The 43,146-nt window shown below is 72.7% G+C and carries 35 protein-coding genes; 21 read left to right on the top strand and 14 right to left on the bottom strand.

Features of this window, described 5'->3' with window-relative positions; all coding sequences use genetic code 11:
• Positions 1–227 precede the first annotated feature (227 nt).
• Positions 228–2,063, bottom strand: coding sequence for a glycoside hydrolase family 3 protein (locus tag ACWGN5_RS32400; protein ID WP_453521910.1), 1,836 nt, complete (start codon positions 2,061–2,063; stop codon positions 228–230).
• Positions 2,064–2,172: 109 nt separating this feature from the next.
• On the bottom strand, positions 2,173–3,084 hold the full coding sequence (locus ACWGN5_RS32395) for a LysR substrate-binding domain-containing protein (protein ID WP_453521908.1): 912 nt from the start codon (positions 3,082–3,084) through the stop codon (positions 2,173–2,175).
• Between the two features lie 131 nt (positions 3,085–3,215).
• Here ACWGN5_RS32395 and ACWGN5_RS32390 point away from each other — a divergent pair, with 131 nt between their 5' ends.
• Positions 3,216–4,205 (top strand): EamA family transporter, encoded by a 990-nt coding sequence (locus ACWGN5_RS32390; RefSeq protein ID WP_453521906.1) that lies wholly within the window; start codon positions 3,216–3,218, stop codon positions 4,203–4,205.
• Positions 4,202–4,795, top strand: a complete 594-nt coding sequence (locus ACWGN5_RS32385) for an AAA family ATPase (protein ID WP_453521903.1) — start codon at positions 4,202–4,204, stop codon at positions 4,793–4,795. Before ACWGN5_RS32390 ends, ACWGN5_RS32385 begins: the two co-directional genes overlap by 4 nt.
• On the opposite strand, the gene ACWGN5_RS32380 is transcribed toward ACWGN5_RS32385, so the two are convergent.
• Genes ACWGN5_RS32380 through ACWGN5_RS32370 form a run of 3 tightly spaced genes read right to left on the bottom strand, consistent with a single transcriptional unit; the run spans position 4,756 to position 7,426 of the window.
• Complete coding sequence (locus tag ACWGN5_RS32380) at positions 4,756–5,724, bottom strand: linear amide C-N hydrolase (RefSeq protein WP_453521902.1); 969 nt, start codon at positions 5,722–5,724, stop codon at positions 4,756–4,758. The genes ACWGN5_RS32385 and ACWGN5_RS32380 overlap by 40 nt on opposite strands.
• Positions 5,725–5,771: 47 nt before the next feature.
• Entirely contained in the window at positions 5,772–6,338 is a 567-nt protein-coding gene (locus tag ACWGN5_RS32375) for a Uma2 family endonuclease (protein WP_453521900.1), read from the bottom strand.
• A gap of 41 nt (positions 6,339–6,379) precedes the next feature.
• A complete protein-coding gene (locus ACWGN5_RS32370; protein WP_453521897.1) occupies positions 6,380–7,426 on the bottom strand; it encodes a LacI family DNA-binding transcriptional regulator in 1,047 nt (348 codons plus the stop codon).
• 143 nt (positions 7,427–7,569) lie between these two features.
• Between ACWGN5_RS32370 and ACWGN5_RS32365 the strand changes: the two genes are divergently transcribed.
• The 5 genes from ACWGN5_RS32365 to ACWGN5_RS32345 all read left to right on the top strand — a co-directional run bounded on the left by ACWGN5_RS32365 (position 7,570) and on the right by ACWGN5_RS32345 (position 14,450).
• Positions 7,570–8,721 carry a Gfo/Idh/MocA family protein gene (locus ACWGN5_RS32365; protein ID WP_453521894.1) on the top strand — a complete coding sequence of 384 codons (1,152 nt, stop codon included), beginning with the start codon at positions 7,570–7,572 and terminating at the stop codon, positions 8,719–8,721.
• Positions 8,718–9,869: a dihydrodipicolinate synthase family protein gene (locus ACWGN5_RS32360; RefSeq protein WP_453521891.1), complete on the top strand. Its 1,152-nt coding sequence runs from the start codon at positions 8,718–8,720 to the stop codon at positions 9,867–9,869. The genes ACWGN5_RS32365 and ACWGN5_RS32360 overlap by 4 nt, the downstream gene beginning before the upstream one ends.
• Positions 9,870–9,895: 26 nt before the next feature.
• Positions 9,896–10,675, top strand: a complete 780-nt coding sequence (locus ACWGN5_RS32355; protein ID WP_453521913.1) for a sugar phosphate isomerase/epimerase family protein — start codon at positions 9,896–9,898, stop codon at positions 10,673–10,675.
• A gap of 74 nt (positions 10,676–10,749) precedes the next feature.
• The gene (gene recD2, locus ACWGN5_RS32350; RefSeq protein ID WP_453521888.1) at positions 10,750–12,981 is read left to right on the top strand and encodes an SF1B family DNA helicase RecD2; all 2,232 of its coding nucleotides are present in this window, start codon (positions 10,750–10,752) and stop codon (positions 12,979–12,981) included.
• 179 nt (positions 12,982–13,160) lie between these two features.
• A complete protein-coding gene (locus ACWGN5_RS32345; protein ID WP_453521885.1) occupies positions 13,161–14,450 on the top strand; it encodes a citrate synthase in 1,290 nt (429 codons plus the stop codon).
• A 396-nt stretch (positions 14,451–14,846) separates the two neighbouring features.
• Here ACWGN5_RS32345 and ACWGN5_RS32340 read toward each other — a convergent pair whose 3' ends face one another.
• Entirely contained in the window at positions 14,847–17,057 is a 2,211-nt protein-coding gene (locus ACWGN5_RS32340) for a heavy metal translocating P-type ATPase (protein WP_453521882.1), read from the bottom strand.
• 71 nt (positions 17,058–17,128) lie between these two features.
• The gene (locus tag ACWGN5_RS32335; protein ID WP_369144332.1) at positions 17,129–17,353 is read right to left on the bottom strand and encodes a heavy-metal-associated domain-containing protein; all 225 of its coding nucleotides are present in this window, start codon (positions 17,351–17,353) and stop codon (positions 17,129–17,131) included.
• A 127-nt stretch (positions 17,354–17,480) separates the two neighbouring features.
• Here ACWGN5_RS32335 and ACWGN5_RS32330 point away from each other — a divergent pair, with 127 nt between their 5' ends.
• Entirely contained in the window at positions 17,481–18,695 is a 1,215-nt protein-coding gene (locus ACWGN5_RS32330; RefSeq protein WP_453521878.1) for a cation:proton antiporter, read from the top strand.
• A gap of 47 nt (positions 18,696–18,742) precedes the next feature.
• Here ACWGN5_RS32330 and ACWGN5_RS32325 read toward each other — a convergent pair whose 3' ends face one another.
• Positions 18,743–19,396, bottom strand: a complete 654-nt coding sequence (locus tag ACWGN5_RS32325; RefSeq protein ID WP_453521877.1) for a TetR/AcrR family transcriptional regulator — start codon at positions 19,394–19,396, stop codon at positions 18,743–18,745.
• A gap of 164 nt (positions 19,397–19,560) precedes the next feature.
• On the opposite strand from ACWGN5_RS32325, the gene ACWGN5_RS32320 reads away from it, so the two are divergent.
• Positions 19,561–21,888, top strand: coding sequence for an MMPL family transporter (locus ACWGN5_RS32320; RefSeq protein ID WP_453521875.1), 2,328 nt, complete (start codon positions 19,561–19,563; stop codon positions 21,886–21,888).
• Between the two features lie 94 nt (positions 21,889–21,982).
• Here ACWGN5_RS32320 and ACWGN5_RS32315 read toward each other — a convergent pair whose 3' ends face one another.
• Together ACWGN5_RS32315 and ACWGN5_RS32310 are read right to left on the bottom strand one after the other, a co-directional pair.
• Entirely contained in the window at positions 21,983–22,180 is a 198-nt protein-coding gene (locus ACWGN5_RS32315; protein ID WP_369144328.1) for a helix-turn-helix transcriptional regulator, read from the bottom strand.
• A 269-nt stretch (positions 22,181–22,449) separates the two neighbouring features.
• Positions 22,450–23,370 carry a sugar phosphate isomerase/epimerase family protein gene (locus tag ACWGN5_RS32310; RefSeq protein WP_453521872.1) on the bottom strand — a complete coding sequence of 307 codons (921 nt, stop codon included), beginning with the start codon at positions 23,368–23,370 and terminating at the stop codon, positions 22,450–22,452.
• 169 nt (positions 23,371–23,539) lie between these two features.
• Here ACWGN5_RS32310 and iolC point away from each other — a divergent pair, with 169 nt between their 5' ends.
• Genes iolC through mmsA form a run of 4 tightly spaced genes read left to right on the top strand, consistent with a single transcriptional unit; the run spans position 23,540 to position 28,683 of the window.
• Positions 23,540–24,487: a 5-dehydro-2-deoxygluconokinase gene (iolC, locus tag ACWGN5_RS32305; protein WP_453521912.1), complete on the top strand. Its 948-nt coding sequence runs from the start codon at positions 23,540–23,542 to the stop codon at positions 24,485–24,487.
• Between the two features lie 10 nt (positions 24,488–24,497).
• Complete coding sequence (gene iolB, locus ACWGN5_RS32300; RefSeq protein ID WP_453521869.1) at positions 24,498–25,319, top strand: 5-deoxy-glucuronate isomerase; 822 nt, start codon at positions 24,498–24,500, stop codon at positions 25,317–25,319.
• A complete protein-coding gene (iolD, locus tag ACWGN5_RS32295; protein WP_453521866.1) occupies positions 25,316–27,166 on the top strand; it encodes a 3D-(3,5/4)-trihydroxycyclohexane-1,2-dione acylhydrolase (decyclizing) in 1,851 nt (616 codons plus the stop codon). Before iolB ends, iolD begins: the two co-directional genes overlap by 4 nt.
• A gap of 14 nt (positions 27,167–27,180) precedes the next feature.
• Positions 27,181–28,683: a CoA-acylating methylmalonate-semialdehyde dehydrogenase gene (gene mmsA / locus ACWGN5_RS32290; protein WP_453521864.1), complete on the top strand. Its 1,503-nt coding sequence runs from the start codon at positions 27,181–27,183 to the stop codon at positions 28,681–28,683.
• Positions 28,684–28,753: 70 nt separating this feature from the next.
• Here mmsA and ACWGN5_RS32285 read toward each other — a convergent pair whose 3' ends face one another.
• Positions 28,754–29,176 carry an N-acetyltransferase family protein gene (locus tag ACWGN5_RS32285; RefSeq protein WP_453521862.1) on the bottom strand — a complete coding sequence of 141 codons (423 nt, stop codon included), beginning with the start codon at positions 29,174–29,176 and terminating at the stop codon, positions 28,754–28,756.
• Between the two features lie 125 nt (positions 29,177–29,301).
• Between ACWGN5_RS32285 and ACWGN5_RS32280 the strand changes: the two genes are divergently transcribed.
• Together ACWGN5_RS32280 and ACWGN5_RS32275 are read left to right on the top strand one after the other, a co-directional pair.
• Positions 29,302–32,019, top strand: coding sequence for a CocE/NonD family hydrolase (locus ACWGN5_RS32280; protein WP_453521859.1), 2,718 nt, complete (start codon positions 29,302–29,304; stop codon positions 32,017–32,019).
• Positions 32,016–32,888: an ABC transporter permease gene (locus ACWGN5_RS32275; RefSeq protein WP_453521856.1), complete on the top strand. Its 873-nt coding sequence runs from the start codon at positions 32,016–32,018 to the stop codon at positions 32,886–32,888. The genes ACWGN5_RS32280 and ACWGN5_RS32275 overlap by 4 nt, the downstream gene beginning before the upstream one ends.
• Positions 32,889–32,891: 3 nt before the next feature.
• Here ACWGN5_RS32275 and ACWGN5_RS32270 read toward each other — a convergent pair whose 3' ends face one another.
• Positions 32,892–33,611 carry a DNA-binding response regulator gene (locus ACWGN5_RS32270; protein ID WP_453521854.1) on the bottom strand — a complete coding sequence of 240 codons (720 nt, stop codon included), beginning with the start codon at positions 33,609–33,611 and terminating at the stop codon, positions 32,892–32,894.
• A 215-nt stretch (positions 33,612–33,826) separates the two neighbouring features.
• Here ACWGN5_RS32270 and ACWGN5_RS32265 point away from each other — a divergent pair, with 215 nt between their 5' ends.
• From ACWGN5_RS32265 to ACWGN5_RS32250, 4 genes are all read left to right on the top strand, one after another.
• Positions 33,827–35,419: a vWA domain-containing protein gene (locus ACWGN5_RS32265; protein WP_453521852.1), complete on the top strand. Its 1,593-nt coding sequence runs from the start codon at positions 33,827–33,829 to the stop codon at positions 35,417–35,419.
• A gap of 33 nt (positions 35,420–35,452) precedes the next feature.
• Positions 35,453–35,911: an anthrone oxygenase family protein gene (locus ACWGN5_RS32260; protein ID WP_453521851.1), complete on the top strand. Its 459-nt coding sequence runs from the start codon at positions 35,453–35,455 to the stop codon at positions 35,909–35,911.
• 311 nt (positions 35,912–36,222) lie between these two features.
• Positions 36,223–37,158, top strand: a complete 936-nt coding sequence (locus ACWGN5_RS32255) for an AfsR/SARP family transcriptional regulator (RefSeq protein ID WP_453521849.1) — start codon at positions 36,223–36,225, stop codon at positions 37,156–37,158.
• A 146-nt stretch (positions 37,159–37,304) separates the two neighbouring features.
• On the top strand, positions 37,305–39,320 hold the full coding sequence (locus tag ACWGN5_RS32250; protein ID WP_453521848.1) for a helix-turn-helix domain-containing protein: 2,016 nt from the start codon (positions 37,305–37,307) through the stop codon (positions 39,318–39,320).
• Between the two features lie 76 nt (positions 39,321–39,396).
• Here ACWGN5_RS32250 and ACWGN5_RS32245 read toward each other — a convergent pair whose 3' ends face one another.
• Complete coding sequence (locus ACWGN5_RS32245) at positions 39,397–40,659, bottom strand: IS701 family transposase (RefSeq protein ID WP_453521846.1); 1,263 nt, start codon at positions 40,657–40,659, stop codon at positions 39,397–39,399.
• A gap of 398 nt (positions 40,660–41,057) precedes the next feature.
• Between ACWGN5_RS32245 and crcB (ACWGN5_RS32240) the strand changes: the two genes are divergently transcribed.
• Both crcB (ACWGN5_RS32240) and crcB (ACWGN5_RS32235) read left to right on the top strand, forming a co-directional pair.
• Positions 41,058–41,474, top strand: a complete 417-nt coding sequence (crcB, locus tag ACWGN5_RS32240; RefSeq protein ID WP_453521844.1) for a fluoride efflux transporter CrcB — start codon at positions 41,058–41,060, stop codon at positions 41,472–41,474.
• Positions 41,471–41,824: a fluoride efflux transporter CrcB gene (gene crcB / locus ACWGN5_RS32235; RefSeq protein ID WP_453521841.1), complete on the top strand. Its 354-nt coding sequence runs from the start codon at positions 41,471–41,473 to the stop codon at positions 41,822–41,824. Before crcB (ACWGN5_RS32240) ends, crcB (ACWGN5_RS32235) begins: the two co-directional genes overlap by 4 nt.
• Before the next feature lie 9 nt (positions 41,825–41,833).
• Here crcB (ACWGN5_RS32235) and pucL read toward each other — a convergent pair whose 3' ends face one another.
• Positions 41,834–42,751: a factor-independent urate hydroxylase gene (gene pucL, locus ACWGN5_RS32230; protein WP_453521839.1), complete on the bottom strand. Its 918-nt coding sequence runs from the start codon at positions 42,749–42,751 to the stop codon at positions 41,834–41,836.
• Between the last annotated feature and the right edge of the window lie 395 nt (positions 42,752–43,146).

Below are 43,146 nucleotides of genomic sequence, written 5' to 3'. Positions count from 1 at the left end.
GGTGGGCACACGGGACGGCGCGCCCAGCGGCGCCTCCGCGTTCCGGGCCTGGACCCGCACCACCAGTGCACTGCGCACGGGGTGCGGGTTCAGGCGCGGAAGCCTCGGGCGCCGGCAAGGGCGCCGTTCCGTTGTGCCCACCCGTCCCGCCCCGGCGGAACGCATGCCCACAACGGACGGGGCGCCGTCCCGGCGGAACGCCTGCCCACAACGGGCGGCACGGCCCGTCAGCGGTCGTAAGACAGCCCGTGCCCCAGCGGGTACAGGACCTTCGTCGGGTCCGTCGCGTTCTGGATCGGGACCGGCAGGCGGCCCCGGGGCCGCGCGCGGCCCGCCAGGACCCGCGCCGCCGCCCGGAGTTCGACGTCCGTCCAGGAGTAGGACGCGAGCGCCGCCCGCTGCCCCTCAAGACGTGCGACGTCGTAGGGGTTCCGGATCGCGACCGTCACCACCGGCACCCCGGTCGCCACGAGCCGCGCGACCAGCGTCCGCTGCGGGCTGGTCGCCGAGACGTTGTACGTGCCCACGACGACGACGTCCTTGCCCGCCGCCGCCCCCACCGCCTCCTCGATCTTCGCGGCCGTCGGCGTGATCCCGGTCGACAGCGCCGTCGCGGTGAAGCCCAGTTCCGAGAGCGCCGTCGCGAGCGTCGTCGTCGGCGGCCCCGTCGTACCGGACGGAGAGGCGGGGTCGGCGCCGACGACGAGGACCGAGCGGTGGGAGGCCGGGCTCAGCGGCAGGAAGCCGTCCTCGTTGACGAGGAGCGTCGTGGTGGCCTCGGCGATCCGGTCGGCGTGGGCGAGGTGGGACTCGGTGCCGACGACGCGGTCGACGGCCGCCCGGGTCGCGTACGCCTGCCGGAAGAGCCCCAGCTTCGCCTTGAGCCGCAGGATCCGCAGGATCGATTCGTCGAGCCGGGCCTCCGTCAGTTCGCCGTCCTTGACGGCCTTCAGGACCGCGTTCCAGGCGACGTCGAGCTTGGGCGGGTTGAGCAGCTGGTCCACGCCGGCCTTGAGGGCGAGGACGGGGACGCGCTCGTCCCCGTACTTGGTGCGTACCCCCTCCATGGCGAGGGAGTCGGTGACCACCACGCCGTCGTAGCCGAGCTGCTCGCGGAGGATGCCGGTGAGGATGGGCCGGGAGAGCGTCGCCGGGTCCTCGCTGGGGTCGAGCGCGGGGACCACGATGTGCGCGGTCATGATCGAGTCGATGCCGGCGTCGATCGCGGACCGGAACGGCGGCGCGTCGAGCTCGGCCCACTGCTCCCGGGTGTGGGTGATCGTCGGCAGGCCGTAGTGGCTGTCGACGGAGGTGTCGCCGTGCCCCGGGAAGTGCTTGGAGGTGGCCGCGACCCCGGCCCGCTGGTACCCCTTCACCTGCGCGGCGACGAGCCCGGCGACGGCCTGCGGGTCGGAGCCGAAGGAACGGACCCCGATGACGGGGTTGGCCGGGTTGACGTTCACGTCGGCGACGGGGGCGTAGTTCTGCCGGATGCCGACGGCGGCGAGTTCCTCGCCCGCGATCTCCGCGGCCTTGCGGGCGTCCGCGTGCGAGCCGCCGGCGCCGAGGGCCATCGCCCCGGGCAGCAGGGTGGCGGGCTTGCCGACCCGGCAGACGATGCCGTGCTCCTGGTCGGTGGAGATGAGCACCGGGACCGGGGTGGGCTGCGCGAGCGCGGCCTGCTGGATGCCGTTGGAGAGGGCGGTGATCTGCTGGGGGTCGCGGGTGTTGTGGGCCCAGGAGAAGTAGATGATCCCGCCGACGTGGTAGCGCTCGACGAGCTCGGCGGCGGTGCGGACGCCGATCTCCTTGAGGTTGGCGTCGATGTCGGCCTGGTCGGGGGCGGTGGCGGAGTGGCCGTAGACCCGCATCACGAAGAGCTGGCCGACCTTCTCCTCCAGTGACATCCGGTCGATGATCCGCCGGAGTTTCAGGTCGGTGGCCCGGACGTCCGTCTCCGCGTGGGCGGCGGGGGCGGTGAAGCCGGTGACGGCCGCGGCGGCGGCTGCGGCGGTCACCGTGAGGAGGGTGCGTCGGGAGGGGGCGGGGGCGCGGTGGTGCACTGATGCTCCTTCCGGCCGTGCAAGGTTGAAGGAAACTTCCAAGGTGTCACGGATAGCCCGAAAGTAACTGCCAGGTCAAGGACCCGCGCAGGAATCGTTCCCGCCCGCCTCAGGCGGCCGAGGCGATCGTGGGCCAGAGCTCCTGGAGCGTACGGACCGTCTCCCGGATCGCCGGGCGCCGCGCCGCACCTGTCCGCCACATGGCGTGCAGCCGGCGCGTCGGCGTCGGGTCGAGCCGCACCGGAACGACCTCCGCCGGCAGGGCCCCGCGGCCCAGGCGCGGCACGAGGGCGATGCCGAGACCGGCCGCCACCAGGGCCACCTGGGTGTGGTTCTCCTCGGCCTGATGGACGATCAGCGGCTCGTACCCCGTGGCCCGCAGCGTCCGCGTCAGCCAGTCGTGGCAGACCGTCCCCGGCGGCTGCGAGATCCACCGCTCCCCGGCCAGCTCCTCCCGGCGCACCGCGTCCCGCGCCGCCAGCGGATGGTCCCGGTGGACGAGGATGTCGCACAGGTCGTCGCCGATGACCACCTGCTCGACCCCCGGCGGCGTCGGCAGCGGCGCGATGTCCCAGTCGTGCGCCACCGCCAGGTCGATCACGCCGCGCGCCACCAGGTCGACCGAGAGGTGCGGGTCCACCTCCGAGAGGCGGGCGTCGAGGTCCGGGTGGAGCCGGGCCAGCTCGGCGAGCGCCCGGGGCATCAGACCGCGGGCCGCGCTCGCGAAGCAGGCGATCGTGAGCCGCCCGGCGGGCCGGCCCCGCCGCTCCTCGAGCCGTACCTCCGCCTCCTCGACGAGCGCGAGCAACTGGCGTGCGGTGGCGGCGAGCTGATGGGCGTCGTCGGTGAGCCGGATGCCGCGGCCGCTGCGTTCGAGCAGGGTCGTACGGGTCTCCCGCTCCAGCTTCGCGATCTGCTGCGAGACCGCGGACGGGGTGTAGCCGAGGGCGGTGGCGGCGGCGCCGACGCTGCCGTGGACGGCGACGGCGTGCAGGGCGCGCAGACGGCCGAGGTCCAGCACGGGCACCTCCTGTGAGAGTTCCTGGATGTTCCTGGATGTTCCTGGGAGTTTCTGGATGTAGCAGTGCTTCATCCCACCATGAAGAGACCTGTGCTGGTGCTACACGGTCGGCGGCGGCCATGCTCGATCGCATGCGCCCCGCCCACATCGCCCTCGCCGCCCTGGTCGCCGCCGTCTGGGGAGTCAACTTCGTCGTCATCGAGATCGGCCTCGACCACTTCCCGCCGCTGCTCTTCTCCGCCCTCCGCTTCCTCGTCGCCGCCCTGCCGGCGGTGTTCCTCGTCGGTCGCCCGAAGGTCGCGTGGGATGGGGTCTCCCCTGCTCGAACGGAGTTGAGAGCTTGGGGAAGGATCGTGGGCGTCGGACTCGTCCTCGGCGTGGCCAAGTTCGGGCTGCTCTTCACCGGCATGGACCTCGGCGCCCCGGCCGGACTCTCCTCCCTCGTCCTCCAGGTCCAGGCCGTCTTCACCGCCCTCCTCGCCTTCGCCGCCCTCGGCGAACGCCCGGCGCGGCGGCAGGTGCTCGGGATGGCGGTGGCCCTCGCCGGCATCGGCGTGGCCGCCGTCGACGAGGGCGGCTCGGGCCCGCTCGTCGGCTTCGCCCTGGTGATCGCCGCCGCGGCCTGCTGGGGCGTCTCCAACGTCCTGACCCGCAAGGCCGCCCCGCCCGACGCCCTCAACTTCATGGTCTGGGTCAGTACGGTGCCGGTCCTGCCGCTCCTCGCCCTGTCCCTCCTCCTGGAGGGCCCCGAGCGCGACCTCGCGGCCCTGCGCGGGCTCGACTGGACGGGCGTCGGCGTCATCGCGTACGTCGCCTGGATCACGACCGTCTTCGGCTTCGGCGCCTGGGGCCTGCTCCTCCGCCGCTACCCGGCTTCCTCCGTCGCCCCCTTCTCCCTCCTCGTGCCCGTCTTCGGCATGTCCTCGGCGGCGCTCGTCCTGGGCGAGCCGGTGAGCCCGCTCCGCTGGTGCGCGGCGGCGCTGCTCGTCGGGGGAGTGGCCCTGACCTCGCTCGCGCCGCGCGGTGTCCCGGGACGGAGCGCGGTACGGAATCCCATGGCGCGCGCCGAGGCCGTGCCCGTATCGTTCCCCCGTCCCACCAGCGAGGAAAGGCGCGCATGACCTTCGAGAACGTCGTCGTCGACAGCACCGAACCCGCCCCCGGCACCGTCTTGTTGGCCGGAATCCCCGGCAGCGGGAAGTCCACGGTCGCGGCGGCCCTCGCGGCGCGGTTCGCCCGCGCCGCGCACATCGAGGTCGACCACCTCCAGGAGCTGATCGTCCAGGGCTGCCACTGGCCGACCCCGGACGGCGACCCGGAGGCGGACCGCCAGATCCTGCTGCGCGCCCGCAACGGCTGCCTGCTCGCGGACAGCTTCGCCGCGGCCGGCTTCCTGCCGGTCCTCGACGACGTGGTCGTACGCCGCTCGCACCTGGACTTCTACCGCGCCCACGCGAAGGCGGCCCCGCTCCACGTGGTGATCCTCGCCCCGGGCCCGGACAAGGCCTGGGAGCGCAACAATGCCCGCCACAAGAAGCTGACGACGAACTGGGCGTTCCTGGACGAGGCCATGCGCGCGGAGCTCTCCGGCGAGGGCGTCTGGATCGACAACGCCGAGCAGACGGTCGAGGAGACGGTCGACGCGGTCCTCGCGGCGACGGGCCTGGCCGCCTACGCGGACGCGAAGGCGAACGGCTCCGCCGGCTCGTAGCGGTCACCGACGTCCCCGAGCAGCCCCTCGACCGAGAGGTCGAGCCGCGCGGCCCGGCCGAAGTCGAGCGCGTCGAGCCGGGTCCAGACGATGTCGGGGGAGTACGAGGACTCGAAGGCGTACACCCGGTTGGTCAGGTCCGCGAGGGTGCGCCAGATCGTCGCGGAGATGTTCGGCCGGGCCGGATCGGGCGTCCCGAACGGCTGGGCGGCGTTCCGCATGACGCTCAGGAGCGCCGCGTAGGCACGGGCCGGCGTCTCGGCGGGCGGCAGCCGGTCCAGGTAGTAGGCCGCCCGGACGAAACGGTCGGCGGCCTCGGTCGTCCCCGGCAGAGGCAACTCGCCGCCGAAACCCTGGTACTTCCGCAGATGTGCCAACTGCTCGTCGAACGGCGGGGAGTTGGTCATCACCGTGTACGAACGGTCATGGTGGATGCGGGGCTTGCCGTCCAGGAACTCCACGACCGCCGAGTCGCCGCCCGCGTCCTCGATCGCGAGGTGCACGGTGCTGAACGTCCCCGCGTGCGCGTCGCCCTGCGGCCGCACCTGGAAGGGCTCGGCCTCCATCGACGCGACCGCCTCGGCGACCGTCGCGAACCGGTCCAGGACGTACTGGGTCCACATCGAGACGCTCACCGCGGGCAGCCGGGCGTCCCGCTCTCCGAAGTCGGCCTCGGCCAGCCACAGCAGGTGCGCCCCGAGCCCGCGCTCGTTGACGCCGTCGGTCGTGGCACTGTCGTACGCGGTCGCCACCACGCTCCCGTACGCCGCGGTCCACCGCAGCGGCGCGGGGTCGCCGCCCCGCACGCCGACCCGCTCGACGCCCCGGGGCAGCACCCACAGATTCGTGCCGAGGCCCTGCTTCCAGTCCATATTGCGACCGACGACCACCGGCTGCCCGACGGCCCGCCACATGACACGCGTACACATGCGGCCAGGCTAATCGGGAGAAACCTGCCCGAAGGGGAACGGCACGTTCAGCCTTCGGAGCGCGGGAAGCCGTCGGTCTTGACGACGATCTCGCGCCCTTCGAGGGGTAGAGTCAGGTCCTCGCCGAAGGAGACCAGCTCCTGCTGTGCGTAGCTGCCGGTGCGGGTCGGGTTGCTGTGGATGGTGCAGACGTTCTCGGAAGGGTCGATGATCACGTAGAGCGGGATCCCGCACTCCGCGTACATCCGGAGCTTCTTCTCGAAGTCGTTGTCCCGAGTGCTGAGCGAGATGATCTCCAGCACGGCCTCCAGGCTGTGCCACTCGAAGCGGCCCCGCTTGTTCCGCTCGGAGCCGGGGGCGACGATGGCCAGGTCGGGGGCGTAGCCGTAAAGGCTCGACGGGAAGTCGATCATGACGGCCGAGAGGATCTCGCCATGTCCGGCGAGCTGCTGCTCGATCTGGGGGGCGGCCCGCAGGATCACCTTCCACTGCTGCTCGCCCTGGGGGGTCATGATGATCTTTCCGTCCGTGATCTCGACGCGGTAGCCGTTGGGCAGGGCGACGCCGTCCAGGACGTCCCAGGCGGTGGAAAGGTCCATCAGTATGGTCGTCATGCGATCCTCCGTGTGGCGCTCGTCACCACGATAGCGGTCGGCTACCCCCGCGGCGCCGCCGTCGACCCCCGTACCACCAGCTCCCCCGGCACCGGTTCCACGCCGTCCGCCGGGGGCTCCTCCGCGCCCGTCGCCAGGCGGCCCGCCCGCACCCCCGCCTCGTGCAGCGGCAGTCGTACGGTCGTCAGGGCCGGGACCGCGTCCACCGCGAACGGCAGGTCGTCGAAGCCCGCGACCGACACGTCGCCGGGGATCGACAGGCCCCGTTCCCGCAGGGCCGCGCAAACGCCGAGCGCCACCGTGTCGTTGGCCGCGACGACCGCCGTGAGGTGGGGGTCCCGGGCGAGGAGTTCCGCCGTCGCCTCGTGGCCGGAAGCGCGGTCGTACGGGCCGTGGACCGTCGGGCCCTCCGCCACGCCCGCCGCCGCGAGCGCCTCCCGGTGGCCCTCCAGACGGTGCCGGGTGGTGGTGCGGTCGGCCGGCCCCGCCACGTAGCCGATCCGCCGGTGGCCGAGTCCGAGCAGGTGCTCGGTGAGCAGGCGCCCCCCGCTGCGGTTGCCGAAGACGAGCGCCGCCGTGCTCGCGTCGCCCGGGACCGGCGGCCGCCCGCAGAGCACCACCCGGGTCCCGGCCTCCGCCAGCTTCGTCAGCTTCCCGGCCGTCGCCGCGAGGTGCTCGGGGTCCTCCAGGGAGCCGCCCATGAGGATCACGGCCGCGGCCCGCTGCCGCTGGAGGAGGGTGAGATAGGTCAGCTCGCGCTCGGGGGAGCCGCCGGTGTTGCAGACGACGGCGAGCTTCTCGCCCCCGCCGCGCCCCGTCGCGCTCTCCCCGATCGCGCTCTGCGCCGCGCTCGCCATGATCCCGAAGAAGGGGTCGGCGATGTCGTTGACGAGGACGCCGACCAGGTCGGACGTGGCGGCGGCGAGGGAGCTCGCGGGGCCGTTGAGGACGTAGTCGAGCTCGTCCACGGCCCGCAGCACCCGTTCCCGGGTCGACGCGGCGACCGGGTAGTTGCCGTTCAGGACGCGGGAGACGGTGGCGGGGGAGACCCCGGCACGGGCGGCCACGTCCGCCAGGGTGACGGTCATCGCGTGCGTACCTCCAGCATCGTGTGCGTACCTCCGGGGCCCTTGTCGACGGCGATGTCGGCAGGCTAGCGTCATCCCCGATGGAAAGCGCTTTCTGTCCGGAGCGGGGCGAGGGCGCTGAGCACCGCGGAGAGGAACCTTTCGTGACACGCAGGACAGTCCGCATCGCCATGAACGGCGTCACCGGGCGCATGGGACACCGCCAGCACCTCGTCCGCTCGATCCTCGCCCTGCGCGAACAGGGCGGCCTCGACCTCGGCAACGGCGAGACCCTCTGGCCCGAGCCGGTCCTCGTCGGCCGCCGCGAGCACGCCCTGCGCGCCCTCGCCGAGCGCCACGGCCTCACCGAGTGGTCCACCGACCTCGACGCCGTCCTCGCCGACGAGACCGTCGACGTCTACTTCGACGCCCAGGTCACCTCGGCCCGCGTCGAGGCGATCACCAAGGCCATCGCCGCCGGCAAGCACGTCTACACCGAGAAGCCCACCGCGGCCGACCTCGCCGGCGCCCTGGAGCTCGCCCGCCTCGCCGAGGCGAAGGGCATCAAGCACGGCGTCGTCCAGGACAAGCTCTTCCTCCCCGGCCTGCTCAAGCTCAAGCGCCTCATCGACGGCGGCTTCTTCGGCGAGATCCTGTCCGTACGCGGCGAGTTCGGCTACTGGGTCTTCGAGGGCGACTGGCAGGACGCCCAGCGCCCCAGCTGGAACTACCGCGCCGAGGACGGCGGCGGCATCGTCGTCGACATGTTCCCGCACTGGGAGTACGTGCTCCACGAGCTCTTCGGCCGCGTCACCAGCGTCACGGCCCACGTCGCCACCCACGTCCCGCAGCGCTGGGACGAGCAGGGCAAGCCGTACGCCGCCACCGCCGACGACGCCGCGTACGGCATCTTCCAGCTGGAGGGCGGCGCCATCGCCCAGATCAACTCCTCCTGGACGGTCCGCGTCCACCGCGACGAGCTCGTCGAGTTCCAGGTCGACGGCACCCACGGCTCCGCCGTCGCCGGACTGCGCGGCTGCCGCGTCCAGCACCGCTCGGCCACCCCGAAGCCCGTCTGGAACCCCGACATCCCCGCCACCGAGTCCTTCCGCGAGCAGTGGCAGGAGGTCCCCGACAACGCCGAGTTCGACAACGGCTTCAAGGCCCAGTGGGAGCTGTTCCTCCGGCACGTCGCGCTCGACGAGCCGTATCACTGGGACCTCCTCGCCGGCGCCCGCGGCGTCCAGCTCGCCGAACTGGGCCTGCGTTCGGCCGCCGAAGGCCGCCGCCTGGACGTCCCGAAGGTGACCCTGTGACGATCCGCCTCCCTTCCCCGGACGGCTCCACGCGCGCGTACGAGCCCCGCACCGAACCGCTCACGCTCTCCGCGGCGGGCCCGCCGGCCTCCCGTACGGTCTTCTCCGCCGCGCACGTCGTCGCCGACCCGTACGCCGACACCACCCCCGACTCCCCGGCCGCCATCGACTGGGACGCCACCCTCGCCTTCCGCCGCCACCTCTGGTCCCACGGCCTCGGCGTCGCCGAGGCCATGGACACCGCGCAGCGCGGGATGGGACTCGACTGGGCGGGCGCGGCGGAGCTGATCCGCCGCAGCGCCGCGGAGGCGCACGGCGTCGGCGGCCGCATCGCCTGCGGCGTCGGCACCGACCAGATCACCGCCGGAACCCTGCCGGAGATCCGCGCGGCGTACGAGGAACAGCTCACGGTCGTGGAGGAGGCGGGCGCGCAGGCCGTCCTCATGGCCTCCCGGGCCCTCGCGGCCGCCGCGCACGGCCCCGAGGACTACCTCGACCTCTACGGCCACCTGCTCCGGCAGGCGAGCGAGCCGGTGATCCTGCACTGGCTGGGCCCCATGTTCGACCCGGCCCTCGACGGCTACTGGGGCTCGGCCGACCTCGACGCGGCCACCGAGACCTTCCTCGACGTGATCGCGGCCCACCCCGACAAGGTCGACGGCATCAAGGTCTCGCTCCTCGACGCCCGGCGCGAGGTCGAGCTGCGCCGCCGCCTCCCGGAGGGCGTGCGCTGCTACACGGGCGACGACTTCCACTACCCGGAGCTGATCGCGGGCGACGAACAGGGCTTCAGCCACGCCCTGCTCGGCATCTTCGACCCGCTGGGCCCGCTGGCGGCGGAGGCGGTGAGGACGCTCGACACCGGTGACGTCGACGGCTTCCGCAAGACCCTCGACCCGACCGTCGCCCTCTCCCGGCACCTCTTCCAGCCGCCCACCCGCTTCTACAAGACGGGCGTGGTGTTCCTCGCGTGGCTGGCCGGCCACCAGGAGCACTTCGCGATGGTCGGCGGCCTGCAGTCCGCGCGCTCGCTGCCGCACCTGGCCCGCGCGTACGAACTGGCCGACGGCCTCGGCCTGTTCCCGGACCCGGCACGCGCGGAGTCCCGGATGCGCTCGCTCCTCACCGTGTACGGAGTCCCTCAGTGAACCTCGACCGCTTCAGCGTCAACCAGATGACGGTGAAACAGCTGCCCCTGCCCGAACTGGTGGAGCACTGCCTCCGACTGGGCGTCCCGGGCATCGGCCTGTGGCGCGAACCGGTGCGGGAGTACGGGGTGGAGGCCGCCGCCGCTCTGGTCCGGGACGCGGGCCTGACCGTCACCACCCTCTGCCGGGGCGGGTTCTTCACCTCGGACGGCTGGGAGGCGGAGAACCGCGCGGCGATCGACGAGGCCGTGACGCTCGGCACGGACACCCTGGTCCTGGTCTCAGGCGGCCTCACCCCCGCCTGCCCGGACCTGCCGTCCGCGAGGGCCAGCATCACGGAGGCGATCGGCACCCTCGCCCCCTACGCGGGCGCACGCGGAATCCGCCTCGCGATCGAGCCCCTGCACCCGATGTACGCCTCCGACCGGTGCGCGATCTCCACCCTGGACCAGGCCCTGGAGATCGCGGAGCACTTCCCCGCCGCGCAGGTGGGGGTCACGGTCGACACGTACCACCTCTGGTGGGACGACCGGGCCCCGGCGGCGGTGGAACGCGCGGGCGCGACGGGCCGCATCCACTCCTTCCAGCTCGCCGACTGGACGACCCCCCTCCCGGCGGGCGTCCTCAACGGCCGGGGCCAGCTCGGCGACGGGGTGATCGACCTCCGCGCCTGGGCCGACCTGCTCGACAAGGCGGGCTACACGGGCCCGGTGGAGGTGGAACTCTTCAACGACGAACTGTGGGCGAGGGACGGCGTGGAGGTCCTGGAGGAGACGGTCGGGAGATACCGCGCGATCCGCCCGTGACACCGGTGCGCACCGGGGCACCGTGCCGGGCCTCGGTCGCCCCGCGTGTCGTACCCGTTCGCTACCGTCGGTGCATGTCCAACGAGGGTCAGCCGTACCGTCCCGCCGTCGTCGAGGGTGTCCTGGAGCGGATCACGTACGCCAACGAGGAGAGCGGGTACACGGTCGCCCGGGTCGACACCGGGCGGGGTGCCGGGGATCTGCTCACGGTGGTGGGCGCGCTGCTCGGTGCGCAGCCGGGGGAGTCGCTGCGGATGGAGGGGCGCTGGGGGTCCCACCCGCAGTACGGCAAGCAGTTCACCGTGGACAACTACACGACCGTGCTGCCCGCCACGATCCAGGGCATCCGGCGCTATCTCGGGTCGGGGCTCGTCAAGGGCATCGGGCCCGTCTTCGCCGACCGGATCACGCAGCACTTCGGGCTGGACACCCTCGACATCCTGGAGGAGGCCCCGGCCCGGCTGATCGAGGTGCCGGGGCTCGGCCCCAAGCGGACGAAGAACATCACCGCCGCCTGGGAGGAGCAGAAGGCCATCAAGGAGGTGATGGTCTTCCTCCAGGGGGTGGGGGTCTCCACCTCGATCGCCGTGCGGATCTACAAGAAGTACGGGGACGCCTCGATCTCCGTCGTCCGGAACCAGCCGTACCGGCTCGCCGCGGACGTGTGGGGCATCGGGTTCCTCACCGCCGACAAGATCGCCCAGTCCGTCGGCATCCCGCACGACAGTCCCGACCGGGTGAAGGCGGGCCTGCAGTACGCGCTGTCGCAGTCCAGCGACCAGGGGCACTGCTTCCTGCCCGAGGAGCGGCTCATCTCCGATGCCGTGAAGCTGCTGCAGGTCGACACCGGGCTCGTCATCGAGTGTCTCGGTGAGCTCGCCGCCGATCCCGAGGGGGTCGTGCGGGAGACCGTGCCCGGGCCCGAGGGGGTGCCGGTCACCGCCGTCTACCTCATCCCCTTCCACCGGGCCGAGCTGTCCCTTTCCGGGCAGCTGCGGCGGCTGCTGCGGACCGAGGAGGACCGGATGCCGGCCTTCCGGGACGTGGCCTGGGACAAGGCGCTGGCCTGGCTCGCGGACCGTACGGGGGCCTCCCTCGCGCCCGAGCAGGAGGAGGCGGTGCGGCTCGCCCTCACCCGGAAGGTCGCCGTGCTCACCGGCGGCCCCGGCTGCGGCAAGTCCTTCACGGTCCGCTCGATCGTGGAGCTGGCCCGCGCCAAGAAGGCCAAGGTGGTGCTCGCCGCCCCCACCGGCCGGGCCGCCAAGCGGCTCGCCGAGCTGACCGGCGCCGAGGCCTCCACCGTCCACCGGCTCCTGGAGCTGAAGCCGGGCGGGGACGCGGCCTACGACCGGGACCGGCCGCTCGACGCCGACCTGGTCGTCGTCGACGAGGCCTCCATGCTCGACCTGCTCCTGGCGAACAAGCTGGTCAAGGCGGTGGCACCGGGTGCCCATCTGCTGCTCGTGGGGGATGTCGACCAGTTGCCGTCGGTCGGTGCGGGCGAGGTCCTCGGCGATCTGCTGGCCCCCGGCAGCCCCGTACCGTCCGTGCGGCTGACGCGGATCTTCCGGCAGGCCCAGCAGTCCGGAGTGGTCACCAACGCGCACCGGATCAACGCCGGCACCCCGCCCCTCACCCAGGGCCTCCCGGACTTCTTCCTCTTCGTGGAGGAGGAGACGGAGGACGCCGCCCGGGTCGCCGTGGACGTCGCGGCCCGGCGGATTCCGGCCAAGTTCGGCCTCGATCCGCGCCGGGACGTCCAGGTCCTCGCCCCCATGCACCGCGGCCCGGCCGGCGCGGGCTCGCTGAACGGCCTGCTCCAGCAGGTGATCACCCCGGCCCGCCCCGACCTGCCGGAGAAGCGGTTCGGCGGCCGGGTCTTCCGGGTCGGTGACAAGGTGACCCAGATTCGGAACAACTATGAGAAGGGGGCCAACGGGGTCTTCAACGGTACGGTCGGCGTCGTCACGGCACTGGACACCGTCGAGCAGCGGCTGACCGTGCGGACGGACGAGGACGAGGAGGTGCCGTACGACTTCGACGAGCTGGACGAACTCGCCCACGCGTACGCGGTCACCATCCACCGCTCGCAGGGCAGCGAGTATCCGGCGGTGGTGATCCCGGTCACCATGAGCGCCTGGATGATGCTCCAGCGGAACCTGCTCTACACGGCCGTGACCCGGGCCAAGAAGCTCGTCGTCCTGGTCGGCTCCCGCCGGGCGATCGCCCAGGCGGTCCGTACGGTCTCGGCGGGCAGGCGCTTTACCGCACTCGCCCATCGGCTCACAGGGGACGCCCTCGTGTGAAAGATCACGGAGGGCTACCGGAACCGGGGCGAAGGGGGCAGGATATGAAGGTTGGCGGCACTGAGTGCCGCCGAATGGCCCAATGAGCGACCCCGAGTGCACTCTCCTGAGCCAAATGGGGGATGGTAGAGACAGTCAGGGCACCTCGAAGAAGAGGCACTACGTCGGTGAGGGATGACGTGAGCGACAACTCTGTAGTACTGCGGTACGCGGACGGTGAATACACCTACCCGGTGGTCGAGAGCACCGTCGGCGACAAGGGCTTCGACATCGGCAAACTCCGAGCCCAGACCGGTCTGGTCACCCTGGACAGCGGATATGGCAACACCGCCGCCTATAAATCCGCCATCACCTACCTCGATGGTGAGCAGGGCATTCTGCGGTACCGCGGCTACCCCATCGAGCAGCTGGCCGAGCGCTCCACCTTCCTTGAGGTGGCGTACCTGCTGATCAACGGTGAGCTGCCCAAGGTCGACGAGCTGTCGACCTTCAAGAACGAGATCACGCAGCACACGCTGGTCCACGAGGACGTCAAGAACTTCTTCCGCGGCTTCCCGCGGGACGCCCACCCGATGGCGATGCTGTCCTCGGTGGTCTCCGCGCTGTCCACCTTCTACCAGGACAGCCACAACCCGTTCGACGAGCAGCAGCGTCACCTGTCCACGATCCGGCTGCTCGCCAAGCTGCCGACGATCGCGGCGTACGCGTACAAGAAGTCGATCGGTCACCCGTTCGTCTACCCGCGCAACGACCTCGGGTACGTCGAGAACTTCCTGCGCATGACCTTCTCGGTCCCGGCGCAGGAGTACGACCTGGACCCGGTCGTCGTCTCCGCGCTCGACAAGCTGCTGATCCTGCACGCGGACCACGAGCAGAACTGCTCGACCTCCACCGTGCGTCTGGTCGGCTCCTCGCAGGCGAACATGTTCGCCTCGATCTCCGCCGGCATCTCGGCCCTGTGGGGTCCGCTGCACGGTGGCGCCAACCAGTCGGTCCTGGAGATGCTCGAGGGCATCCAGGCCAACGGCGGCAATGTCGACTCCTTCATCCGCAAGGTGAAGAACAAGGAGGACGGCGTCCGCCTGATGGGCTTCGGCCACCGGGTGTACAAGTCCTTCGACCCGCGCGCCAAGATCATCAAGGCGGCGGCGCACGATGTCCTCTCGGCCCTCGGCAAGTCCGACGAGCTGCTCGACATCGCGCTCAAGCTGGAGGAGCACGCGCTCTCCGACGAGTACTTCGTCTCGCGCAACCTCTACCCGAACGTGGACTTCTACACGGGCCTGATCTACCGCGCCATGGGCTTCCCGACCGAGATGTTCACGGTCCTCTTCGCCCTCGGCCGCCTCCCGGGCTGGATCGCCCAGTGGCACGAGATGATCAAGGAGCCGGGTTCCCGCATCGGCCGCCCGCGCCAGATCTACACGGGCGAGGTCCTCCGCGACTTCGTCCCGGTCGAGGCCCGCTGAGGCCCTGACCCCACGGTCGCCCGGCTGACCTTCGGCTGACGCGCCAGGCGAACCGAGCGCCAAAAGAGGCGAAAAGCGCCCCGCCCACCGATCCCCCCACGGGTCGGCGAGCGGGGCGCTTTCCATGTCCCGGTGCGGATTCCCCCCACGGGATCCTGGCCGGGCGTCTGGTGCGCGGGTCTGCCGGGGGCACGTACGGGAGGGCCGCTCAAAGCTCCCCGGTGCACGTGCCCCGGCCGCGCTTGCCTGGGACGTCCCCCAAGACATCCCATGAACGTCCCCCAAGACGTTCTTGGCATCGCCCACTTAGACTCGCGAACAGCCCAGATGGTTACCCCCCAATATCTGTGATCTAGATCTCTTTGTGAAGGTCCTGTGCGTCACGCGTAAGTGAATTCACGTGAAGCGCCGCAGACGAAGGCTGTTGGATACGACGAAGACGGACGAAAAGGCCATGGCCAGTCCGGCGATCATCGGGTTGAGGAGTCCGGCCGCCGCGAGGGGGAGCGCGGCGACGTTGTAGCCGAAGGCCCAGCCGAGGTTTCCGCGGATCGTCGCCAGGGTCCGCCGGGCCAGCCGGATGGCGTCCGCGGCGACCCGCAGGTCGCCCCGGACCAGGGTCAGGTCGCTCGCCTCGATGGCCGCGTCGGTGCCCGTCCCCATGGCGAGCCCGAGGTCGGCGCCGGCGAGCGCGGCGGCGTCGTTCACGCCGTCGCCCACCATCGCGACCGTACGGCCCTCGGCCCGCAGCCGCCGGATCACCTCGGCCTTCTCCTCGGGCAGCACCTCCGCGATGACCTCGTCGATGCCGACCTCGGCCGCCACGGCCTCCGCCACGGCCCGGTGGTCCCCGGTGAGGAGCACCGGCCGCAGTCCCAGGGCGCGCAGCCGGGCGACGGCCTCGGCGCTGGTGTCCTTGACGGTGTCGGCGACGGTCAGGGTGCCCCGCGCCACCCCGTCCCAGGCGACGTGGACGGCGCCGGGCTCGGTGGTGGCGGGTGCCTCGACGCCCTCGGCTTCGAGCAGGGCGGCGCGCCCGACGAGGACGAGGTGGCCGTCGACGGAGCCGCGCACGCCGAGGCCGGGGACGTTCTCGAAGGTCTTGGGGGTGGGGAGCTCCCCGCAGCGCTCGGCGGCGCCGGCCGTGACGGCGCGGGCGACCGGGTGCTCGGAGGAGTGCTCCAGGGCGCCCGCGAGCCGCAGCAGCTCGGTCTCGTCGGCGGAGTCGGTGCCGTACCGCCCGCCGTGCACATGGACGCCGGTCAGCCGCATGTGGCCGGTGGTGACGGTCCCGGTCTTGTCGAGGACGACCGTGTCGACGCGGCGGGTGGACTCCAGGACCTCGGGGCCCTTGATGAGGATGCCGAGCTGGGCGCCCCGGCCGGTGCCGACCATGAGGGCGGTCGGGGTGGCGAGGCCGAGGGCGCAGGGGCAGGCGATGATCAGGACGGCGACGGCCGCGGTGAAGGAGGCGGTGACGTCGTCGGTCGCGAGGAGCCAGGTGACGAGGGTGCCGAGGGCGATCAGGAGCACCACGGGGACGAAGACGGCGGAGATCCGGTCGGCGAGCCGCTGCACCTCGGCCTTGCCGCTCTGGGCGTCCTCGACGAGCTGCGCGATCCGGGCCAGCCGGGTGTCGGCGCCGACGCGGGTGGCCTCGACGACGAGGCGGCCGGAGACGTTGACGCAGCCGCCGGTGACGGCGGAGCCGGGGACGACGTCCTGGGGCAGCGACTCGCCGGTGAGCAGGGAGGCGTCGACGGCGGAGGCGCCTTCGGTGACGGTGCCGTCGGTGGCGATCTTCTCCCCGGGGCGTACGACGAAGAGGTCGCCGGTGCGGAGCTCGCCGACCGGCACCCGTACCTCCTTGCCGTCCCTGAGGACGGCCACGTCCTTGGCGCCGAGCTCCATCAGGGCCCGCAGCGCGGCGCCCGCCTTCCGCTTGGCGCGGGCCTCCAGGTAGCGGCCGAGGAGGATGAAGGTGACGACGCCGGCGGCGACCTCCAGGTAGATCGAGGAGGAGGCGTGGGCGCGGTCGGCGGTGAGGTCGAAGCCGTGGCGCATCCCGGGCATGCCGGCGTCGCCGAGGAACAGGGCCCAGAGGGACCAGCCGTAGGCGGCGAGGGTGCCGACCGAGACGAGGGTGTCCATGGTGGCGGCGCCGTGCCGGAGGTTGGTCCAGGCGGCCCGGTGGAAGGGCAGCCCGCCCCAGACGACGACGGGGGAGGCGAGGGTGAGCGAGAGCCACTGCCAATTGTCGAACTGGAGCGAGGGGACCATCGCGAGCAGGACCACGGGCGCCGCGAGGAGCGCGGAGACGGTGAGCCGCTGCCGGAGGGAGGCGAGCTCGGGGTCCTCCGGCTGCTCGTCCTCCTGCTCCTCCACCGGCGGAAGGGGTTCCTCGGCGGTGTAGCCGGTCTTCACGACGGTGGCGATCAGCTCGTCGACGCCGACGTCCGGCGCGTGTTCGACGTGCGCCTTCTCCGTGGCGTAGTTGACCGTGGCGGTGACGCCGTCCATCCGGTTGAGCTTCTTCTCGATCCGGGCGGCGCAGGACGCGCAGGTCATCCCGCCGATCGTCAGCTCGGTGACGGTGGTGCTCAGCATGTGCGGTTCCAAAGGGCAGCAGGGCCGTACCAGGTAACGGTACGGCCCTGCGGGGTCTGTGCGGAGAGGGGTCAGACCAGTTCGTAGCCGGCCTCGTCCACGGCCGCGGCGACGGCCGCGTGGTCGAGGGGGGCGTCGGAGACGACGGTGACCTCGCCGGTCTTGGCGACGGCGGTGACCGAGGAGACGCCGGGGATCTCGGAGATCTCGCCGGAGACGGCACCCTCGCAGTGGCCGCAGGTCATGCCCTTGACCTGGTAGACGGTGGTGAGTTCGGTCTTCGTCTCTGCGGACATGGCGCTCTCCTCCTGGGGATTCAGGGTCTTACGAGAGCGAGACTATACCCCTGGGGGGTATTAATCCAGTCGCTTTCGCTCGCGGCGCGGCCCGGCATCCCGGCAATGCCTATGGTAAATACCCGATATGTCGCATTCGGGGAGCACGCTCATCCTGATCATGGCGATCGCCGTCCTGGCGCCGCTGCTCGCCTACGCGGTGGGGCGCAGGCTCCCCGTCCCCCTCGTCATCTTCGAGATCCTGCTCGGCATCCTCGTCGGCCCCGACGTCCTGGACTGGGCGCACACCGACCCGCTGATCGACGGACTCTCGCAGCTCGGCCTCACCATGCTCATCTTCCTCGCCGGGTACGAGATCGAGTTCGGCAAGGTCCGCGGCGACACCCTCAAGCGCTCCGTATGGGCCTGGGTCATCGCCCTCGGCCTCGGGCTCGGCACCGGCGTCCTGCTCGGCGGCGGCTACACCAAGGGAGTCTTCATCGGCGTCGCCCTGACCAGCACCGCGCTCGGCACCGTCCTGCCGGTGCTGCGGGACGCCGGAGACCTCCACGGACGGTTCGGCTCGGTCGTCATGGCCTTCGGCGCGGTCGGCGAGTTCGGCCCGATCATCGCGATGGCGCTGCTGCTCAGCGGGCGGGGCGCCGCCGAGTCCACCGCCCTCCTCGCCGTCTTCGCCGCGCTCACCGCCGGGGCCGTCCTCTGGGCGCTGCGGCCCCGCCCGCCGTGGTTCTCGAAGGTCATCGCCAAGACCCTGCACAGCAGCGGCCAGTTCGCCGTCCGCTTCGTCTTCCTGCTGCTCGCCGTGATGCTCGGGGCCTCGACCGCGCTCGGGCTCGACGTGCTGCTCGGCGCCTTCGCGGCCGGCCTCATCACCCGGCTCGTGCTCACCGGGGCCGCGCCCGAGTCCGGGCCGCAGATCCTGGAGAAGGTCGAGGGCGTCGGCTTCGGCTTCCTCGTCCCGGTCTTCTTCGTCGTCACCGGCATCGAGTTCGACCTCGACTCGCTCCTCGACGGCGGCCGGACCCTGCTCCTGCTGCCGGTCTTCCTGCTGCTCTTCCTGGCCGTGCGGGGCGGGCCGATCTGGTTCCTCGCCCCGCGCGACCTCGACCGCAAGGACCGGGGCGGGCTCGTCCTGTACGGCTCCACGGCGCTGCCGCTCGTCGTCGCGATCACCACCATCGGCGTGGACGACAAGGAGATGACGGCCGGCGAGGCCGCGGCGCTCGTCGGGGCCGGGATGCTCTCCGTCCTCGTCTTCCCGCTCCTCGCCCTGAGACTGCGGGCACGGAAGGAGGACCGGGTGCCTTCCCCGGAGTCGGTCGGCGGCTCGGAGGCGTGGTGACCGGACCTGGGGTCAGTGGGTCGCCCGCGTGGTGACCGGACCTGGGGTCAGTGGGTCGCCCGCGTGGTGACCGACTCGTCGACCAGTGGGGAGAGGTAGCGCAGCAGGACGGTCTTCAGCTCGGCGACCGTCGCGTCCCGCTCGGCGCCCTCGGGGGCGGCCAGGACGAGCCCCATGCCGCCCTTGAAGATCGCGAAGGTCATGTCGGCGATCCGGGCGCGCTCCTCCGGCGACAGTTCGGGCGCGAAGTGCCCGATCACGTCCCGTACCGAGGTCAGCAGGTTCGCGTGCAGGGCGTCGTGCTCCTCGGCGATCCGGCCGGGCACCTCGGAGCCGTGCATCAGGGCCAGGAAGACCGGGTGCTCGCAGTTGAACGCGATCATCGGGTCGACGACGACGTCCAGGAGCTCGGGCAGCGGCAGGGCGAGGTTCGCCGGGGTGAACGCCTGGCCGTGGGCCTCCCGCATCTCGTGCAGGAGGCGCTCGCCGAGCTCGATCGCGATGGCCTCCTTGTTCGGGAAGTACTGGTAGAGCGTGCCGGGCGAGACGCTCGCCTCCCGGGCGATCGCGTTGGTGCTGGTCGCCGTGTACCCGTACGCGCAGAAGACGTTCGCGGCGGCCTGGAGCAGCTGCGCGATGCGGCGCTCGCCGCGGGCCTGACGGCGGCGCGGCTTCGGTTCTTCGGACACGTCTTCGGACATGGCTGTCCCCAGGTCTCCTCGACACGTTTGACAAACACGAGAGGTCGCTCGCATTCTTGGGGAATGCGAGTGATCACTCGTGTTTGCCAGTCTATGGCAATGGGCGGCCCCCGCGACCTGCCGGGAAGCGCGTGCGGGGGCCACGGTGAAGGGGACACCGCGTCATGTCCGAAGTCAAGAAAGCACCTCCCGGTGGCGGGAGCGGCGGGGGGTGGACGCGGTTCGTGACCGCCAGACCGCGCCTCACCCTCCTGGTCGCCCTCGTCCTCACCGCCCTCGCCGTCCTCGCCGGCGGCGGGGTCGCCGACCGCATGGGCAGCGGCGGCTGGGAGGACCCGGCCGCCGAGTCCACGTACGCCACGGAGGCCCTGGAGCGGCAGTTCCCCGGCTCCCAGCCGAACGTGCTGCTCCTCGTCGACGCGGGGGACGCCGGGGTCGACACCCCGGCCGTCGCCGCCGAGGCCCGGCGGCTCGCCGAGCGGCTGGACGCCGAGCCGGGCGTCGAGGGCGTCGGCTCCTACTGGTCCACCGGCTCGCCGGCCCTCCGCTCCGAGGACGGCCACCAGGCCGTGATCGCCGCCCGGATCGACGGCGAGGAGAAGGAAGCCGCCGCCGTCCTCGACCGGATCGCCCCCACGTACCGGGGCACCCACGGCCCCGTCGAGGTCTCCCTCGGCGGCGGGCTCGCCGTCCGGCACGAGATGCAGACGGTCATCCAGGAGGACCTGCTGCGGGCCGAGCTCATCGCCCTGCCCCTCACCCTCGTCCTGCTCGTCATGGTCTTCGGCAGCGCCGTCGCCGCCCTGCTGCCGCTCGGCGTCGGCATCGTCGCCATCCTCGGCACCAACGCCGTCCTGCGCGGCATCACCGAGTTCACCGACGTCTCCGTCTTCGCGCAGAACCTGACGACCGCGCTGGGGCTCGGACTCGCCATCGACTACGCCCTGTTCGTCGTCCGCCGCTACCGCGAGGAGCTCGCGGCCGGCGCCGACACCTCCACGGCCGTCCGCAGGACGCTGCGCACGGCCGGGCGGACCGTCCTCTTCTCCGCCCTGACCGTCGCCGTCTCGCTCGCCGCGATGCTGGTCTTCCCGCAGTACTTCCTGCGCTCCTTCGCGTACGCCGGGATCGCCGTCGTCCTGCTCGCCGCCACCGCCGCGCTGACCCTGCTCCCGGCGGCCCTCGTCCTGCTCGGCGACCGGGTCAACGCCCTGGACCTCCGGCGCCTCCTCAGGCGCGGCGGAGCGCCGGGGAAGGACACCACGGGCAACGACGGGGACGGCGCCGCCGACCCGGGCCGGGGCGACACCGCCCGCGCGGGCCGGGACGGCGCCGCCGGTGCCGGGTGGGGGCGGGCCGCCGCCCTCGTGATGCGGCGGGCGCCCGTCTTCGCCGTCGTCACCACCGCCGGGCTCGTCCTCCTCGGGCTGCCGTTCCTCGGCGTGAAGTTCGGCACCGCCGACGACCGCCAGCTCCCCGTCACCGCCTCCTCCCGGGTCGTCCAGGACCAGCTGCGGGACGGCTTCCCCGGCAACCCGGGCGGCGCCCTCACCGTCCTCGCCGAAGGGACCGCCACCCCCGCGCAGTACGCCGGCTACCGCGAGCGGATCGCCGCGCTCGACGGCGTCGGCCGGGCCGAGGGGCCCGTCACCGCAGGCGACGGCTCCGCCTACTTCACCGTGGTGCCCGAGGGCGAGACCGTCGGCGCCGGCGCCCAGCGGGTCGTCGGGGAACTCCGCGCGGCCGAGGCCCCGTTCGCGACCTCCGTCACCGGACCGGCCGCCGTCCTCGTCGACTCCAAGGACGCCATCGCCGAGCGGCTGCCCTGGGCGGCCGGCATCATCGTCCTCGTCACCCTGATCCTGGTCTTCCTGCTCACCGGCAGCCTCGTCGTCCCGGTCCAGGCCGTCCTCCTCAACGCCCTCAGCCTCACGGCCATGTTCGGCGCCGTCGTCTGGGTCTTCCAGGAGGGACACCTCGCCGGACTCCTCGGGTTCACCCCCACCGGCGACATAGAGACCACCCTGCCCGTGCTCATGTTCTGCGTGGCCTTCGGACTCTCCATGGACTACGGGGTGTTCCTGCTCTCCCGCATCAAGGAGGAGTACGACGCCACCGGCGACCACGAGCACTCCGTCCGCTTCGGACTGCGCCACACCGGCGGCCTGATCACCGCCGCCGCCGTGATCCTGGCCGTCGTCATGGTCGCCATCGGCACCTCCCGCGTCACCAACACCAAGATGCTCGGACTCGGCGTCGCGCTCGCCGTCCTCATGGACGCGATGGTGGTCCGCAGCCTCCTCGTCCCCTCCGTGATGAAGCTGACCGGCCGCCTCACCTGGTGGGCGCCGGGCCCGCTGCGCCGCTTCCACGACCGCTTCGGCATCAGCGAGACGGACGCCCCCGCCGATGCCGACGCCGACGCCGATGCCGATCCCGATGCCCGCGCCGACGCCGACACGGGCGGGAGAACGTACACAGCCGTCCGCTGACCCGCCCGGCACGGCACGGCCCGGCACGGCAGGACGCCGGGCTCCGGAAGGGGGATCCGGAGCCCGGCGTCACCGGCCTACGCCGCGGACGGGGTCAGTCGCGGCGGGCCCGGTTTCCGGGGCGGCCTGCGACCCAGGCGCGGATCGTGTCCACGTACCAGTAGGGCTTGCCCGACTCCACGTGGTCCGGCGCCGGAAGAAGCCCGTGCTTCCGGTAGGAGCGGACCGTGTCGGGCTGCACCTTGATGTGTGCGGCGATGTCCTTGTACGACCAGAGCCTGCTGTCCGTCATGCCCGGTACCTCCCTGCGCGCCGCGCAGCGGCGGCGGGGGTGCCGTTCGGGGGCGCTGCGGGCGGGCGATGGTGATCAAGCGATCAATCAGCCTGTGCCCGGTGCAACGGCCCTCCCGACAGGAGGAGAGCGGCTGTCGAACGCCTGTGACGCACAGCCCGCGTAACGGAGACAAGCGTGACGGGGGAGGGACGCGTGTGACCGAAGTGGCACACGCGTCTCTCGGCGTGTCCGCGTGCGTCAGCCCTGGTCAGCGCTGTATGCGCCGGTCACACGCCGCACGAGCGGAGGAAGTGCCGGGTCCGCAGGGCGATCGGGTACGGCACGTCCGGCTCGCACGGGTACATGTCCTGCTCGACGATCGCGAAGAGGTCCACGTCGAGCGCCGACGCGGCGGCGAGCACCGGTTCGAGCGCGGGCACCCCGGACGGCGGCTCGCACATCACACCCCGCGCCACCGCGGGACCGAACGGCACCCGCTCGGCCACCACCCCGGCCAGGACCTCCGGGTCGACCTGCTTGAGGTGGAGGTACCCGATCCGCTCCCCGTACGTCTCGATCAGCTTCACGCTGTCCCCGCCGGCGTACGCGTAGTGCCCGGTGTCCAGGCAGAGCGCGACCGCGTCCGGATCGGTGGCGTCGAGGAAGCGCGTCACGCTCTCCTCGCCGTCGATGTGGGTGTCGGCATGCGGATGGACGACGATCCGCAGCCCGTACCGCTCGCGCACCTCCCGGCCCAGACGCTCCGTCAGCCGGGTCAGATCCCGCCACTGCCCGGCGGTGAGCGTGGCCTCCTCCAGGACCTCGCCGGTCCTGTCGTCCCGCCAGAACGACGGGATGACGACCAGATGCTCCGCGCCCATGGCCTGCGCGAGGGCGGCGTTCTCCGCGACGTGCGCCCAGGTCCGGTCCCAGACGTCCGGGCCGCGGTGCAGCCCGGTGAAGACCGTCCCCGCCGAGACCCGCAGGCCGCGCCGAGCGGTCTCCTCCGCGAGGACGGCCGGATCGGTGGGCAGATAGCCGTACGGACCGAGCTCGATCCAGCCGTATCCGGCGCCCGACACCTCGTCGAGGAACCGCTGCCACGGCACCTGCCGGGGATCGTCGGGGAACCACACCCCCCACGAGTCGGGGGCGGAGCCGATACGGATACGGGACGGTGGCGACGGCTGCGGCGACGGCTTCGTCATGAGCGCCACCTTGGCCGGGCCCGGGAGCACCGTCAAGCGGTCCGGTGGTCCGAATGTCCGGACATATCGTTGACACGCCTCCGCAGGGCCGACTAGACCTGAGGGCGGAGCCGAGGGCGGCCCGACCGAGAGGTGGCGCGTGGAGACGGAGCCGTACGAGCTGATCACCATGGGGCGCCTCGGGGTGGACCTGTACCCGCTCCAGACCGGCGTCGGACTCGACCGGGTCGACTCCTTCCGCAAGTTCCTCGGCGGCTCCGCGGCCAACGTGGCCGTCGCCGCCGCCCGCCTCGGCCGCCGCACCGCGCTGATCTCCCGCACCGGCGCCGACCCCTTCGGCACCTACCTGCGCCGCGAGCTCAAGGGCTTCGACGTCGACGAGCGCTGGGTGACCGAGGTCGCCGCCCATCCCACCCCCGTCACCTTCTGCGCGCTCTTCCCGCCCGACGACTTCCCGCTGTACTTCTACCGCCGCCCGCACGCCCCCGACCTGGAGATCCGGGCCCACGAGCTGGACCTCGACGCGATCCGCGCCGCCCGGGTCTTCTGGGCGACCGGCACCGGCCTGTGCGCCGAACCCAGCCGTGCCGCCACCCTGGAGGCGCTCCGCGCCCGGTCCGGCCGGGAGACGACGGTCCTCGACCTGGACTGGCGGCCGATGTTCTGGACGGACCCGGCGGCGGCCCGCCCGTACTACACCGAGGCGCTGCGGCACGCGACCGTCGCCGTCGGCAACCTCGACGAGTGCGAGGTCGCCACGGGGGAGCGGGAACCGGAGGCCGCCGCCCGCGCCCTCCTCGCGACCGGCGCGGTCCGGCTCGCCGTCGTCAAACAGGGCCCCGCGGGCGTCCTCGCGCTCGGCGCCGACGGGACCCGCGCCGAGGTGCCGCCGCTGCCGGTCGAGGTCGTCAACGGGCTCGGCGCGGGCGACGCGTTCGGCGGGGCGCTGGTCGACGGCCTGCTCGCCGGCCGGGACCTGGACGCGGTCCTGCGCCGTGCCAACGCCGCGGGCGCGATCGTCGCGGGCCGTCTCGCCTGCTCGTCCGCGATGCCGGACGCCACGGAGATCGCGGAAGCCCTCGCGACGGGCACGGGAACGCTCCCGGAGAAGGGGTAGGGATCGGTTCATGAACGCCGCTCCCTCGTCCCTCCACCTCCCCGCCGGGACCGCCGCCCACGGTCCGTACGCCGTCTCCGTCGACCCCGGGCGGGCCGGATGGACGTACTCCGCCCTGCGCGTCCTCGCCCTCGGACCGGGGGAGATCCACTCCTTCGAGAGCGGGGATTCCGAATGGGTCGTGCTTCCCCTCTCCGGTGCCTGTAGCGTGCGCGTCGACGGCGAGATCCTCGAACTCCTGGGCCGCACGAGCGTGTTCGACGGGGTGACCGACTTCGCCTACGTACCCCGCGACGCCCACGCCCAGATCGCCTCCGGCGCGGGAGGCCGCTTCGCTTTGGCAGGAGCGAAATGCGAGCGACGACTCCCCGCCCGCTACGGCCCCGCGCCGGAGGTTCCCGTCGAGACCCGCGGCAGCGGAAACCGCGCCCGCAGCGTGCGGAACTTCGCCTCTGCCGACGCCTTCGCCTGCGACCGGCTCATCGCCGTCGAGGTCGTCACGCCCGGCGGGAACTGGTCCTCCTACCCGCCGCACAAGCACGACGAGCACCGCCCGGGCGCCGAGTCCGTCCTGGAGGAGATCTACTACTACGAGATCGCCGGCCCGCACGGCCTCGCCTACCAGCGGATCTCGCCCTCCCGGCCCGGCGGCGCCGAGCTCCTCGCCGAGGTCAGGGGCGGCGACGCGGTCCTCGTCCCCGACGGCTGGCACGGGCCCTCGATCGCCCAGCCGGGACACGACCTCTACTACCTCAACGTCATGGCCGGTCCGGGCCCCGAAAGGGAGTGGAAGATCTGCTTCCACCCGGACCACACGGAGGGATACGCATGAGACTCACCGTCGCGCAGGCCCTCGTCCGCTTCCTCGCCGCCCAGCACACCGAGCGCGACGGCGTCCGCCGACGGCTGATCACCGCCACCTGGGGCATCTTCGGCCACGGGAACGTCGCCGGGATCGGCCAGGCGCTGGTCGAAGAGGAGCACATGCCCTTCCACCAGGGCCGCAACGAGCAGGCCATGGTGCACGCCGCCGTCGGCTACGCCCGCCAGAGCAACCGGCTCTCCGCGCACGCCGTCACCACCTCCATCGGCCCCGGCGCCACCAACCTCGTCACCGGCGCCGCCCTCGCCACGATCAACCACCTCCCCGTGCTGCTGCTGCCCGGCGACACCTTCGCCGGCCGCCCCGCCGACCCCGTCCTCCAGCAGCTCCAAGTCCCCTATTCGGGCGACGTGTCCGTCAACGACTGCCTCCGCCCGGTGTCGAGGTACTTCGACCGGGTCACCCGCCCCGACGCCCTGATCCCGGCCGCCCTCGCCGCCGTACGGGTGCTCGCCGACCCCGCCGAGACCGGCGCCGTGACCCTCGCCCTGCCCCAGGACGTCCAGGCCGAGGCGTACGACTGGCCGGAGGAGTTCTTCGCCGAGCGGGTCTGGCGGGTCCGCCGCCCCCGCCCCGCCACGGAGGAACTCGACGCCGCCGTCCGCGCCGTACAGGCCGCGAAACGGCCGCTGGTCGTCGCGGGCGGCGGAGTGAAGTACAGCGGCGCCGAGGACGCGCTGCGCGCGTTCGCCGAACGCACCGGACTGCCCGTCGCCACCACCCAGGCCGGCAAGGGCGTCCTCCCGTACGACCACCCCTGCGACGTCGGCGGCATCGGCCACACCGGCACCGACACCGCGAACACCCTCGCCCGCACCGGCGACCTGATCATCGGCGTCGGCACCCGCCACACCGACTTCACCACCGCCTCCGGCACCCTCTTCCGCCCCGGCACCCGCTTCCTCAACCTCAACATCACCGGCTTCGACGCCCACAAGCAGGCCGCGCTGCCCCTCGTCGCCGACGCCCGCGAGGGCCTCACCGCGCTCACCGAGGCGCTCGGCGGCCACCGGCGGACCCGCGCCGACTGGTTCCACTCGAAGGCCGCCTGGCAGGAGCGGACCGACGCCGCGTACGCCGTCCCCGACGAGGACGCCCGCCCCACCCAGACCCAGGTCCTCGGCGTACTCGACACTCTGGTCGACCCGAGCGACATCCTGATCAACGCCGCCGGCTCGCTCCCCGGCGACCTGCACAAGCTCTGGCGGACCCGCTCCCGGGACCAGTACCACGTCGAGTACGGCTACTCCTGCATGGGCTACGAGATCCCCGCCGCGATCGGCGTCCTCCTCGCCGCGCCCGGCCGGCCCGTCTGGGCGCTCGTCGGCGACGGTACATACTTGATGAATCCCACCGAAATCGTCACCGCCGTGCAGGAACGGCTACCACTGAAACTGGTGATTCTGCAGAACCACGGGTACGCCTCCATCGGCGGGCTCTCCGAGGCCGTCGGCGCCGAGCGGTACGGCACCGACTACCGCCACCGGGCCGCGGACGGCAGCTTCACGGGACCGCCGCTCCCCGTCGACCTCGGCGCCAACGCCGCCTCCCTCGGGATGCGGGTCCTGCGCCCCCGCACCGTGCGTGACCTGCGGGAAGCGCTCGCGGACGCGCGGACGGCCACGGATCCCACATGTGTCTACGTCGAGACCGAAACGCCAGACAGTGTGTCGGGCCCGCCCCCGGCCCAGGCGTGGTGGGATGTGCCCGTGGCCGAGACGTCGACCCGCCCGTCGGCGGTCAAGGCCCGCGAGGAGTACGACCGGCACGTCACCGCCCGACGCCGCCATCTCTGAAGGAGTAACTCGTCATGACGAAGACCGTCCACCACTGGATCGGTGGCAAGACCGTCGAGGGCACGTCGGGCAACTGGGGCCCGGTCACCGACCCGGCCACCGGCGCCGTCACCACCAAGGTCGCCCTCGCCTCCGTGGACGAGGTCGACACCGCCGTCGCCGCCGCGAAGGACGCCTTCGCGACCTGGGGCACCTCCTCGCTCGCCCAGCGCACCACGATCCTCTTCAAGTTCCGCGCGCTGCTCGACGCCAACCGCGACGCGATCGCCGAGCTGATCGTCGCCGAGCACGGCAAGGTCCACTCCGACGCCCTCGGCGAGGTCGCCCGCGGCCTGGAGATCGTCGACCTGGCCTGCGGCATCACCACCCAGCTCAAGGGCGAGCTGTCCACCCAGGTGTCCAACCGCGTGGACGTGGCCTCGATCCGCCAGCCCGTCGGCGTCGTCGCCGGCATCACCCCGTTCAACTTCCCGGCCATGGTGCCGATGTGGATGTTCCCGATCGCCATCGCGACCGGCAACACCTTCATCCTCAAGCCCAGCGAGAAGGACCCCTCGCCGTCCCTGAAGATCGCCGAGCTGCTCGCCGAGGCGGGCCTGCCGGACGGCGTCTTCAACGTCCTCCACGGCGACAAGGTGGCCGTCGACCGCCTCCTGGAGCACCCGGACGTCTCCGCGATCTCCTTCGTCGGCTCGACCCCGATCGCCCGCTACATCCACACCACCGCCTCCGCCAACGGCAAGCGCGTCCAGGCGCTCGGCGGCGCGAAGAACCACATGCTGGTCCTCCCGGACGCCGACCTCGACGCCGCCGCCGACGCGGCCGTCTCCGCGGCCTACGGCTCCGCCGGCGAGCGCTGCATGGCGATCTCCGCGGTCGTGGCCGTCGGCTCCATCGGCGACGAGCTCGTCCAGAAGATCCGCGAGCGCGCCGAGAAGATCAAGATCGGCCCCGGCACCGACCCGACCTCCGAGATGGGCCCGCTCATCACGGCCGTCCACCGCGACAAGGTCGCCTCCTACGTGCACGGCGCGGCGGACGAGGGCTGCGAGGTCGTCCTCGACGGCACCGGCTACACCGTCGAGGGCCACGAGAACGGCCACTGGATCGGCCTGTCCCTCCTGGACCACGTCCCGACCTCCGCCAAGGCCTACCAGGACGAGATCTTCGGCCCGGTCCTCTGCGTGCTGCGCGCCGAGTCGTACGAGGAGGGCCTGGCCCTCATCAACGCCTCGCCGTTCGGCAACGGCACCGCGATCTTCACCCGGGACGGCGGCGCCGCCCGCCGCTTCCAGCTGGAGGTCCAGGCCGGCATGGTCGGCGTGAACGTGCCGATCCCGGTGCCGGTGGGCTACCACTCCTTCGGTGGCTGGAAGGACTCGCTCTTCGGCGACCACCACATCTACGGCAACGACGGCGTGCACTTCTACACCCGCGGCAAGGTCGTCACCACCCGCTGGCCGGACCCGTCCGAGGCCCCCGCGGGCGTCGACCTGGGCTTCCCGCGCAACCACTGACGGGACCCGCAGGCCCTCGAACGGCCCCCGGGGTGCTGGACAGCACACCCCGGGGGCCTTCCCCTGCGCGTCAGGCGTCCCCGTCGAACGTCCAGCCGAGCATCGCGAACACCCCTTCGTCCACCGCGCCCGCCGAGCGGTACGTGGCCAGCGCCGGCTCGTTGTCCGTGTCCACCGGCACCCACGCGCCCCGGCAGCCCCGCGCCCGCGCCTGAGCCACCAGCGCCTCCGTCAGCGCCCGCCCGATGCCCCGCCGCCGGTGGGACTCGTCCACCGACAGCTCGTACAGGCACATCTCCACGCCCTTGTCGGGATGCAGCATCTCGATCCCGGACACGAACCCGGCCGGGAAGCCGTCCTCCGCGTACGCGATCAGCATGAGGTGGCCCGGCGCCGCCAGGAAGCGGGCCGCCCACGCCTCCCGGGCCGGACCGTCGTACAGGTGCTCCGCCGCCAGCAGTTCCGCCACCGTCGTCGCCCGCCGGATCTCCACGCCGTCTCCCTGTGTCCGTACCGCGCCTGCTGTACGCGGACCGTACTGCGTACGACTCCAGGAGGTGCGGGACTTCCGTCTCCGGGCAGCCGTGCCGCACAGCCCGGGCCCCTAGGCTCGACACCATGCGACTCCGACTTCCCCGGTGGGCCGCGGTCACCGCAGCGCTCGCCGTCCTCGCGGGCGCCGGCACCTGGACCGCCGTCGCCCAGGACGATCCGCCGCCCGTGCACCGCGCGGACCGGATGCTCGACGTCGACGGGGTACGGCTCGACACCTCGTACTTCACCGGCGCGGGCGACGGACGCCGGCCCGCCGTCCTCCTCGGCCACGGCTTCGGCGGCTCCAAGGACGACGTCCGCGCCCAGGCCGAGGGCCTCGCCCGCGACGGCTACGCCGTCCTCACCTGGTCCGCCCGCGGCTTCGGCGCCTCCACCGGAGAGATCGGCCTCAACGACCCCGACCACGAGGTCAAGGACGTCTCGAAGCTGATCGACTGGCTCGCCGCCCGCCCCGAGGTCCTCCTCGACAAGCCCGGCGACCCGCGCGTCGGCCTCACCGGAGCCTCCTACGGCGGCGCGATCTCCCTGCTCGCCGCCGGCCACGACCCGCGCGTCGACGCGATCGCCCCGCAGATCACCTACTGGAACCTCGCCGACGCCCTCTTCCCGAACGGCGTCTTCAAGAAGCTCTGGGCCGGGATCTTCTTCTCGGCCGGCGCCCCGACCCAGGCCGGCTCCCCGACCCAGGGCGGCGCCCCGACCCAGGGCGGCGCCCCGACCCAGGGCGGCTCCCCGACCCAGGCCGGCGCCCCGGGCAAGGACGAGTCCTGCGGCCGGTTCACCGCCGAGCTCTGCTCCCTCTACCAGCGCGTCGCCGTCGCCGGGAAGCCCGACGCCGCCGCCCGCGCCGTCCTCGAAGCCCGCAGCCCCTCCGCCGTCGGCGCGCGCGTCAAGGTGCCCGCGCTCCTCGTGCAGGGCCAGTCCGACTCCCTCTTCACCCTCGCCCAGTCCGACGCCATGGCCCGCGCCCTCACGGCCAACGGCGCGCCCGTCGCCGTCGACTGGATCTCCGGCGGCCACGACGGCGGCGACCGCGAGACCGAGCGCGTCGAACACCGCATCAGCACCTGGTTCGACCGCTGGCTGAAGCGGGACACGTCCGTCGACACCGGCCCCGCCTTCCGGGTCAGCCGCACCGGCGGCGTCGACTCCACCGACGGGCAGGCCACCCTGCGCGCCGCGACCGCCGACCACTACCCGGGACTCACCTCAGGCCCCACGCGCCTCACCCTCGACGGGCCGCCGCAGACCTTCACCAACCCGCCGGGCGCCGCACCGCCCGCCGTCTCCGCCGTCCCCGGCCTCGGCGGCGGACTCAGCGGACTCTCCACCCTGGGCGTCGGCCTCTCCCTCGACTTCCCCGGCCAGCACGCCCGCTTCGACGCCGAGCCGCAGACCGAGGCGGTACGGATCACCGGCACGCCGACCGTCCGCGTCAAGGTCACCTCCACCGCCGCCGACGGCTCCGCCGTCCTCTTCGCCAAGGTGTACGACGTGGGGCCCGACGGACGGCAGCAGGTGCTGCCCGCCCAGCTCGTCACCCCCGTCCGCGTCGAGGGCGCCAAGGCCGGGAAGAGCGTCACGCTGACGCTGCCCGCGATCGACCACGAGGTGGAGGCCGGGCACCGGCTGCGGCTCGTCGTCGCCGCCACCGACCTCGGCTACGCCTCCCCGACGGTCCCCGCCGGCTACACCGTCGCCGTCGAGGGCCCGCTCACCGTGCCCACCGCGCCCGGCCTCGCCACCCAGGCCGCCGCCCTGCCCTGGTGGGTGTGGGGCCTGCCGCTCCTCGGCCTCGCCGCTGCCGCCGCCCTGCTGCTCACCGCCCGCCGCCGGACGGCCGCCCCCGCGCCCGAGCCCGAACTCGCCGCCGTACCCCTCCAGATCACCGGCCTGTCGAAGAAGTACAAAGGCGGCGACCGGTACAGCGTCCGTGACCTCTCCTTCCGCGTCGAGCAGGGCCAGGTCCTCGGCCTCCTCGGGCCGAACGGCGCGGGCAAGACGACGACCCTGCGCATGCTGATGGGCCTCATCACCCCCGACGAGGGCGAGATCCGGGTCTTCGGCCAGGCCATCAGGCCCGGCGCCCCGGTCCTCTCCCGCGTCGGCGCCTTCGTCGAGGGCGCCGGCTTCCTGCCGCACCTCTCGGGCCGGGAGAACCTGGACCTGTACTGGAAGGCCACCGGCCGCCCCGCCGAGGACGCCCACGTCGACGAGGCCCTGCGCATCGCGAACCTGGGCGGCGCCCTCGAACGGGCCGTCCGCACCTACTCGCAGGGCATGCGGCAGCGCCTCGCCCTCGCCCAGGCCATGCTGGGCCTGCCCGACCTGCTGATCCTCGACGAGCCGACCAACGGCCTCGACCCGCCGCAGATCCGCGAGATGCGCGAGGTGATGATCCGGTACGCGGCCGGGGGCCGGACCGTCATCGTCTCCAGCCACCTCCTCGCCGAGGTCGAACAGTCCTGCACCCATCTGGTCGTCATGGACCGGGGGCAGCTCGTGCAGGCCGGACCGGTCGCCGAGATCACCGGCTCCGGCGACACCCTGCTCGTCACCCTCGGGGAGACCGTCCCCGACGCCCTGGTCGAGAAGATCGGCGCCCTGCCGGGCGTCGGCTCCGCCGCCCGCACCGACGGCGGGCTCCTGGTCCGCCTCGACGGCCTCGACCCGACCGCCCTCATCGGCGAACTCGTCCGCCTGGACGTGCCGCTGACCGGCGTCGGCCCCCACCGGCGTCTGGAGGACGCCTTCCTCACCCTGATCGGAGGAGCCGCGTGACCACCACGGCCACCCAGCCCACCCCGAAGACGAGTGCCCCCGGCTACCGGCCCGGACACACCCTGCCGCTGCGCGTCGAGGCCCTCCGCCAGTGGAAGCGCCGGCGGACCATGGTCATGGGCGGCATCCTCGTCGCCCTGCCCTTCGTCCTGATCGCGGCCTTCGCGATCGGCGGCGCCGACGGCGACCGCAACGGCCGCATCACCCTGATGGACACGGCGACGGCCTCCGGCGCCAACTTCGCGGCGACCTGCCTCTTCGTCTCGGCCGGCTTCCTCCTCGTCATCCCGGTGGCACTGTTCTGCGGGGACACGGTCGCCTCCGAGGCGAGCTGGTCCTCCCTGCGGTATCTGCTCGCCGCGCCCGTCCCGCGCTCCCGGCTCCTCGCCTCCAAGCTGGCGGTCGCCCTCGCCTACAGCGCCGCCGCGATGGTCCTCCTCCCGCTCGTGGCCCTCGCGGCCGGCACGGTCGCCTACGGCTGGGGGCCGCTCCTGCTGCCGACGGGCGGCTCGGTGCCCGCCGGGGACGCCCTGTTCAGGATCGGGATCGCCGTCGTCTTCGTCTTCGCCTCCCAACTGGTCACCGCCGGCCTCGCCTTCTGGCTGTCCACCCGCACCGACGCCCCGCTCGGCGCGGTGGGCGGCGCCGTCGGCCTGACCATCGTCGGCAACGTCCTGGACGCCGTCACGGCGCTCGGCGACTGGCGTGACTTCCTGCCCGCGCACTGGCAGTTCGCCTGGATCGACGCGCTCCAGCCCCAGCTGGAGTGGGGCGGCATGGTGAAGGGCACGGCGATCTCCCTCACGTACGCCCTGGTCCTCTTCGCGCTCGCCTTCCGCGGCTTCGCCCGCAAGGACATCGTGTCCTAGGCCCTACAACCACCCCCTCCGAGCCGCTTCCGCGCCCGCGCGGAAGCGGCTCGTCGTGCCGAGGGCCGCCATCAGCTCGCCCACCCTGCGGCTGTACGTCCGCGCGGACATGCCGAGCCGGGCGGCCGCCGTCTCGTCCGTGACCCCCGACAGGAGGGCGTCGAGCACCGGCCGCAGCTGGTGCGGCAGATCACCGGGCGGCGGCGGAGGCGGCGCCGCGTACGTCAGGTCCTCGGCCGCCGCCCAGCAGGCGTGATGGGCCCGGACGAGGGCCTGCACCACCACCGGGTCCCGGATGAGCAGCAGCCCGTTGTAGAGCAGCTCCAGATCGAGCGGGACCGCGGCGACCGTCCGGTCGACGAGGATCATCTTGAACGGGATGGCCTCCGCGAGGCGGGCCCGGCCGGGGATCCGGAGCCCCCCTTCGAGCCGGGGCAGCGCGTGCCGCGGGACGATCCGTCTGACCTCCTCGGCCCGCTCCGCCGCGGCCCGCATGCACGCTCCCGCCAGCTCCAGGAACGGCTCGGGGATCGCGAAGCCCGCGGAGGCGACCGGGTCGTCGAAGGTCAGCAACTCGTGCCGGGTGGAGGCGGCCAGCCCGGCGAGCGCGGCACTGATGCGCCGCGCGCCCCGGACCGGCCGCCCGGCGGGCCGCTGTCCCTCGGTCGCGGCCCGGTTCATCGCCGAACGGGCGAGCATCACGGAGCCCGCGCTCTCTGCCACCGCTCACCACCCCCGCCCGATCGATGTCCACTCCATGTACGCATGTGACTGCACACGGTGACAACCCCTGTTGAAAAGGATGGCGAATCCATGCCACCCGGCTTCACCCGTGTCGCCGTTGCCGCATCGAGATCCATCCGCAACTCCTTCGACTGCTCCCAGCGGGCCTCTCGTTCGTCACATTCACAAGTGCCCGACGAAGAGGGGGAGATGAGATGGAACGACACGACAGGCCGACGGCCCGGCGCCACCGGGCCCGGTTCCCGGCCGTGGTCGCGACGCTGCTCGCGGCCGGCCTCGCCGCCACAGGCTGCTCCGCGAGCGGCGGCGGAAGCGCCGGCGACCGGTCGAGCACGCGGGCGCCCAAGGGCGGCGCCGCCGCCCCCGACGGCCGGACGGCCGCGCCCCGTGAGGGCGAGCAGCGCTCGCCGGCGCCCGCCCCCGACTACCTGTCCACGTTCGCGCTCGACGTGGACACGGCCTCGTACGGCTATGCCCGCCGCACCCTCGCCGAGGGGCGGCTGCCCGACCCGACGACCGTGCGCCCCGAGGAGTTCGTCAACAGCTTCCGCCCCGACTACGAGCGGCCGAAGGACAACGGTTTCAGCGTGACCCTCGACGGGGCCCGCGCCGGGCGGGACGGCTGGTCCCTGGTCCGCGTCGGGCTCGCCACCCGGGGCGCCGACCGCACGGCCGAACGCCCGCCCGCCGCCCTCACCTTCGTCGTCGACGTCTCCGGCTCGATGGACGAGCCGGGCCGGCTCGACCTGGTCAAGGAGTCCCTCGGGCTGCTCGCCGGCCAGTTGCGCGACGACGACTCGATCGCGCTCGTCACCTTCAGCGACGAGGCGGAGACCAAGCTGCCCATGACCCGCGTCGGGGAGGCCCGCGGCCGGATCCGCGAGGTCGTCGACGCCCTCGCGACGAGCTCCTCCACCAATGTGGAGGCGGGCGTCCGCACCGGGTACGACGTCGCCGTCGCCGGCCACCGCAAGGGCGCCACCAACCGGGTGGTGCTGCTCTCCGACGCGCTCGCCAACACCGGTGACACCGAGGCCGAGTCGATCCTCGCGCGGATCGACGAGGAGCGCAGGGAGTACGGGATCACCCTCTTCGGCGTCGGCGTCGGCAGCGAGTACGGCGACGACTTCATGGAGCGGCTCGCCGACAAGGGCGACGGGCAGACGACGTACGTCTCCACCTCGGCGCAGGCCCGGAAGGTCTTCGTCGACCAGCTGCCGGCCCATGTCGAGCTGCGCGCCCGCGACGCCAAGGCGCAGGTCGCCTTCGACCGGCGGACCGTGGAGAAGTTCCGGCTCATCGGCTACGAGAACCGGGAGGTCGCCGACGAGGACTTCCGGAACGACCGGGTGGACGGCGGCGAGATCGGGGCCGGCCACACGGTCACCGCGCTCTACGCGGTGAAGACCCGGCCCGGGACCACGGGGACGGTCGCCACCGCGACGGTCCGCTGGCTCGACCCGCAGTCCCGGGCCCCGCACGAGCGCTCCGGCACGGTCGGGACGGCGGCGCTGACCGGCGACATCTGGGGCGAGGGCCACGACAGCCTGCAACTGACGGCGATCACGGCCTACTTCGCGGACGCCCTGCGCGGCGGCGACCTGCCGGGCGCCCCGGGCCTCCCGGCGCTCACGAACCGCGCCGGGGCGATCGCCGACCGCTCGGGTTCCGCGGTGGTCCGCGAGCTGGCCGACGCCCTCCGTCAGGCCTCCGGGCTGCTCGGCCCCCGGGAGGGTGAGAACCCTTCCGGGGAGGGCGAGTTGAGGTCGGGTGACCCGTACAGCTGACGCACGGGGCGGGCAGCGGGTCAGAATGGCCGCATGGCCACCCTGCTGCTCGCCCTCGCCGTCGGAAGCACCGGGCTCTACGCCGGCTTCCTGCTCATCTTCCAGACCGGGATCATGCCCGCGCTCGCCCGGCTGACGGACCCGGAGTTCGTCACGGCGATGCGCCGGATCAACGAGTACGTGCCGAAGGCCGTGTTCCTCACGGTCTTCCTCGGCGTGATCGCCTTCCCCGCCGCCGCGTTCTTCGTCCCCCAGGACGGGCGGACGGACACCCAGAAGTGGCTGGTCCTCGCGGGGCTCGTCTGCGCGGTCCTCAACCACGCGGTGACCGTCGGCGGGAACGTCCCGCTCAACAACGCGCTCGCCGCCTCCCAGGACGAGCCGGCGGCGGTGCGGGCCGCCTTCGAGAAGCGCTGGAACGGCTTCCACCGCGTGCGTACGGCCCTGATCGTCCTCGCGTTCGGGCTGCTCACCGCCGCCGCGGTGCTGTAGGGACCCGCCGGGGAACCGTACCCGAGTGCTGGTTTCTGGCGTGAACTCGCGCGTGTCGACCCTCCCGGCATCCCCGAGGACCCCGGGAAACCGTACCCCCGCGTCCTGAAACAGCCTCTCGGTAGGGACAAGATCTGCGCCTGTGACGAAAACCTGACGCCCAGAAATATGGACGAACGGGGTGAATCACCACGATATCCGGGAGTCTCGTTCCGTACCCTCCGGTTTCTTATTGACATGCCTACGGGGGTCTTTTCTAATCATCGAGAGTCAACCCGCGCGCAGACACCGCACAGGCATGAGGGGGCAAGGTGGACGTCCGGATTCTGGGGGGACTGTCGGTACGTGAGAACGGGGTGTCCATCACCCCGACGGCGGCCGCGCCCCGGCAGCTGCTCGCCCTGCTCACGGCCAGCGCCGACCAGGTCGTCCCCGTGACGGTCCTGACCGAGGAGCTGTGGCCGTCCGGCGCACCCCGCGGCGCCCGCGCCGAACTCCAGGCACACATAGCCGGGCTGCGGAGCCTCATCGCGGCCGCCCTGCGCGACACCGAACCGGCGGAGCCGCGCCCCGGCTGGTCGGACCGGCGCAGCGCCGAAGCGATCCTCGTCTCCCAGCCCGGCGGCTACCGCCTCGACACCGGCGGCGGCCCCCACGACGTCTGGCAGTTCGAGCGCGCCGCCGGCGCCGGCTACCGGGCCATGGAGGCCGGCGACCTGTCCCGGGCCGCCCTCCGCCTCGGCGAGGCCCTCGCCCTGTGGCGCGGCGAACCCTACGCGGGCGTCGCCGCGGGACCCCGGCTCCGCAGGGAGATCGAACGCCTCGAAACCTCCCGGCTCAGCGTCCTCGACCAGTGGATGGAAGCCCAGCTGGGTCTCGGCCGGCACGTCGAACTCGTCTCCGAACTCACCGGACTCGTCGCCCGCTACCGCGCCAACGAGCCCCTCCACGCCCACCTCATGGTCGCCCTGCTCCGCTGCGGACAGCACGACGAGGCCCTCGTCGTGTACGAGCGGCTGCGCAGGAACCTCAAGGGCGAGAGCGGCATGGAACCCTCCGCGCGGCTCCGCAGGCTCCAGCGCTCGGTCCTCGCCGTGCGGGACACCGCGGGCCGCCCCGTGTACCCGCCGCGGATCCCCGCGCAGTACGTCCCCGGCCGCCCCGCCCCGTACGCCCCCGCCCACTACGCCACGGCGCCGTACGACCCCGCGCGCGCCCGGCTCGTCCCCGTGGGCTCCGTCGGCTGACCCCCGACAGGACGACCGCGACGCCACGGGGAATGAAGTGCGGCAACTCACCGTTGACCGACTCCCGAAGCCGAATTACTTTCGGCGAGCAGTACGGGTTTTCCTCCCAGGTGCCCGATTTATCGCTCAACTACGGGAGTAGGGCCATGACCTCGCACGGCGCGGACGAAGCCGGTGGTGCCGAGGCGCTGCTCACGGTCCTCGAACTGCTCGCCCGGCAGGCCCCGCCCGCCCGCTTCGACACCCTCCTCGACGAGGCCCGGGAGACCGGACTGACCGGCCCCGAACTCCACCGCCTGGAACGGGCCGTGGACCTCGCCGGCGAGGTCCGCGCCGCACACGCCCGCGACGCCCGCCGCGAGGCCGGACTCGCCACCCTCACCGACACCGCCCGCGACCTCACCCTCTCCTACGACCTCGACAGCCTGCTGCGGGTCATCACCCGCCGCGCCCGGCGGCTCCTCGACCTCGACCTCGCCTATGTGACCCTGCGCGGCCCGCACGGCGCCAGCTACGTCCACACCACCGAAGGCTCCCGCACGGCCACCGGCCCCGGCCCCCGCCTCACCCCCGGACTCCGGATCGCCGAGGGGTACGGACTCGGCGGCGCCGTCCAGCTCCACGGCGAACCCGTCTGGACCGCCGACTACCTCGCCGACGAGCGCTTCGCCCCCTCCGGCTCCCTCGACGCCGGCGTCCACGCCCCCGCCTTCGACGAGACCGCCGAATCCGCCCTGCGCGCCGAAGGACTCCACGCCATCGTGGCCGCGCCGCTGCGCAGCGGCGACACCGTCATCGGCGCCCTCTACGGCGCGGACCGGCGCGTCCGCCACCACACCCCGGACGAGATCGCGCTCCTCGCCGGACTCGCCGACCTCGCCGCCCTCGCCGTCGACAAGGCCGGCCTCCTCGACCGCACCCGCGCCGAGGTCTCCGAACTGGAGCGGGACAGCTCCCGGGTCCGCACCAGCCTCACCCGGATGCGGCACGTCAGTGAGGCCCACGGCCGCATCATGAACCTCGTCCTCGCCGGCGGCGACCTGTGCAACGTGGCCAAGGCCGCAGGCGACGCCCTCGACGCCACCGTGCTGATCCGCGACCCCGGCGGCCGCACCCTCGCCACCGCCGGAGACATCCCCGGCCTCGACGAGGAGGCCGTCGCCAAGGCCTCCCTCGACGCCCACGCCCGCCGCCGCCCGGTCCTCGCCGCCGACGACACCTGGGTCGCCCCCGTCATCGCGGGCTCCGAGGACCTCGGCGGCCTCGTCATCCGCGCCGCCGGCGGCCTCACCGGCGAGGACGAACGCCTCCTCGAACTCGCCGCCCAGTCCGTCGCCTTCCTCCTCCTGATGCGCCGCTCCACCGCCGTCGCCGAAGGACCCGTCCGCGACGAACTCCTCGACGACCTCATCGCCGACCCGCCGCACGCCCCGCAGCAGATAGCCCAGCGCGCCCGCCGCCTCGGCGTCGACCTGCGCAAACCGCACGTCCTCGTGCTCGCCCGGCCCGAGGGCGGCGAGCAGGGCCGGGCGGTCGTCTGGGCGTCCTCGTACGCGTACCGCCTCTGCGGCCTCAAGACCGTGCAGGGCGGCTGCATCGTGCTGCTGCTCCCCGGCATCGACGCCTCGGCCGCCGCCAAGGCCGTCGCCGCCGAACTGTCCCCGCTGCTCGGGCACCCCGTCTCCGTCGCCGCCGCCGGACCCGCCCAGAGCCCCGACGGCGTCGGACGGATGCACCAGGAGGCCGGCCGCTGCCTGGACGCCATGAGCGCGCTCGGCGGCACCGGCTCCGCGGCCTCCGTGCAGGACCTCGGCTTCCTCGGCCTGCTGCTCTCCGACGACAACGACGTGGACGGCTTCGTCGAGGCCGCGATCGGGCCCGTGCTCGACTACGACGCCGAGCGGTTCACCGACCTCACCCACACCCTGGAGGCGTACTTCGCCTCCGGCGGCAGCCCCACGAACGCGGCCGAGGCGCTCCACGTCCACCCCAACACGGTCTCCCGCCGCCTGGAACGGATCGGGGAACTCCTCGGCCCGGAATGGCAGAAGCCCGGCCAGGTCCTGGAGGTCCAGCTGGCCCTGCGCCTCCAGCGCACCCGAGAGGTCCTGGCCCGCGGCCGCGGCCCGGCGGGACCGACAGGACCCGCGGGATCCGGCTGAGCCTGGGGGCCGGTTGAGCCGGGGGGATCCGGCTGAGCCTGGGGGATCCCGCCGGCCCGCCGGACCCGACCGGTCCTCAGCTCGCCGAGCGTCGCGCGACGTAGCCCGTGTCGTACGCCGCGTCCCAGCCGCCCGCCATGACCGTCGCCGCGTGGGCCGCCGAGGCCAGCGTGATGTGACGGTGCCAGCCGCGGAACGAACGGCCCACGAAGTCCCGCAGCCCCGCGCCCTCGCCGACCTCCACGAAGTCCCGCTCAACCCGGCGGGCGAGCTTGGTGATCCGCACCAGCGACCCGACCGGGGAGTTCGTGAGATCGCTGATCCACACCCGGGCCGGGGCCCGCCGCGGGTCGTCCCACTCGCCGAGCAGCACCAGCGGACGCATCCGCTCCCCGCCCGGCGTGGGCAGCGCGACCCGGACGGCCGTCGCCAGCGAGGTCCGCGAGGTCCGCGCCCCCGCCACCGTGTCCACCCAGCTCACCGGCCTGCGCAGCCCCTTGAGCGACTCCAGGATCTGCACGGCCGACAGCGGACCCGCACCGAAGCCCGGAAGGGAACGGTCGGCGATCGCGAGCCGCGAACCCGGGTTGATCCGGGCCACCACCGGCACGCCCGCCCCGGCGAGCCGCGTCAGGGCCGCACGCCCCGCACCGCCCCGGATGTCGAGCAGCACCGGCTTGCGGGTGACGTCGGTCCAGCGGGCGGTGTCGAGCGCCGCCGCGACCGCGCACTCCTCGAGCGTCTCCTCGCCGGCCTCCTGCGGAACCTCCGCGCGGTCGCGCCGCGTACGGTCGTTCACCCACGGATCCGGCAGGAACAGCCGCCAGTTGACGGGCACGCTCAGCTCGTCGCTCGCGAACCACACCCCGAACGCCTGCTGACCGTGGAAGACCTGACCGCGCTCCGGGTCGAACCGCCGGTCCACGCCCACCGAGTGCTCTCCGGCCTTCGGGATCGGCATCGGCCGCACCACCCACGCCTGCGGGCAGCCGTTCCGCTCCAGGTACTTGGCGAGCGCGGCCCGCATGGGCTGCCAGTCCCAGGTGGAGCTGGAGACGAAGTGGTGCAGGCTCTGCTCGGCCGCGGGACCACCGATCTGCGCGGCGATGTTCCGGATCGACTTGCGGCCCTGCGCCGTCAGTAGACCGTGCAGGTACTGCTCGGCCTTCAGCCGCTGGTCGCGGCGCGGGAAGCCGGAGAACAGCGCGGCACACAGCTCGGCGTAGACGTCCTCGCGCGAATCGGCCGCGCCGCCGGAGGACCTGACGACGCCCAGGGGCACGGCCGGGGCGACGGCCCCGGTGGCGGCCCTGCGCTTGGTTGCGACGGATGTACTCACGACACTCCTGCCCGAAGGTTGCGCAGCTCCCTCCCGCTGCTCCACCACCTTCGCCCGCCCCCGCACCCCGGGACGAGGTGTACCCGGCACCCGAAATGGATTCCGGATGGTGGCCGGACCACCTCCCCCTCCGTCCGCGCAGGTCAGACACCCCGCCACCGCCCGGTCACGGACCCCCGTCAAGGCTCCCCACCCACCCCGGGAACAGCGGGGCGATACCCCGCGGGGGGATCTGACAGACTCGCCGGCCCCGCTTTGACCCGTCGCACGGCGTGGCCGGACCATCGCAGAGCGAGGCTGCACGGGCCGGACCGCGGTTAATGCCCCAGGCCGGGGACCGCGCCTGTGCGCCTCGCCTCGCGCCACCGCGGCCCGACGCGACCCTTAACCTTGGGCGCATGGCGCTGCGGAAGGAACTGCCGGTCGTCGCGGTGATCGCCGCCGGCGGCGCCCTCGGCGCGGCCGCGCGCTACGGCGCCTCGCTCGCCTGGCCCACGCCCGACGGCGCCTTCCCCTGGACGGTCCTCACGGTGAACGCCTCCGGCTGCGCCGTGCTCGGCGTCCTCATGGTCCTCCTCACCGAGACCACGACCGCCCCGCACCCGCTGCTCCGGCCCTTCCTCGGCACCGGCTTCTGCGGCGGGTTCACCACCTTCTCGACGTACAGCCTCGACACCCAGCGCCTGCTGAGCGCGGGCGACCCGACCCGGGGCCTCCTCTATCTGGGCGGGACCCTGCTCACCGCCCTCGCCGCCGTCTGGGCGGGCGTCGCCGCCGCCCGGGTGCTCGTACGGAGAGGGGGGCGGCCCGCGTGAACTGGCTGCTCGTCGTGGCCGGGGCCGCCGTCGGCGCACCCCTGCGCTATCTCACCGACCGCGCGGTCCAGGCCCGCCACGACTCGGTCTTCCCCTGGGGCACCTTCGCCGTCAACGTCGTGGGGTCGTTCGTCCTCGGACTCCTGACCGGCGTCTCCTCCGCCCAGGCCCACCTGCTGCTCGGCACCGGCTTCTGCGGCGCCCTCACCACGTACTCCACCTTCTCGTACGAGACGTTCCGGCTGTACGAGAACGGGGCGAAGGGCTACGCGGTGCTGAACGCGGCCGGGAGCCTGGCCGCCGGACTCGGAGCCGTATGGCTGGGAGTGGAGACGGCCAGGCCGGGGTGACCCGCGGGGTCAGGCGGTGATCCAGTCGCTGGTCGCGATCACCGGCTGGACGCCCTGGCGGTGGATCGTGCCCTCGATCAGGCCGTACATCCGGTCGGCCGCGAAGTACACCTCGTTGTCGTTCTTCAGGCCGAACGGCTCCAGGTCCACCAGGAAGTGGTGCTTGTTCGGCAGGTTGAGCCGGACCTCGTTGACCGTGGAGACGTGGTCCAGGACCCGGTCCGCCATCGCGTGCAGCGTCTGCTGCAGCGAGTAGCTGTACGTCTCCGCGAACGCCTCCAGCATGTGCCGCCGCACCTTCGCGTACGAGGCGTCCCAGTCGTGCTCCGGGTTGCCGGCCGCCGAGGCCGAATTCGCCCAGCGGGCGGTCACCTTGGTGGCCAGGATGCGGTCGTACGCCTCCTGGAGCGTCGTGTACTCGTCCTTGATGAAGCCGTGGAACTCGGAGTTGGTCGAGTTCATCACCGTCAGCTCCTTCAGGCCCGACAGGACCTGGAGGCCGCTGGTCTCCGAGTACGTGATCTGCGCCGTACGGACCTCCTGACCCTTGCGGGAGAAGGAGTGCTGCTCCTTGCGGCTCGGCACCGAGATCCGCTCCCAGGCGTACTCCTCGACGCGGATCTGCGCCTCGTGGATCACGGCCTGGGAGGACACGAAGTGCTGCGCGAGGAGGATGCCGAAGGCCTCGGGGGAGGCGACGCCGTGCTCCTTGGCGAAGGCGTAGACCGTGTTCTTGGTGGTGTCGGTCGGCAGGCAGTTGCCGTTGTCGCCGGTCAGATGGACGTCGCGGAACTCGCCGCGCAGGGCCACCGACACGTTCAGGTCGCGGATCTCGTGCCACGCGCCGTCGTTGCCCTTGCGGGTGACCGTGACGATGCGGTTCTCGGCCTTGCCGTACTGGTTCTGGGCGAGGACGTGCTTGCTCATGTGCTGCTCAGCTCCTGCGGGTACGTGGATACGGATATCCCGTACGCCCGGCGTCCAGCGCCCTCCGTCGTCCTGGAGGTCACTCCCCGCCGTCCGGCCCGTGAACGGCGGACCGCCCCGGGACTGACGAGCATCCCGGTCCGTAGGTGTCGGCTCGAAGATATGTCCGTTCCGGATGGCTGGCAATGGGTGCGGTCAGGGGGGTCCCGGCCGTACGAGAACCGTCAAGACGGGCATTGACGGCGTTAGGGGCACGTCAACGGCGGCGGTGGGCGAAGCAGGAAGAGGTTTCCTCATCTGGTCCGAGAATCCGTTCTTCCTTCTTCCTTCATCCGGGAGCTCACGATGGCCGACGTGGCCTTCGTCGTCACCACGATCGCGGTCTTCGCGCTGGT

The organism is Streptomyces sp. NPDC055815 (genome assembly GCF_053616475.1).
Note: the sequence above shows the minus strand (reverse complement) of the source record. Positions and strands in the feature narration are given on the sequence as shown.

Coding starts and splice junctions, on each gene's coding strand:
- ACWGN5_RS32280 (WP_453521859.1), top strand. CDS start 29,302: ATGCGACTCCGACTTCCCCGGTGGGCCGCGGTCACCGCAGCGCTCGCC.
- iolC (WP_453521912.1), top strand. CDS start 23,540: ATGGGGCGCCTCGGGGTGGACCTGTACCCGCTCCAGACCGGCGTCGGA.
- iolB (WP_453521869.1), top strand. CDS start 24,498: ATGAACGCCGCTCCCTCGTCCCTCCACCTCCCCGCCGGGACCGCCGCC.
- ACWGN5_RS32340 (WP_453521882.1), bottom strand. CDS start 17,057: ATGCTGAGCACCACCGTCACCGAGCTGACGATCGGCGGGATGACCTGC.
- ACWGN5_RS32325 (WP_453521877.1), bottom strand. CDS start 19,396: ATGTCCGAAGACGTGTCCGAAGAACCGAAGCCGCGCCGCCGTCAGGCC.
- pucL (WP_453521839.1), bottom strand. CDS start 42,751: ATGAGCAAGCACGTCCTCGCCCAGAACCAGTACGGCAAGGCCGAGAAC.
- ACWGN5_RS32380 (WP_453521902.1), bottom strand. CDS start 5,724: ATGTGTACGCGTGTCATGTGGCGGGCCGTCGGGCAGCCGGTGGTCGTC.
- ACWGN5_RS32310 (WP_453521872.1), bottom strand. CDS start 23,370: ATGACGAAGCCGTCGCCGCAGCCGTCGCCACCGTCCCGTATCCGTATC.
- ACWGN5_RS32370 (WP_453521897.1), bottom strand. CDS start 7,426: ATGACCGTCACCCTGGCGGACGTGGCCGCCCGTGCCGGGGTCTCCCCC.
- ACWGN5_RS32335 (WP_369144332.1), bottom strand. CDS start 17,353: ATGTCCGCAGAGACGAAGACCGAACTCACCACCGTCTACCAGGTCAAG.
- ACWGN5_RS32330 (WP_453521878.1), top strand. CDS start 17,481: ATGTCGCATTCGGGGAGCACGCTCATCCTGATCATGGCGATCGCCGTC.
- mmsA (WP_453521864.1), top strand. CDS start 27,181: ATGACGAAGACCGTCCACCACTGGATCGGTGGCAAGACCGTCGAGGGC.
- ACWGN5_RS32250 (WP_453521848.1), top strand. CDS start 37,305: ATGACCTCGCACGGCGCGGACGAAGCCGGTGGTGCCGAGGCGCTGCTC.
- ACWGN5_RS32320 (WP_453521875.1), top strand. CDS start 19,561: ATGTCCGAAGTCAAGAAAGCACCTCCCGGTGGCGGGAGCGGCGGGGGG.
- ACWGN5_RS32385 (WP_453521903.1), top strand. CDS start 4,202: ATGACCTTCGAGAACGTCGTCGTCGACAGCACCGAACCCGCCCCCGGC.
- ACWGN5_RS32315 (WP_369144328.1), bottom strand. CDS start 22,180: ATGACGGACAGCAGGCTCTGGTCGTACAAGGACATCGCCGCACACATC.
- ACWGN5_RS32390 (WP_453521906.1), top strand. CDS start 3,216: ATGCGCCCCGCCCACATCGCCCTCGCCGCCCTGGTCGCCGCCGTCTGG.
- ACWGN5_RS32375 (WP_453521900.1), bottom strand. CDS start 6,338: ATGACGACCATACTGATGGACCTTTCCACCGCCTGGGACGTCCTGGAC.
- ACWGN5_RS32355 (WP_453521913.1), top strand. CDS start 9,896: ATGACGGTGAAACAGCTGCCCCTGCCCGAACTGGTGGAGCACTGCCTC.
- ACWGN5_RS32265 (WP_453521852.1), top strand. CDS start 33,827: ATGGAACGACACGACAGGCCGACGGCCCGGCGCCACCGGGCCCGGTTC.
- crcB (WP_453521844.1), top strand. CDS start 41,058: ATGGCGCTGCGGAAGGAACTGCCGGTCGTCGCGGTGATCGCCGCCGGC.
- iolD (WP_453521866.1), top strand. CDS start 25,316: ATGAGACTCACCGTCGCGCAGGCCCTCGTCCGCTTCCTCGCCGCCCAG.
- recD2 (WP_453521888.1), top strand. CDS start 10,750: ATGTCCAACGAGGGTCAGCCGTACCGTCCCGCCGTCGTCGAGGGTGTC.
- ACWGN5_RS32260 (WP_453521851.1), top strand. CDS start 35,453: ATGGCCACCCTGCTGCTCGCCCTCGCCGTCGGAAGCACCGGGCTCTAC.